The following is a 56,929-nucleotide window of genomic DNA, read 5'->3' as shown; positions in this document are numbered from 1 at the left end:
GAGCACCTCCTCGACGTACCGCTCGACGCCGAGGCCGTTGAAGCACTTGCGCGGCGGCGAGGCGGTCACGCGGGCCTGGTGGAACTCGGGCACCTGGCCGAGCCGAGTCCTGCCCGGCCTCACGTCGCCGGGCAGGGCTTGGACCTTGACGACGCAGGAGATGCCGACCCCTGAGTCGCAGCTCGGGCAGACAGTGAGCAGTGGTCCTGCGTGGGCTGCTCGCTCGTCGAGGGGCGCGAGCGGATCATTCATCGTCGCTCACGATCTCCGTGCCGTGCTCGTCGAACTGCCGCCAGCCGTAGCCGAGACCCTCAAGCTCCTCGTAGGTGAACGAGCCGTCGGCCGCGATCGAGTACAGCCGCACCTGGCGGTCGTCGATGGTGCGCTCGAGCCAGAGCTCGCCCGTGGGCTCGCCCTGCTCGTCGGTCTGGTTCGCTACGAACGCCGTGCCGGGAGCAGTCAGCTCGTCGATGGTCTCCCACTGAGCGTCGGTGGGCTCGATGTGGATGATGCGCCTGGCCATGGTTCAGCTCCTGTTCCTGTCTCCGCAGTAGTCGCACGACCCGTCTGCTGCGCTGTTGCTGTAGTAGTCCGAGTGGATTCCGGATGGCTCCTCGGGGCAGGGGAAGTCCTGCCCGGCTGTGTAGCGCCCCCACGCCAGGACGAACGTGTCGACCTCGCCGTTGTACGCCGCGTAGGCGTCGATGAGGCTGCTCACCGGCGCCGAGGGGAAGGCGCTGCTCGCGAGCACAGGTTGGCGCACCTCCGAGACCCGTCCCACCGTGTTCGCGACGTCGACGAGTTCATCGATCCATCGGGTGCGGGCGATCTCGTCGCATGCCGCCCAGGCCCTGCTGTCCAGTTCCACGGTCAGCTGCACCGTCGGTTCCGGGCCATACGGCACGCCTGCTCGGGCCGAAGACTGCGTTTGTCGCCCGGTGCCGGCCTCGAACGGGCTCGGGCCCAGCAGCTCTGCGTCGGTGTCGTAGTAGCCGAGCAGGTCGCGCTGCTCGCGGGCGAGCTCGCCGACGGCACGGTGCAGAGCGATGAGGTCGTGCAGGCGCGCCTCGTCATCGCTCATGTCGTCGCGTCCGACGTTCCATCGGAACTGCTCGGTGTGGCTGCGGGCGTTGCTCTCGATCGTCATGGCCTGGCCTCTCCTTCGATCTGCAGCGCTCCGAGGAGCACCTCCACGAGTTCCCAGAGGCGCTCGATCTCTTCGTCGTTGCTGTCTCCGTGGGCTGCGTCCACGGCCGCGCCGTGAGCCTCGGCGATCCGTTGCTCGGTGACGGGCAGCAGAACCGCCTGCTGGCTGTGGCTCTCGGCGGTCGGGAATACGAGCGGCGTGGCGCGCTCGATGACGCGCATGCGTTGCACGCGTGATCCGTGCGGACGCAGCTGGATCTCCTCGACTGCCTCGCAGACGCCCGCCTCGACGAGCGCAGCAGGCAGTTCGAAGTGCTCGCTGTAGTCGCGCACGAACACCTCGCCGGGGAAGGCGACGTACCCCGAGGACAGGAGGTCGATGCTGAGCACCTCGCTGTCCCCATCGTCGAACGCGAGCACGAGGGCGTGCTGTGTCGGGTCGTGCTGCAGCTGGCCCGTCAGCTCTATCTCGTCGAACGAGAGCGCGACATGATCCCTGATCGTCTTCCAGTTCACCGCTGCCCTCCTCTCATCTGCACCGCGAGGGCTTCGATCGCTTCCGGGCCTTCGGCAGTCCGTCCAGGGTGCTCGGCTCTCCACTCGTCGAGCTGCGCAGGCACGAAGCTCGGATCATGCAGCAGACTCGCGCCGATCTCGTCCAGCGAGCGCAGCTCCGGCTGGTCTGTGCCCATGAAACTCGTCCAGCCGTCGGAGCCGACGACGAGAGCGTCCCGCACCGGGACGTCGCCGGCCTGGAGCACATCGTTCAGGATCGCCGTCAGCACGCCGTGGGGACTCGCCGCGGGCTGCTCGGTGAGCAGTGACGCAGTGTCGATCACCACGGCCACGGGGCCGAGGCTCCTGATCGCGAGCTCCGCGACCTGGCGGATCCACGCTTCGAGCTCGGGGCCGGGGGTGCCCAGCTGATCCTCGAGCCGCTCGGGCAGGTCGATGCGGACTGTGCCCGTCGTCCTCTTGCCGTCGAACATGACCACGAAGCAGCTCTCGGGCGCGCTCATGCCAGTGAGGCGCGGCAGAGCCGCGAGGAAGTCAGCAGAGCTGGTGGCTCGGAGGATGGTGGGCGTGGAAGGTACTGCGGTCATGGTCGTGCTCCTCGGATCGTCCTGATGGTCTGCTCTGCGAGGCGCCACGCGTCGTCGGCTGCGCGCACGTCCTCCTCGCTGTAGTCGCGGGTGGTCTCCGCCTGGTGCTGGAAGTCGTCGCGGCCGCGCTGGGCGAGCTCGACGAGGGCGCGGAGCCCGGCGAGCGCGTCCTCGTCCAGGACGAGCACCCTGTCGCCGTCGATCTCGACGGCGCTGTCGTCGCTGTGCGTCTCGATGCTCAGCAGATGGCCCGGGGCTCCGTCGTCGCGGCGCTTGCCGACGATCGTGAACACGGTACGCGATTCGTCGTCATCGAGGTCGACGAGGCCGTATCGGTCGGGGTGCTCCAGCGACCAGGGCTGCGGTTCGAGCCGTTCGCCGGTGTCGTAGGGGGTGAGCGTAGTCATCATGCTGCCCTTTCTGTCCTGCTGTTGGCTGAGACGAGTGCGAGCGCGTCTGCGCCGCTCGTCACGAGCTGCGCAGTGCCCTGCTGGATGAGCGCGTGGCATCCGGCGGACGCGGCACTGGTGACCGGCCCCGGCACGGCGCCCACCGGTCTGCCGAGACCGTGGGCGATCTGCGCGACTCCGAGGGAGCCGGAGCGCATGCCAGCCTCGGTGACCACCACGGCACGCGACAGCGCAGCGATGATCCTGCTGCGCATGATGAACCGGTGCCGCGTGGGCGCGAGGCCAGGAGGCATCTCGGAGACGAGCGCGCCGTGCTCGGCGATCCGCTCGATGAGCTGAGCGTGGCCTGCGGGGTACGGGCGGTCGAGGCCGCCGGCGAGCACGGCGATCGTGGGAGAGTCCTCGGCCAGCGCTGCGCGGTGCGCTGCAGCGTCGACGCCGTAGGCGGCTCCGGAGAGCACCGCTGTTCCGGCTGCTGCGAGCTGTGCAGCGATCTCTGTCGTGACGTGGGCGCCGTAGCCGGTGCAGGCGCGCGCACCTGTGATCGCGACTGAGGGAGACGAGAGGAGAGCAGCGTCTCCGCGGACCCAGAGCATTATCGGCACAGCAGGGCCGATCGAGCCCATGCCTGGCAGCTCGTCCAAGGAAGCTGGCCACGGCTCGTCGCCAGAGAGCACAGGGACCATGCTGTGCTGGCGGGCAGCGTCGATCGCTCGGCGAGCGGCGTCGATGCTGAGGCGCGCCAGCTCAGAGGTCTTCGCCCATGACGCAGGGTCGGCCACGAGCTCGGCGGCGGTGCTCTCTCGGAGGAGGCCGCAGAGCCTGCGGTCGCCGGGCTCTACAGCGAGCGAGAGCGCGACGCGGGCCTCGAGCTCCTCTGTGCTCGCTGGTGTGCGGGATCCTGCTGCCTGGGTGCTGTTCACGATCATGGTTCCTCTCGTCGGAGACGGGTGCTTCTGATGCGCTCCCGGCGCGGTGTGCCGCGCAGAGGCTGTCCATCAGGGCCTACTCGGTGGACAGTTTCCGCCGCCGCGCGATCTCGCGTAAAATGAAGTCATTGGAACTGTCGCATGACAGCAATGACGAAAGGTCTTAGACATGGTTGAGCAGATGATGCAGAACGGCCGCGTCTACGGGTACGCCCGGGTCTCCTCGACCGACCAGAACCTCGACCGCCAGCGAGAGGCGCTCGCAGGCGTGGACGTGCTCGTGGAGGAGATGGTCTCGGGCAAGAGCCGCGACGACCGCGAGAAGCTGCGGACGCTGATGGACTTCGCCCAGGCCGGTGACACGATCCGCACCAAGAGCATCGACCGCCTCGCGAGGAACACCCGCGACCTGCTCGACATCATCGACGAACTGCTCGCCAAGGGCGTCTCCGTCGAGTTCGTCGACACGCCCCAGCTGAGCGTCTCGACGAAGGAGGGCCGGGCGATGATCACGATCTTCGCCGCCTTCGCGCAGCTGGAGCGCGAGTCGATCCGGGAGCGCCAGCTCGAGGGCATCGCGATCGCCAAGGCCGCCGGCAAGTACGAGAAGGCGCCGAAGCTCGCGCCGGAGCAGATCGAGGATGCGCGCAGGCGCATCTCTGACGGCGTCCCCAAGGCGAGGGTTGCCCGAGAGCTCAGCGTGAGCCGCCAGACGCTCTACGCGGCGCTCAGCGGTTCCGGCAAGTACGCAGAGGCCGCGGCATGATCACGGCGTGCTCTCGCCCTCGTCGGGGAACCTCGATCTGAAGTCGCTGACCCCGATGCGAAGCACGGCCGCGATCTCGTGGTCTGCGTAGCCCACTGCCCGGGCCTCGGCTACGCAGGCTCGGCGCACGCCGTGCACCTGCTGCTGGACGAGCACGAGAGCGCTTAGCATGTCCGGCAGGGCCGGTGCGCGCGCGACGAGCTCCGCGAGGCTCTGGAGGTCGGCCACAGCCTCGACGCGCGCAGACATTGCTTCGAGTTGGATCGCCTCGCGGCTGCGCGCCGCCAGCGCAGGGGGCTGAGCGTAGATGCGGGTCATTGCGCCTCCTGGTCCGGGCTGGTCTGGTGAGTGGCGGATGGGCGAGCGCAGCCGGTCAGCCGAGCTCGTAGTCGCCGGGGTCGGTTCTCGGATCAGCAGGGTCCGGGTCCGCACTCATGCCGAGCAGCAGCTCGAGCTCTGCCAGGGATCTGCCCACGAGGAGGCGCTCCTGGTGGAGGGCGTGCGCTGCCTTAGTGGTGACGCCGCGACGCCGTGGGTCGTCGACGGCATCCCAGAACAGCTCGCCGGCGGCAGGCTCCTGCCACATGGCCGAGCTGTGCCAGAGGTCTGTTGACCACGGGCCGTGCACGGCGTGCACCGTGTGCTTGCTGGCACCATCTCCAGCACCCGTGACCGAGCTGAGGCAACGCCACTTCCGCTCGAGGCCGTCGAGCAGGTCGATGCTGCTCTCCACGATGGTCTTGAGCGACCGCGAGGTAAGCGCGATGCACACCTCGCCGCGGGCCAGCATGGGCAGCGTGAGTGCGCCGTCGAGGCTGCCTGCCAGCAGCGCGACGACGACGGGGTGATGGCTTGTCCAGCGCGCCCGAGGCTGTGCTGCCCTGTCCTGCGAGAAGGACATCACCAGCAGGCCGGACACGGGGGCCGCAGTCGCAGCGGGCGCATCGTCGGGCGCTTCTGCATCGCTGTACGGGTCAGTGCCGGCGTTCAGCACGGCGTGCAGCGGGCAGAGCTGCTGGAGCCCCGCGAGGCGCGCAGCGTCGATCGTGAGCGAGGCGAGGGCGCGCAGGCCAATCTGCTCGACGAGGCGGTGCTGCAGCAGGTCGGGCGAAGCGAGCTGCAGCGCTCCGGCGTAGGCGGCGTCGTAGTCGGCCTGCGTGGCGAATCTGCCAGCCTCGCGGGCCAGCTCTACCGCTCGGGCAGCGTCCCAGACGTCGTTCGGCCAGTCGTAGCCGTTGTGGTTCCACCAGTCGCCTGCGTAGTCGGGGTAGTCGGCGTAGTGCATGGTCGGGATCTCCAAATCAGTACGCAAAAATGAAGACGCCGCCGTCTGGCGCGTCTTCTGTTGCGTAAGAATGGGCTTCGTCGGCTGCGAAGCGGTCCCAATCGAAGTAGGACTGTAGCACATCCGGGATGCCCTCGAACATGGCCGTGTCGTCCGCGAGCTGCTCGAGGTAGTCGCGGAAGCTCTCGTAGTGGCCGCAGTACTTGTCAATGAAGTCGCTCACGACTGGCAGGTCGCTGCTTCCCTGGGCGGTGTAGGAGCCGGAGCGCACCCACGCGAACAGGGCAGGGCGGAGGTGCTCGTCCGCTTCTTCGATCGTCTCTGCCCAGCGAGCAGCATCGTGAGGACTCATCTCGCCACGCACGGGTATGTTCTCGTGGTCCATCACCCAGAGCTCCTCGCAGCCCTGGCGGACTCGCGAGGGGCTGCCGTGGACCTCGGCGAGGCCGATCCCGTCGGCACCCGCGGCGTCGAACCACTCGCCGACGAGGCGGCCAGCGTTGTAGCAGGCCAAGCAGCTAATGAAGACGCGCGGAGTCGTGTCCTCCATAGCAGCAGCAGTCATGACAGCCCCTTCCTTCGCGGGATGCCCCGGCCGCGGCGCAGCCAGCGGCCCAGCGAGGAGAGCTCAGGCTCTGCGGGAGGAGAAGCGCACAGCAGACTCTGCCTGTTCATAAGCTCCGAATCAGTTGACATTCGTCAACCACTCCCGAGGCTTGACAGCGATCAGTGCGCTGAGCGTAGGGTCGTCAGTATGAGCGCAGACGACGAGCACAGTGCGGTGCCCGAGTTCAGCTGGGGCGACGCGGAGATCCCCGACGACGCGACTGTCCAATATGGCGACGGGAGCGGCAACGAGGACTACCGGACCTGCAGTACCTGCGGTGGCGACTGCGAGCCGGAACCGGCGGGCGTAGACGGGCTCGGTGCGCGCGTGGCGTTCGTCTGCCCGGAGCACGGGCTGCACTCGATCGTGGATCCGTTCGCCGATCGGAGGTGAGCTGAGGACGCTCGCGATCCGTTCGAAGGTATGTTCGAATAAGCGTCGCGCTGGTTTGATCGCTGCGGGCCGCGCTGCGCCGGCGCACAGGACCGCGCCTTCGGGCTCCGCCCTCGCCGCGTCCCCGTGCCCGGCAGTGCTCCGGCCTGCGGCCTGCGCCTGGGTTCCGCTCGGACATCGGCCTGCGGCCGAGTCCGGCTCGCATCAGGGCAGGCCAGGAGGGAGGAGTGCGGAGTGGTGCGCTCCAGACGGCTGCGAGAGCACCGCAGCGGCTCCTCGCAGAGCGTCTGCTGCACCCTGTGGCACTTTTGTGGCAAAACGGGTTTCAAAAGTGCCACAAGCAAAATCCGCATGATTCCGCGGTTATTCCGGGTTCTGCGCCTGGATCTGTGGCATTTCTTGTGGCACTTTTATTTCGTTTTTGCCACAAGAGATCCGCATGATTCCGCGGTTATTCGGACTTTGTGGCATTTGTGGCACTTTTTTCAGAAATACTTTCTTACGTGTACGCACGCGCGCACGCACGCACGCGCGCACGCACGCGCGGAACAATTCCGGAAAAAGTGCCACAAATGCCACAAGCGCCTCTTCGGAGCGCAAGATCGGCTCTACGACTGGGATCGCGGGGTGATTTCTTGTGGCAAAAACGGTTTCAGAATTGCCACAAGAATTGCCACAGGGCTGCCACGCGCTCCGCGCAGCGCAGTCTCGATGCGCATCAGATCGGCTCCACGACTGGGATCTGGGGCTGTGGCAGCCCTGTGGCAGCCTTGTGGCACTTTTTCTGCCACAAGGCTGCTGCGCACCCGCTGAGGCTCCTCCTTCTCCTCCCACCCCTGCCCTGATGGGAGAGCGCGGGCGCGGCGCAGCCGCGGGCCGCGCGCACCGGAGCGCAGCCCGGAGGGCGGAGCCTGGGCTCAGCGCATCAGGCAGCAGGCTCCCGCCACTCGATCCCGACGGTCTCCGCCGCGCCCTCCAGCGTGGTGATGCGCCTGCCCTGGCCCGCCCTCCGGATCGCGACGGTCATCAGCGCGTCGACGACGCTCCGGCGGCGCGCCAGGGTCGCGTGCTCCCACCACGCCCGGGCATCCCCGGAGGCCACGACGTCCGCGAGGGGATCCGCGCGGACCGCGCTCGCGATCCGGTCGATGACCGCGCGACGCTCCTCGGCCAGCTCGTCGAGCGCGGCCTCCGCAGCGGTCGCGCTCATCTTGCCCCGCGCGATGAGCGAGCCGATGCTCTCCTCACGCTTCTCCAGCGCGATGCGCTGAGAGGTGAGCAGCCCGACGTCGGGCCCCTGCTCCTTCGCCACGAGGAGGTCGCTCGCATCGGGCTGCTCGAGGCGGAGGATGCAGACCTCCTTCACGAACTCGTCGATGATGTCCCCGTTGCGCATGAAGTGCCCCTCGACGCAGCGGTACGCGTGGTAGCGCTTGGCGGGCGCCCTGCCCGAGCCGTCCACGCGGGGAGTGGGGTGGGTCTCGCCGCTGGCGGCGCGCACCGGCCTGCGGCAGCCGGGGACGGCGCAGACGGCGAGGCCGCTGAGCAGCCACCTGCGCGCCGTGCCGCTGTGCGTCGGCTTCACGCCCACGAGCCTGCCCCTGGTGGCGGCGACGGTCGCCTCGTCGATGATCGGCTCCCATGCTCCCGGCGCGCATTCCGCGAGGTCGATGCTCGAGATGTCGAAGCGGCCCGTCTCCTGCGAGGGCGGCAGCAGCGCGGCGTAGAGGGGGTTCATCAGCACGCGCCGCACGGTGCTCGCGCCCCACTGGGCCTCTGCGCGGGTGCGCCTGCCATCGGTGTTCAGGTCGCGCGCGATCTGGCCGAGCTTGGCGCCGGCGAGGAACTCCTCGAAGATGCGCTTCACATCGGCGGCCTCGTCGTGGTCGACGCTGTACCGGGTGCCGCGCTCGTCGCGCTGGATCGCAGGGACCCACCTGTAGCCGTGCGGGGTGCGGCCTGCCGTGGGGTGGCCCAGCTTCCGTCGCTCGACGGCGTAGCGCTCGGTGCGCTGCGCCTTCTGCTTCACTTCGCGCTCGGCGAAGAGCACCAGGAACTTCAGCGAGAAGTCGTGCGTGGGGTCGTCGGTGTCGATGCTGCCGCGCACCGTGAGCACTCGCATGTCCCTCTTGGGCGGCCGCAGCTCGAGGATGTCGCCGAGGCTCCGGGTGAGGCGGTCGGTGTCGTTGACGAGCACCGCGTCGAAGGCGCCGTCGTCGAAGTCCTTCAGCATTCGGGCCCAGCCGGTCCCGGGTCCGCGCTCCTTCGAGCCGCTGGTGGCGTCGTCCTCGTACACGTGGACGATCCGCCAGCCCCGGCGCTTCGCCTCCGCCCGGCAGTCGTCGACCTGCTGCTTGATGCCCTGCTCCTCGTGCACCGACTGACGGGCGTAGACGACGACTTTCAGCTGGTCAGAAGCAGATTCTTTGCGCACGGCATCCATCTTAGTTCAAATATGCCATTGAAGGGCTACGGCGGCCGCCGTGGCCTTCGCCGGCCTGCTCGTCGCCATCATGCAGTCCGCCGAGATCCGCGGCATGCTCGTGCAGCTCGTCGAGAACGCGCTCGGTGCGGGCACGTGAGCGCTGGGCTCGCCTGCGCGCTGACGAGCGCGGGGCGGTGACCGCGGAGTTCGCGATCGTGCTGCCGGTCGTGGTCGCCGTGCTCGGTCTCGTGATCGGCGCGATCACCCTCGCGGCGCACCGGATCACGCTGGTCTCGCTCGCCGCAGAGATCGCCCGGTTCGAGGCGCGCGGCGACACCGCACAGGCGCGGAGCCGAGTCGCGGCGCTCGCCCCGGGGATCACGGTGTCGCGCCGCAGCGACGGGGCACTCCACTGCGTTGAGCTGCGCGCCGCCCCCGTGGGCGGCCTCCTCGATGCGATCGCCGTCGGCGCGGAATCCTGCGCGGCGGAGAGCGGCGCTGTCAGCGGAGCGCAGCGATGAGCGCGCCAGCAGCGCTCGCCTGCGCGGCGGCCGCGGTCGTCATCGGGCTCCCCGTGGTCGCCGCGGCCGCCCAGCTGGAGGCGCGGCACACCGCCGCGGCCGCGGCGGACGCCGCAGCGCTCGCCGCAGCGGATGCGGCGGCCGGGTGGATCGACGCCGAGCCGTGCGCGGTGGCGGGGGAGGTCGCCACGGCGCACGGGGGCACCCTCGTCTCCTGCGCCGTCGACGCCTCCAGTGGCGCCGCGCGGCTCAGGGTTGCCAGCGCCGCCCCGATCCGGGCCGAGGGGCGGGCACGCGCGGGGCCCGAGCCGCTCCCCGCGCCCGGCGCGGGCGCTGCGACAGGCTGGGTGTGGCCCGCGGCGACTCGCACCGTGTCGCAGGAATTCCACGACGGCCTCGCCATCGATCTCGACGTCCCGTCCGGTTCCGCGCTCGCGTCGCCCAACGCCGGGGTGGTGGTGTTCGCCGGCCCCGACGGCGGGGGCATCCCCGCCCCGTGCCAGGCAAACCCCGGGTGGTGGCGCGGGCCAAACGTGTCGGTCGTGATCCGGCACCTGGTGGACGGGGTGGCGATCTACAGCTCCCACAACCACGTTGCCCCGGGAAGCCCGGAGTCCCTCGGCGTTCGGGTGGGCACCCCGGTGGCGGCTGGCCAGCAGGTGGCGCGGGCGGGGATGAGCGGGTGCACCTCGGGGCCCCACACCCACTTCACCATGTCTTCGACGCCCACGAACGCGTTCCCGGATCTGAACCCGTTCGACTACCTTGGGCAACCGTGAGCCGCGCGCCGCGGGCCCGCGAACTGGACCTGCACGAGGTGGGCCCCATAATAGAGAGGAGAAGAAGCGAACTGAATCGATGGTGGATTCTCACGCGACACTGTGTATCGTTTCGATGCAGAACCCTGAGTGGCAGTGGCGGGTCCGCCCGCAGTGAGCTCGAAGCAACGAAGGAGACCCCGTGGCGGGTACGAAAAAACTTGTGATCGTCGAGTCGCCGACCAAGGCGAAGACGATTGGCGGCTATCTGGGCGATGACTATGAGGTCATTGCGTCTGTGGGGCACGTCCGCGACCTCGCGGAACCCTCGGAGCTGCCCGCAGAGCTGAAGAAGGGGCCGTTCGGTCGGTTCGCCGTCGACGTCGAAAACGACTTCGCGCCGTACTACGTGGTCAACGACAACAAGAAGAAGACCGTCTCAGAGCTCAAGCGCGCCCTGAAGGACGCCGACGAGCTCTGGCTCGCAACTGATGAGGACCGCGAGGGAGAAGCGATCGCCTGGCACCTCCTGGAGGTGCTGAAGCCGAAGGTTCCCGTGCGGCGCATGGTGTTCCACGAGATCACGCAGGACGCGATCGAGCAGGCGAAGCAGAACACCCGCGACCTCGACACGGCCCTGGTCGATGCGCAGGAGACCCGTCGCATCCTCGACCGCCTCTACGGCTACGACATCTCACCGGTGCTGTGGCGCAAGGTCGCACCCAAGCTGTCGGCCGGCCGCGTGCAGTCGGCCGCCACTCGCCTCGTGGTCGACCGCGAGCGCGAGCGCCAGGCGTTCCACGCCGCCGAGTACTGGGACCTCAGCGCCACGTTCGAGCCGGGTGCCGATGCACCGGACCCGACCGCGTTCGCCGCGCGCCTCGTGCGGCTCGACGGGCAACGCCTCGCAACCGGCAGCGACTTCGGCGACGACGGAAAGCTGACCGCCAGGGCCGAGAAGGCCGGCACCGTGCCGCTCGCGCAGCAGCGGGCTGAGCGGCTGGCCGCGCTCCTCACGCCGAACGCCACGGCCGCGGTGAAGTCCGTCGAGACGAAGCCGCACACCCGCCGCCCGGCGGCGCCGTTCACCACGTCGACGCTGCAGCAGGAAGCCTCGCGCAAGCTGCGCTACAGCTCCCGCCAGACCATGTCGTTCGCGCAGTCGCTCTACGAGAACGGCTACATCACCTATATGCGTACCGACTCGCCCACGCTCTCGCAGCAGGCGATCCAGGCGGCCCGCAGCCAGGCGTCCGAGCTGTACGGTGCGCAGACCATCCCCGATAAGCCGCGCGTCTACACCGGCAAGTCGAAGGGCGCCCAGGAGGCGCACGAGGCGATCCGTCCCGCGGGCGACACGTTCCAGCGACCGACCGAGCTCAAGGGCAAGCTCACCCAGGGTGAGCACGCGCTGTACGAGCTGATCTGGAAGCGCACCGTCGCCAGCCAGATGGCCGACGCGAAGGGCTCGACCGACACGGTCACCCTTGAGGCCACCGTCACCGAGGATGATCGCTCGGCGCCCACCGCGGTTGAGTTCACCGCCAGCGGCACCGTCATCACCTTCCCCGGCTTCCTCCTTGCCTACGAGGAGGGCCGCGACGAGAAGCGCGGCGACGCCGAGCAGAACGTGTCGCTGCCGCAGCTCGCCTCCGGACAGCGCCTCGACGTGGTCAACCCCGAGGCGAAGGGCCACGAGACGAGCCCGCCGCCGCGCTACACGGAGGCGAGCCTCACCAAGCGCCTCGAAGAGCTCGGGATCGGCCGCCCCTCGACCTACGCTGCGATCATCAGCACGATCATGGACCGCGGCTACGTCACCAAGAAGGGCCAGGCGCTCGTTCCCAGCTGGATCGCGTTCTCGGTGGTGCGCCTCCTCGAGGAGCACTTCAGCGCGCTCGTGAACTACGATTTCACGGCCGAGATGGAGAGCGACCTCGACCGCATCGCCGCCGGCGAAGCCGATCGCAGCAAGTGGCTGGGGGAGTTCTACTTCGGTTCAGACTCGCACCCCGGCCTCCGTGGCGTCGTCGACAACCTCGGCGAGATCGACGCACGCGCGATCAACACGATCCGCATCGACGACCAGATCTCGCTGCGCAACGGCAAGTACGGACCGTACCTCGAGGTCTTCGACGAGAAGAGCGAGGTCGGTGAAGACGGCGCGCTCAAGGCGCGCACCGTCAACATCCCCGACGGGCTCGCACCTGACGAGCTGACGCCCGCGAAGGCGCACGAGCTCGCCGAGGCCGAGCCGGCCGAGGACCGCGTGGTGGGCCTGCACCCGGTCACCGGCAAGCGGGTCATTGCAAAGAACGGCCGCTTCGGCCCGTACGTGACCGAACTGCCAGACGAGGACGAGGAGCTCCCCAAGGGGCAGAAGCCGCGTACCGCGTCCCTGTTCAAGAGCATGGACCCCGCGACCGTCGACCTCGACACGGCCGTGGCCCTCCTCGACCTCCCGCGCGTGGTCGGGGTGGATCCCGAGACGAACGCCGAGATCACCGCCCAGAACGGTCGCTACGGCCCCTACCTCAAGAAGGGCACGGACACCCGCTCCCTCACGAGCGAGGACGAGATCTTCACGGTCGACCTCGCCGGGGCGCAGGAGCTCTTCGCACAGCCGAAGTACGGCGCCCGGAAGGCCGCGAGCGCGCTCAAGGAGTTCGAGGCAGACCCCGTGAGCGGCAAGCCGGTGCGCGTGCGCGACGGCCGCTTCGGCCCCTACGTCACCGACGGCGAGACCAACGCCACGATCCCGCGCGGCGACAGCGTTGAAGACATCACCTTCGAGCGCGCGATCGAGCTCCTGGCGATCAAGCGCGCAAAGGGCCCCGCGAAGAAGAAGGCACCGGCAAAGAAGGCAGCCGCGAAGAAGCCCGCCGCGAAGAAGGCGCCCGCGAAGAAGGCCGCGGCCAAGAGCGGCGAGGCCAAGACCGTCGACCCTGCGCGCTCGGCAGCGGCGAAGAAAGCGGCGGCAACCCGCGCCGCGAAGAAGGCGGCCGCCGAGGCCGCCGCCGCGGAGTAGGCGGGGCGCACACACCGTGAACCACGCCGCAGAGCGCGCCACGACTCAGCCCTCGAACGGGACCTTCATCACGTTCGAGGGCGGAGACGGCGCCGGGAAGACCACCCAGGCCGAACTGCTGAGCGCGTGGTGTGCGGAGCGCGGCCGCGAGGTCGTGCGCACCCGCGAGCCCGGCGGTACCCCGCTCGGCGTCGAGGTGCGGCGCCTGCTGCTGCACGGCGGCGACGCGATCGGCGCGGTCGACCCGCGGGCCGAGGCGCTGCTCTACGCCGCCGACCGCGCGCAGCACGTCGCCGCGGTGGTGCGTCCGGCCCTCGACCGCGGCGCGGTCGTGGTGCAGGACCGCTACATCGACTCCTCACTCGCCTACCAGGGCGCCGGTCGCGTTCTCGACCCGGCCGAGGTGCGCGGCCTGAGCGAGTGGGCGGTGCAGGGCCTGTGGCCCCACCTCACGGTGCTCCTCGACATCGCCCCCGCCGCGGCCGCCGCGCGCCGTGCCGCCCGCGGCGGCACCGCGGACCGGCTTGAGGCCGAGGCCGAGGCGTTCCACCGCGCCGTCCGCGACGGCTTCCTCGCCCTCGCCGCGGCCGAGCCCGAGCGCTATCTCGTCCTCGACGCCACGCGCCCCGCTGCAGAACTGCACGCCGCGATCACCGCCAGGGTCGCCGAGCTCGACGGCGCGAGCGCGGTCTAGCCGCGGCGCGCTACGAGCTGAGCACCTGCGCGCCGACCAGGGTCTCGAACTCGGCGATGTCGTTCACGCCCTCCCACGCGGCCGCGAGCGCGCGCGCCGCGACGAGCACGCCGCGGGCCGCGGGTGCGCGCAGCGCAGGCTCGAGCGACTCGATGTCGCGCACCTTCGCCGCGCCGACGATTCGCCGCGCCATCTTCGCCGCCGCGAAGAGGAACGCCTCCTGGCGGATGCGCGCGAGTCGCCGCTGCGCGAAGGCCGCACCGAAGAGGCGCGTCTCGTGCCAGGACTCGGAGCGGGCGACGAACTCGCGCTCGAACCCGTCCCAGGTCTCGGCCACGAGGCCCAGCGCCCACGCCGCACGCTCGTGCTCGCCCAGCGCGGTGGCCCGGGCCGCCGCGAAACTGTAGTTCGCGAACAGGGCGCCCAGGTCGAACGCGATGGGGCCGTAGAACGCGAACTCTGAGTCGAACACCTTCACGGAGTCGGCAACTGCCCCGTCGGCGCTCTCCGAGGCGCTCCGAACCATGATCGATCCGGTGTGCAGGTCGCCGTGGATGAGCGCCTCGGCCTGCGTCATGAACCGCCATTTCGCCTCCGCCATTGCCGCGGCGAACGCGGGGTCGGCCGCGAGCGCTGCCGCGTCGGTAGCGTTGTCGGGAAGCACCTCGTTGCGGCCCGCGTCGAACACCGGCTCGGTGAAGACGAGGTCCTCCGTGATGGTGCACAGCTCGGGATTCTGGGTCTCGGCGATCCGCTGCGAAATGAGCCCGCGATCCTGCCCGAGGATCGACGTGCCGACGGCCAGTGCGGCGACGTACGTGCCCACCCGGCGCGCGACCTCCTCGTGCCGCTCCGAGCGGTTGAGCGCGTCGCGCCACACGGCGTGATCGGAGAGATCCTCGAGCGCGAGAATGTAGCGCTCAGGGTCGTAGAGGATCACCTCGACGACGAGCTCGGGCGTGAGGGCGTGGTGGGTCTGCAGCGAGTCTGCCTCACGAGCGGCGCGCTCCGGCGTCATGGGCCAGCCGGCGCCGGTCATGCGCACGTAGGGGAGCGACTGCTTGAGGATGATGCCGCGGCCGTCCTCGTCGAGCACGTGGAAGACCAGGTTGAGGTTGCCGTCGCCGATCTCGCGCACCGAGGCGATGCGGTCCGCGTCGATCCGATCGTGTGTCTCCGGACGCGACCGGAGGTACTCGCCGATGTTGTCGGCGTCGAGGAAGGTGTACTCGTGAGACATATTGGGTGCCTTTCGTAGCGTGAGTGCGGTGCCGCGGGATCCGGGGGTGCTGCCGCCCGCGACGGGGCGGGCGGCAGCGCGGTCAGGTCGCGGGCGTATACCGCGCCTTCTTTCGGGACAGGGTGAACGAGAACAGCAGCGCGACGATCACGACGAGTCCCTTCGCGGTGTCCTGGTAGTAGTACTCGAAGCCCATCATCGTCATGCCGGTGAGCACGATCACCACGAGCACCGCGCCCAGCAGCGTGCCCCAGGCATTCGGCTTGTTCAGGCCGAGCACCGAGGTGCCGACGAGCGCCACGGCGACGGCTTCCAGCAGGCTCGACGCGCCGGCGTTCACGTCGCCCTGGCCGATCCGCGCCACCAGGATGATGCCAGCGACGGAGGCGAAGAGCGAGGAGACCACGTAGGCCGCGCCGCGGTGGAAGCCGACGCGGATGCCCGAGAGGCGCGCGGCCTCGGGGTTCGCGCCAATTGCGTAGAGGATACGGCCCCACGAGGTCTTCGTGAGGATGAACCAGCAGGCCGTCACCATGACGAGCATCACGATGACCGGGATCGGAACCGGCCCAACGGTGCCGCGGTCAATGAGGAGGAACGCGGGGTCGAACTTGCCCGGGGCCGAGGTGCCGTCCGGCATGGTCATCCCGGAAGACACCGACTGGCCCGAGACGGGGATCATCTTGGCACCCTGGATCACGAACATCATGCCGAGCGTGGCCAGCAGGTCGGGGATCTTGCACACCACGATGAGGAACGCGTTCAGCAGCCCGACCGCGAGGCCGGCGATGAGCACGAAGGTGATCGCCATTCCAGCGGTGAGGTTGTAGAACACCATGGTCATCGCCGCGAGCTGCACGCTGAGGCCCGCGACTGAGCCGATCGAGAGGTCGAGGCCGCCGACGATCATGCTGAACATGACGCCGAGGCCGAGGATCGCCGTCACCGACGCGAACTTCAGCATCGAGAACATCGAGTTCGTGGTGGCGAACGCCGGCTCCGTGATCGCAAAGAAGGCGAACGCGATCACGGTGACCGCCAGGAAGCCGTACTTCACCACGATGTCGCGGACGCGGTCAGATGTCGAGATCCGCACCTGGGCTGGGATTGCTGTTGTATCGGCCATCTCAGGCCACCTCCGTCATGCTGTTGATGATCTGTTCGTTGCGGATGTCTGCGGCGCGGCCGTCGAGCGTAATGCGGCCCTCGACCATCACGATGATGCGGTCCGCCATCTCGCGGATCTCGTCGACGTCGCTGCAGATCATCACGACGGCACTGCCCTCGGCCGCCTGCTCACGCGCCCGCTGCGAGATGACCCGGCGGGCGCCGATGTCGACGCCGCGGAACGGCTCGTCGAGGAGCAGAACGCGCGGGGAGCGCTGCATCCAGCGCGCCACCATGACCTTCTGCTGGTTGCCGCCGGAGAGCGCGTCGAGCGACTGCTCCGGCCCGGTCGTGACCACGGAGAAACGGTCGATCGCGCTGGCGCCGGCGTCGCGCTCGCGCCCCGGCTTGAGGATGCCGCCGCGCACAAAGTCGGCCAGGAACGGGAGCGACAGGGTGCGCATCACCGACCACCCGGGGAGCATCCCCTGAGCGGCGCGGTCCTCGGGGACGAGGTACACGCCGCGGGTGATCGCCTGCTTGGGATCGCGCGGCGCGAACGGCCGCGCGTCGAGCTGCATCGAACCGTGGCCGAGCTTGCGCGCGCCAAACACGGTCTCAGCGAGCTCGGTCTTTCCGGCACCGATCAGGCCGATGATCCCGGTCACCTCGCCCGCCTGGATATCGAGGTCGATGGGCGCGCTCTCGGGGAGCACGCGGATGCCGCGAAGCGCGAGCGCGGTCGTCTCGCCGCGCAGCTCCTCGAGCTCGGCGGCGTCGGCGAGGACGCCCTCGCCGAGCATCGCCGCGACGGCGGCCTGCAGGTCGAACGGCAGCCGCTGCGCATTCACGATCCGGCCGTCGCGGAGCACGGCCAGGCGATCCGCGAGGGCATTGATCTCGCTGAGCCGGTGCGACACGTAGAGGATCGCCACGCCGCGATCCCGCAGCTTCGTCACGAGCGCGAAGAGTCGCTCCGCTTCGTTCTGCGACAGCGTCGAGGTGGGCTCGTCGAGGATGAGCACCTGCGGGGTCGTCGAGAGCGCGCGGGCGAGGAGCAGCATTTGGCAGTCGGCGATGCCGAGCTCGTGCACGTCCTGGCGCAGGAACGCGTCGTCCCAGTCGAGGTCGAGCGTCGCCGCGATCTCTCGCGCGCGCGGCAGGAGCGAGCGCAGCGACGCGATCGAGCGCACCTCCTTCAGCGCGATCTCCTCGAAGAGGAGGTTTTCGGCCACGCTCAGGCCCGGCACGATCGCATCGTCGATGCGCTGGTGCACCGTGCGCACGCCGGCGCGCGCCGCGGCCATGGGGGATTCGAAGTCGGTGGGCTCCCCCGAGAGGAGCAGCTCGCCGCCCGTTGGGGCGTGGACCCCGGCGAGGATCTTGATCAGTGTTGATTTTCCGGCGCCGTTCGCACCGAGCAGCGCCGTCACCGTGCCGGGGACGAGGTCGAGCTCAACGCCCTTCAGCACCCGGTTGGCGCCGAAGTTCTTCGTCAGCCCGACGAGGCGCAGCGCGGGTGCCTGCGGTGAATCCGTCGAATGCATGCGTGCACACTCCTCGTGGTGGAGCGGGTGCCGGGCGCTGGCCGGGCACCCGCTCAGGGGGTTAGAAAGAGACGACCGGGATCCAGTCGGCGCCCGAGACGTCTGAGATGTTGAGCTTCGGCTCGGCCGCGCGCAGATCATCCATGTTCTTGATGTCGTTCTCGCGGAGCATCTCCTGCGTCACGAGGATCGGCGGGAACTCCACCGTCGTCTCGTCCAGCTCACCGGCCATCTGCAGCGCGAGCGTGCGCATCACGGCGGCGCCGATCGCGTTCGGGTCGGTTGCGCCGGTCGCCGTCCAGCGGCTGCCCTCCGCCGTCATCAGCTCGATGTCGGCGGTCGAGATGTCGGCGCCGTAGACGAGGATGTCCTCGGTGCCCGGGACCTGGTCCAGGCCGGTCAGCGTGCCCTTCGCGAACTCGTCGTAGGGCGAGTAGATCGCCTTGATATCGGCGTTCGCCTGCACGGCCGCCGTCACCATCGGTGCGGAGTCGGTCGCCGAGGAGTTGGTGAAGTTGCCGGTCTTGAACTTCTGCTCCCAGCCCTGATCTTTCAGGTACTGCTGCCACACGACGTCGCGGCGGTCGAGCGGTGCGATCCCGTCGTAGTTGACGTACCCGACCGGCACGTCCTGGCCGATGTCCTTGGCCATCTGATCGAGCACGAGCGACGCCATGAGGGCGTCAGACTGCTGCGTCTGCACGGCCTCGGGAGCGCACTCCTTGATCTCGACGTCGTAAATCGCGACGACGATGCCCGCGTCGATCGCCTTGTTGACGCCCTCGCACAGGGTGTCGGGCAAGCCGTGGCGCACGATGATGCCCGAGACCCCCGACGCGATCGCCTGGTCGAGCTGCGTCGCCTGCGTGGCGTTGTCGCCCTGCGCGTCGAAGACCGAGAGCTCAACACCGAGCGCGTCGGCCTGCTGGCGGGTGCCGTTCAGGTACTGCTGGAAGTAGTCGCCCTGGCCCGACTGCTGCACGATGGCGATCTTGACGCCGTCCTCGTCGAACGGGGCCGGAGCGTCGGCGCTCGCCTCGGCGACCGCGCCGGAGTCGCTCGTGGAGCCCGAGGAGGCCGCGGGCTCGCCCTGGGTGCACCCGGCAAGGCCGAGCGCGATGAGTGCCGCGACGCTGAGCGCGGCGGTGGTGGTCTTTCGCATCATTGCGTTCCTTTCGGAGGGTGGTGTGGGTGGATCAGTTGGTCGCGGGGCCGGGGCCGAAGAGCGGCTGCGCGTCGGCTTTCGGCTCGACGACGCCGCGCTCGGTCACGATCGCGGAGATCAGGTCGTTCGGGGTGACGTCGAATGCGGGGTTGAAGGCCGTCACGCCGGGGGTGGCTACGGAGACGCCGCCAAACGCGAGGACCTCCTCGTCGCCGCGCTCTTCGATCTCGATCTCGTCGCCCGTGGCGGTCGCCTCGTCGACGGTCGAGTACGGCGCCGCGACGACGAACGGGATCCCGCGGCGCTCGCACGCGAGAGCCAGCGCCACGGAGCCCACCTTGTTGGCGGTGTCGCCGTTCGCGGTGATGCGGTCGGCGCCGATGACCGCGAAGTCGACGAGGCCGCGCAGAATCGTGCTGGAGGCCGCGCCGTCCACCTCAACGACGTGCGGGATGCCGTCGTGGTGCAGTTCCCAGCTGGTCAGCCGGGTCCCCTGGAGCAGCGGGCGGGTCTCGTCCACGTAGACGAGCTCAAGCTTGCCGCGGTTGTGTAGCTCGTGGAGAATTCCGTACGCGGTGCCCCAGGCCGCGGTCGCGAGGGCGCCGGTGTTGCAGTGGGTCACCGCGCGCAGCGGGCGGTCGCCCACGCGGGCGAGCAGCCAGTCGGCGCCGAGGCGCGACAGCTCGCGGTTCGAGCGCTCGTCGTCGGCGGCGATCGCGTGGGCCTCCGCGAGAGCGCGGTCGAAACCGGCGGCGCGGACGGCCGCGACCCGGCCGGCACCCCACGCGAGGTTCACCGCCGTGGGGCGCGCGTTCGCGAGTGCGTCAATCGTGGCCGTGAGCGTGTCCGCGTCCCACTGCTTGCGCTCTGCCTCAAGCAGCGCGAGGGCGACACCGTAGCCGCCGGCGGCGCCAAGTGCCGGGGCGCCGCGCACGGCGAGGCACTGGATCGCGTCGATCAGCTGCGAGACCTCCGTGATTTCGAGGTACACCTCCGCGCCGGGGAGACGAGTCTGGTCGATCAGGCGGATGTGTGAATCTGCTGCGGCGTCAATCCACTCGATAGCGCGAAACATAGTGTTGTCGATCCCTTCGACCTCAGTGTCGTACTCGCGGAGTGCGAGGTATCGCGAGAAAGCTATTCGGTTGACTGACAACTTGTCAAGTGAGATCAATCAATCGTCATTTTGGCAGTGTCCTAGACTGGGTGCATTGATTGCAGGGCCGCAGGTGCCCGCACACGAAGGAGGCGGGCATGGCACGGCCGGGATCACGCGTGGCGCTGGTTGCTGATGGGCTGCGGGCCGCCATACGCGCGGAGGAGTTTGGCGAGGGGGAGCGCCTCCCCACGGAGGCGCAGCTCGCCATGCGATTCGGGGTCTCTCGGCCCACGGTGCGCGCGGCCCTGCGCGAGCTCGAGACGATCGCGCTTGTGCGCACGCAGCACGGCGTTGGCACCTTCGTGTCGGAGAGTCCGGCGGTCACCGCGGGGCTCGAGCGGCTTGACTCGATCACCGAGTCGATTCGCAACACCGGGCGCGAGCCCGGAATGATCTACAAGGGGCGCGTGGTGCGGCCACTGATGCCGGACGAGGCGGAGAAGCTCCAGGTCGCGGGAGATGCGCACGCGCTTGAGCTGCGCCGCACGATCCTCGCCGACGGGGAGGTGGTTGCGTACTCGTACGACCTCATGCCGGAGGGCGTGTTCCCCGCCGGCGCGGATCCCGAGTCCGTGGTGGGTTCGCTCTTTGCATACCTGCGCAACGTGCGCGAGATGCACCCGCACCACGCGGTCGCGGAGGTACACGCCGTCCAGTCGGATCGCATCGGGTGGGACGTGCCGCTGGGGCGCTCGGCGCTCTACGTGCTGCTGGATCAGGTCCACTTCGACCGCTCGGATCGGCCGCTGCTGTACTCGCGCACGTATTTCCTTGAGGGGCGCTACGCGTTCACGATTCGACGCTCCGGGTAGGCGAATCGCCCGCGCAGCTGGACACCGTGCAGGGTTTTGTGAGAACCGCTGTCGCAATTTATGCTTCTGTTGTTTGACAACTGAGGTGTTCGTGGCAGAAAATAATGCGTGGTTCGCGCCATCCGAGTACGCTGGCGCGAAGCCCGACTACTTCGGCGGCCGCCGAAGCCCGCGCGAGCGCCAAGCTGAAAGAAGAACCGTATGTTGCACACGCACGAGGGGGCGGCAGCTGCCCTGGAACTCTCCGAAATCGGAGCCGACGTCGTTCGTCGCGGCCTCGTCCTCGCGAGCGGCGGAAACCTCTCGGCTCGGCTCGACGAAGAGCACTTCATCGTCACCGGATCCGGCACCTGGCTCGATCGACTCCGTCCCGGAGATTTCTCCGTGATCAACCTTGCCGGGACGGTGGTCTCGGGCAACCCGAGCCCGTCGAGCGAGTGGAAGCTCCACCAGCGCGCCTACCTCGCGCGGCCGGACATCACCACCGTGCTGCACCTGCACCCGCACCACGCGGTCCTGCTCGCCTCGCTCGGCATTGAGATCCGCCTTCTGACCCTTGATCACGCCTTCTATGTTGGCTCGATCGGCGTGACCCCGTTCTATCCAAACGGCTCGGACGAGCTCGCCGACACCGCGGCGGCGCAGCTGGTGGAGCACGACTGCGTGGTCATGCAGCACCACGGCTGCACCGTGGTGGGTGACAGCATCGAGATGACCTATCGCCGCGCGCTGAACCTTGAGGACGCCGCGAAGGCAACCGCGTTCGCGCGCCAGCTCGGCGACACCGAGACGCGCTTCCCGGCAGAGCACATGCCGGGCTTGCACCACGCCTAGGGACGCTGCTCCGGGCCGATTTCCCGCGCTGCCCGCTTGCCAGGGGCGCCCCTGATTCCAGATGACGCCCCTGTCTCCAGCGGCGCCCCTGACTCCAGTGGTGCCCCTGTCTTCAGCGTTACCACGCTCTCGCATCACCCCGCTTGTCGCAGAACCTCCGCGGCAAGCGGGGTTTTGTTTGGTCAACTTGAACATCAGATGAATGTAAGCATAGGGTAAGAGGCGTGCCCGTGCGCCCCGCAGAGTCGGTGGCCCCGCGGCTCGTCCCCCGCGTTGCTGCGCCTCTGAGTAGCTCCGTTTCCCCTGCCCCCCAACAGTAAGGAACACCGTGTCAATTCGCCCGCTCCGCACCTCCGCGGCAGCCGCCCTCGCCATCGGAGCCGCCCTGCTCCTGTCGTCCTGCACCGGCAACGCAGCGCCCGAAGAATCAGCGCCGGCGCCCGAGGCCTCGACGACGATCACCTTCACCGATAATCACGGCGAGGTCGAGATGCAGTCGAATCCGCAGCGGGTCGTCGCCCTCGACAACCACGTGTTCGAGACCCTGAGCGAGTGGGACGTGCCGCTCGTCGCCGCCCCCAAGGGCATCATGGGAGACGTCTGGCCCACATACACCGACGACGACACCGTCGGTGACGTGGGGACCCACCGTGAGCCAAACCTCGAGACCATCGTCGCGGCGAGCCCCGACCTCATCATCGGCGGCTACCGCTTCGGCGACGCCTACGACGACCTCGTTGCGCAGAACCCCGACGCCACGGTGATCGACATCGCGCCGCGCGACGGGGAAGACGTGTTCAGCGAGCTGCAGCGGGAAAGCACGATCCTCGGTCAGATCTTTGACCGCGAAGCCGAGGCGGCCGAGCTGAACGAGGCCCTCGACACCGCGATCGACGACGCGAAGAGCGCCTACAACGGCACCGACAGCGTCATGGGCCTGATCACCTCCGCCGGCAAGATCGAGTTCGCCGCCGCCGGGTCCGGCCGCAGCGTGGGGCCGGTCTTCACCGCACTCGACCTCACCCCGGCGATTGACCGCCCCGCCGAGGACGCCTCGCACGGCGACGACATCAGCGTCGAGGCGATCGCGGAGTCGAACCCCGAGTGGATCATCGTGCTCGATCGCGACGCGTCGTTCTCCGAGCCCGAGCCCGGATCAGTTCCCGCGGACGAGCTGATCGCCGGATCCGAGGCGCTGAAGAACGTTCCCGCCGTGCAGAAGGACCAGGTGATCTACCTGGATCCCACCTTCTACGTCACGGAGGACATCCAGGCGTACACGACCCTCTTCGAGCAGATGCGGGACGCGTTCAACGCCGCATGACCGTGACCTCTGACGCGGCCCAGCGCGGCCGCGGCCGCGGGGCTCCCCCTCACCCGAGCGGGGGCCCCGCGCCCGGGTCCCCAGACGGCGCCCCGCGGGCACGGCGGGGCCGCGGACCCTGGCCGCTACTGGTCGCCTCGCTCGTCGTAGCGGGTCTGCTCGCGGCCTCGCTGCTGGTGGGCGTGTACGACATCGGGGACGGCGAGTTCGGCACCGAGATGTTCTGGATCACGCGCGTGCCGCGCACCCTCGCGCTCCTCCTCGCCGGGGCTGCGATGGCCACGAGCGGGCTCGTGATGCAGATGCTCACGCAGAACCGCTTCGTCGACGCCACCACCTCGGGGACCACCGAGTGGGCGGCGCTCGGACTCTTGCTCACTGTGCTGCTCGTCCCCGACGCAGGGCTCCCCACCCGCATGGTGCTCGCGAGTATTTCCGCCTTCGTGGGCGCGATGATCTTCATGCTGATCCTGCGCCGGATCGCGATCCGTACCATGCTGGTCGTGCCGCTGATCGGGATCATGCTGGGTGCCGTGGTCAGCGCGCTCACCACGTTTCTCGCGGCCCAGTTCAACATGCTCCAAATGGTGGGCACCTGGTTCATGGGCAGTTTCACGGCAGTGGTGCGCGGTCGCTACGAGGTGCTCTGGGTGGTCGCCGTGGTCACGATCCTTGTCTTCCTGCTCGCCGACCGGATCACGGTCGCGGGGCTCGGCAAAGACGTGGCCACGAGCGTGGGCGTGCCCTACAACGTGATCCTCATCGCAGGAACGGCGCTCGTGGCCGTCGCCGCGGGGGTCACGACCGTGGTGGTCGGGTTCCTCCCGTTCCTCGGCCTGGTGGTGCCAAACATCGTGTCAATGGTCCGCGGCGACAACGTCCGCAGCAACCTGCCGTGGGTCTGTCTCGGCGGCATCGCGCTGGTCGTCGCGTGCGACCTCATCGGCCGCACCATCCGCATGCCGTTCGAGATTCCGGTCTCGATGGTTCTGGGGCTCGTCGGATCCGTCGTGTTCATCACGCTGCTCCTGAGGCAGCGCCGTGGCTAGTATCGTGCGTCTCGCGGACCTCGGCGCGGCGCCCGAGCCGCCCACAGCGAGCGCCTCCCGCTGGCGGCGCGCGTTCCCGCTGCTCGCGGTCGCCGCGGCGGCCCTCGTGCTCGCGGTGCTGATCCTCACCTACCAGAACCCGGCCCCGATCGGCAGCGCCGGCTTCGTGACGATTGTGCAGAGCCGCCTCGCATCGGTCGGCACGATCGCGCTCGTCGCCGTGAGCCAGGCCGTCGCCACCGTGCTCTTCCACACCGCCACCTCAAACCGCATCCTCACCCCGTCGATCCTCGGGTTCGACGCGCTCTACGTGCTTACGCAGACCGCGCTCGTGTTCGTGTTCGGCACCGCGGCGGCGGGGCTCGAGGGGATCCCCAAGATCCTCGCGCAGAGCGCCCTCATGGTGCTCTTCGCAACGCTGCTCTACGGCTGGCTCTTCTCCGGCCCGCGCGCCAACCTGCACCTCCTCCTGCTCGTCGGTGTCGTTCTCGGACTGGGCTTCGGCTCGGTCTCCACGTTCATGCAGCGCCTCCTCACCCCCAGCGAGTTCGACGTCCTCTCCGCCCGACTCTTCGGCAGCATTGGCAAGGGGAACACCGACTACCTGCCGATCGCCGCCGGGATCGTCGCGGCGATCGTGATCTACGTGTGGATTCGGCGCCGCACGTACGACGTGGTCGCGCTCGGGCGCGACGTCGCCGTGGGGCTGGGCGTGAACTACCGGCGGGAGGTGGTCACGACCCTCGTGCTCGTCGCCGTGCTGGTCTCGGTCTCGGCCACGATGGTCGGCCCGATGACGTTCTACGGGTTCCTGGTCGCCACACTCGCCTACCAGTTTGCCCGCGGCGACACGCACGCGGAGATCCTTCCGCTCGCGATCGGGATCGGACTGGTGGCGCTGCTCGGGGCCACGTTCATTCTGAAGCACGTCTTCGCCGCGGCCGGCCTGGTCACGGTCATCATTGAATTCATCGGCGGGATCCTGTTCCTGATCGTTCTCCTCCGAAAGGGCATGCGTTGATCGAACTGAGCGGCGTCGAAAAACACTACGCCGGCACCCGCGTCCTCGGCCCCATCGACCTGGCGATCGAGCGGGGCGGCGTGACCGCGCTGATCGGCCCGAACGGGGCCGGGAAGTCGACGATGCTCACGATCATCGGCCGGCTACTCGAAGCGGACAGCGGGCACGTGACCGTTGGCGGGCTCGACGTGCGCACGGCGAAGTCGCGCGAACTCGCCCGCGTGGTCTCGATCCTGAAGCAGGAGAACCACTTCATGGCGCGCCTCACGGTGCGTCAGCTGGTCACCTTTGGGCGGTTCCCGCACTCCGGGGGGCGTCTCACAGAGACCGACCAGCGCGCGATCCACGCCGCAATCGCGTTCCTCAACCTCGCCGGCATGGAGGAGCGGTTCATCGACGAGCTCTCGGGCGGCCAACGCCAGCGCGCGTTCGTGGCAATGGTGCTCGCGCAGGACACCGACTACGTGCTGCTCGACGAACCGCTCACGGGCCTCGACATGCGGCACGCGGTCGGCATGATGGGGCAGGTGCGCGCCGCCGCGGACGCGCTCGGAAAAACTGTCATCCTGGTGATTCACGACGTGAACTTCGCGGCGGCGTACGCGGACCGCATCGTCGCGCTTGCCGACGGACGCGTGGTCGCTTCAGGTACCCCTGATGAGATCATCACCCCGGAGGTGCTTGAGCGGGTCTTCGAGACGCCGGTCGAGGTGCTTGAGCACGCCGGCCGGCGCGTGGCCGTGTACTACCGGCCGGACGGTGCCGCGGCCCCTGAATGGAGTCGCAACAGCGGCAAGTAGATCAGGTCGAGGATCTCCTCGACCTGCGCGCGCGACGGGACCCGACCCAGCATGAGGAACTCGTGGCGCAGGAGCGCGATCGGCGTGTCAAGGACGGCGTCGGGGACCTCGCGGGGTCCGAGTTTCCCATCGGCGCGCGCCTGCGCGACGAGCGCGCGCAGCGTCGTGTGCGTGAGGATCGAGCCTGCCGCGAGTGTCTCGTTTGCACGCTCCTGCGGCAGCTCCGCGAGAAGACCGCGAATCACCCCGGCGCCGAGGCGATGGTAGCGGGCCTCGTGCGCGGAGAACAGGCTGAGGAGGTCTGCGCGCAGCTCGCCGGTTGGTGCGTCGAGCACGGGGAGTGGCTCGCGGGCGTGTACCGCGGCGAGCACGAGCTCTGCCCGTGACGGGTACCGACGGTAGAGCACCGGCTTGCTCGTGCGCGCGCGGCGCGCAACCCCCTCGAACGTGACCCCGGAGAAACCGCGCTCGGCAAGCTCCGCGAGGGTGGCCTCGTGGATCGCGCTGAGGAGTTCCTCGTTGCGGCGGCGGCTGGGCGCAGTGGGGGGCACGGCGGTCCTCTCGGTCGCGGGCTATGCCAGATCATGTTACCGTTGTCCGCGGATAAGATACGGCGCGTATCTTATTCTCGAGAGGGCTGCACACAGCCCCCATCCGCGAAAGGAAGCTGTCATGGCCGACCGCCAGAGCACCACACACACCGGACCAGTCACCCACGCGGCTCACAGCGGGCCGAGTGGTCGGGACAAGCGACCTGAACCCTCGTCGTTCGTGCGGATACTCGGGGTGATCGTGCTCCTCGGGCTGATCCTTATCGCCTTTCTCGTCGCATTTGCGCTGCCCGGGCTGCGCGCCGAGCCGACGGACGTGCCGGTCGCCCTCGTAGCACCGGACGCGGTCGCCGCGCAGTTGGAGGCCGCCGCGGAAGACGCCGCGCCCGGCGCCATCGCGTGGACCTCGGCGGAGGACCTGTCGGAGGCGCTCCGCATGATCCGCGAGCGCGAGGTCGTCGGCGCGCTCGCGGTGGGCGCAGACGGGTTGACCGCGCTCGCGCCGTCCGCGGCCGGGCCCACGATCGCCGCGCTCGTTACCGAGACCAGCCAGCGCATCGGAGATGCCGCAGGGCTGCCGGTCACCGTCACCGACCCGCTCCCCTTCACCGAGGACGACCCGCGCGGGATCGGCCTGAGCGCCGGAGCCCTACCGATTGCACTTGGCGGGTGGATCGCTGCGGTCGGGATCATCGCCACGGTGCGGGGCTCCTCGCGCCGCGTGATCGCTGCCCTCGGGTTCGCGGTGCTCGGCGGAGCCGCAATGGTGGCCGTGCTGAGGTTCTGGTTGGGCACCTTCGACGCGCACTACCCGGCCCTCGCCGCAGCGGGGATGCTCGGTATCGCGGCGACGAGCCTCCTGGTGCTCGGCCTCCAACGCCTCCTCAAGGGCCTGGGCATCACGATTGCCGCACTAATCCTCATCCTGCTCGGCAACCCACTCTCCGGCCTCACGACCCCGCGCGAACTGCTCCCCGTGCCGTGGGGCGACATCGGGCAGTTCCTCCCGCCGGGGGCCACCGGGGCCTTGTTGCGCAACGTGGGGTTCTTTGACGCCGCGACGGCCTGGGGCCCCGCGCTGGTGCTCGCCGGGTGGGCGCTGATCGGGGTGTGCGCGTACGCGCTGGGCGGTGTGCGCGAACGCCGCGCGGCCGCCGCGCTCACCGGTGCCTTCGGAGAGATGCCAGCGAAAGCCGGGTAGCGTGGAGGAATGGAAAGTCTGAGCGCGATCGATACCTGGCCAGTGGACCACGCGGCGACGGCGGTCGTCGCCCGGGACGGCCGCGTCCTTGGGCAGCACGGCCCGCAGGACCGCGAGTTCCCACTCGCCTCGGTCACGAAACTGCTCAGCGCCACGGCGATCCTGCTCGCCGTCGAGGAGGGTGCCCTCGAGCTCGACGACCCCGCCGGGCCCGAGGGCTCCACCGTGCGCCACCTGCTCGCGCACGCCTCGGGGCTCGACTTCTCCCAAGACCTCATTCGCGCCCGCCCGGGCCGCCGCCGCGTGTACTCGAACCTCGGCATCAACGTGCTCGCCGAGACCTTCACCGAGCGGGCAGGTATGCAATTCGAGGACTACCTTCGCGAGGGCATTCTTGAGCCTCTCGGTATGAGCTCGACTCGCCTGGACGGGCCGCCCGCCGCGGGCGGGGTCTCCACGGTGGCCGATCTGTCGAGGTTCGTGGCGGAGCTGCAAGCGCCGCGCCTGCTGCACCCGGACACCATCGCAGAGGCGACTCGCGTTGCCTTCCCGGGTCTCGACGGGGTACTGCCCGGCTTCGGGCGGCAGGATCCGAACGACTGGGGCCTTGGCTTCGAGATCCGCGACGGCAAGTCCCCGCACTGGACGGGCTCTCACAACAGCCCCGAGACCTTTGGGCACTTTGGTCAGTCGGGCACGTTCATCTGGGTGGACCCTGCTGCGGGTGCTGCGTGCGTGACGCTCACTGATCGCGATTTCGGCGCCTGGGCGGCAGAAGCCTGGCCGGTGTTCTCAGACGGGATCCTCGCGGAACTCGCAGGGGCGTAGCGCTCATTCCCGGCGGAACAGGCCCTTGGACACGGGGGACCCCGACCGCCATTGGTCTCTCAGGACTCGGACGGCTTCATCACTGTGCTCCCTTCCTGGGGTCGCGTTCTGAGAGGTAGCGCGCCAGCGGGTTGCCCGGCGGCCGGAGCGGCATGCCCAGCGCCGACGCCACGCGTCGAGCCGTTGCACGGGGCGTTGCGATCACGTCGTCGCGGAGAAAACGGAGCACACGGAAGCCCGTGTCGCGCGCGGCGTCAAGCCGCACCGCGTCGCGCCGATACTGCGAATCGCTCGTGCGGTGATGCTCACCGTCGTACTCGACGATGAGTTTGCGCTGGTGGTCCACCATGTCGAACCGCCCGATCCACCGCCCGACGCTGTCGACCACGTCGACCTGGAGCTCAAACACGTCGAGCCCGTAGGCGATGAGTACGAGCCGGAGCAGCGTCTCCATCCGTGACTCTGCCCCGCACCGCGCGACCAAGAGCGCGGCCCGCGCACGCTGCACTCCGCGGGTGCGGGACCCACGCGCGGCCGCCTGCAGCTCTGCGAGCGTGAGCCGCGAGGGTTCGCGTGAGGCGTGGCTGACCGAGACCGGGTCGTCTGGCACCTGGATCCCCAGGGCGCGTTCGCCGAGTATGAGGTGGTCGGCGGCGACCACGAGCTCCCGAAATGGGAGGAGCGCTGCCGACTGCAAGAACGCCTGTACTGGTGAGACCACCGGCGCTCCAAGCTCCGTGAGGATCTTGGTGGCAGCCGGGCGCGAGCTGCGGTGTCCGAGTACGCCAGCTGCCCGAGCAGGCGCGCTGGGCAAAGGAATGGTGACGTGTGGCCTCGGCGGAAGCGGCACGCGAACCGGGCAGCCGTGGAGCAGCAGGGCGGTCGTGTGGCTGAACGCCTCGCCTGGCCGCAGCCGTGGCGCGAACGCCCGAGCCGCCGCGAGCGCCTCTGAGCGGACGCTGCGTTGGAGGAATGGGTTGCGCTCTGGTCTGTGTTGCGCGGGTGCAGTGGGCGGGATCCGGATTCCGTGGAACGGGCGCTCGAACCGGGGATGTGCGAGCGCCTTAGGCGAGAGTCCGGCGGCGCGTCCGCGCGAAACAGAGAACGGGCTGCCGCGCAGCGAGGGTGGGATTGGGGTGAGTCGTGTAGGCATGCTTCGAGTCTGCGTGGCCGCGGGGGCCCGCGGCTCGGCAATACAGCTTCTGTGGATAAGACGCCGAGCACTGACTCGAGCTCGGGGGTGTGGAAGGAACTCGGAGTAGGGAACAGCGCTGCGTTCGGCGCTGTGCGCAGCGTGGGCTGTGGCGCCTGGGCGGCGCCTGGGCTGCGGAGCCGGGGCGGCGCCTGGGCTGTGGAGCCTGGGCGAGTCGAGTGCGGGCAAGTGGAGGGCGGGCGAGTGGAGCCATGTGCGCCCTTCTGGGGCGGGGAAGGGGGAGTTTGCCTACACTCGGCAAAAGAGTGCGGGGCTCACTAGGCGGGACGCGGGTTCGGGCGCGGGGAATGGGGCGCAGGGTGCGGGGTCGGAGCGCGGCTGCCGCGGTCGGCTCCGCCTTCCCTTGCCCTCACTTCGATGTGCGAGCGGAGCATCTTGATTCGGGAAGCGGGGCGCGGGCGAGTGGAGCCAGACGCGCTCTTCGGGGCCGTGGAGGGGGGAGTTTGCCTACACTCGGCGGGGTGGTGCGGGTTTGAGGGGGTGAGGCTTGGGCGGGGCGGGGCGGGGCGGGGCAGGGCAGGGCGGGGCGGGGCGGGGCGTGGTCGAGTGGAGGCAGATGCGCCCTTCGGGGACGTGGAAGGGGGAGTTTGCCTACACTCGGCGCGGGGCAGAGCAAGACAGGCCGCAGGGCGGGTCAGCGCAGACGCAAGCGGCCGGGGAGGAACCTGTGTTCCTCCCCGGCCGCTCAACGCGTCACGGGCGCGCTAGGCGCAAAGCACCCCGCACCCCGCACCGCGGGCACCAACAACTAGCCGATGACCGCCCCGAAGCGCTCCGGCAGGGTGGCCCGCGACGCGGCGCCCAGCTCGGCGAGCGGCAGCATGAAGCGATCCTGCACCTCGATCGAGGCGGCCTCGCCGGTGCCATCGGTCACGCCAATGCGGAGCACGGGGAAATCGCGCCCGGAGCACAGCCCGCGGAACTTGACCTCTTCCTCGTGCGGCACGGCGACGAGCACGCGCGCCTGCGACTCCGAGAACATCGCGGCGGCGGCGTCGACACCGTCGCGCGACATGATCTCGTCGATCCACACCCGTGCGCCCACGCCGAAGCGCAGCGCGCCGTCGGTGAGCGCCTGCGCGAGGCCGCCCTCGGAGAGGTCGACCGCGCCGGACAGCAGCCCGTTCTGCGAAGCGGCGTGCAGCAGCTCGGCGAGGCGGCGCTCGGCGGCGAGGTCTGCCACCGGCGGGCGCCCGCCGAGGTGCTCGTGAACGGTCTCAGCCCAGGCCGAGCCGTCGAGCTCGTCGCGGGTGACGCCGAGCAGATACAGGTGCTCGCCCTGGTCCTGCCAGCCCGACGGCACGCGACGCGCGACGTCGTCGATGATGCCGAGCACGCCGACCACGGGGGTGGGGTGGATGGGGGTGTCGCCCGTCTGGTTGTAGAGGGAGACGTTGCCGCCGGTGACGGGCACCTCGAGCGCGAGACAGGCGTCCGACAGGCCCTCGACTGAGCGCGAGAACTGCCACATGACCTCGGGATCCTCCGGGCTGCCGAAGTTCAGGCAGTCGGTGACGGCGGTGGGCACTGCGCCGGAGGTGGCCACGTTGCGGTAGGCCTCCGCGAGGGCGAGCTGCGAACCCACGTAGGGGTCGAGCTGGCTGTAGCGGCCGTTCGCGTCCGTCGAGATGGCGACGCCGAGGCCGCTCTCCTCGTCGACGCGGATCATGCCGGCCCCGTCGGGGAACGAGAGCGCCGTGTTGCCGAGCACGTACGTGTCGTACTGGTTCGTGACCCACGACACGTCGGCCTGGTTGGGGGAGGCGGCGACCGCGATCATCTGCGCGCGGAGGTCGTCGCCGCTCGTGGGCCGCGCGAGGCCCGAGGCGGTGACGCCGGCGGCCTGCAGCGCGTCGATCCACGCCGGGTAGGCGACGGGGCGCTCGTACACGGGGCCGTCGACGGCGACGGTGGACGGATCCACGTTGACGATCTCCTCGCCGCGCCAGTTGATGACCAGGCGGCCGGTGTCGGTGACCTCGCCGAGCACGCTCGTCTCGACGTCCCACTTCGCGGTGACCGCGAGGAACGCCTCGAGCTTCTCGGGGGCGACGATCGCCATCATGCGCTCCTGGCTCTCCGACATGAGGATCTCCTCAGCGGTGAGCGACGGATCGCGCAGCAGTACGCTGTCGAGCTCGATGAACATGCCGCCGTCGCCGTTTGCCGCCAGCTCGGAGGTGGCGCAGGAGATGCCGGCAGCGCCGAGATCCTGGATGCCCTCGACGAGGTCGCCGCGGAACAGCTCGAGGCAGCACTCGATGAGCACCTTCTCAGCGAACGGATCGCCCACCTGCACGGCGGGGCGCTTCGTGGGGCCACCCTCGCTGAAGCTGTCCGAGGCGAGGATCGACGCGCCGCCGATGCCGTCGCCGCCCGTGCGGGCGCCGAACAGCACGACCTTGTTGCCGGTGCCCGAGGCGTTTGCGAGGTGCAGGTCCTCGTGGCGCAGCACGCCCACGCCGAGCGCGTTGACGAGCGGGTTCTGCTGGTAGACCGCGTCGAACACGGTCTCGCCGCCGAGGTTTGGCAGGCCGAGGCAGTTCGCGTACGAGCTGATGCCGGAGACCACCCCGTGCACCACGCGGGCGGTGTCGGGATCGTCGATCGCGCCGAAGCGGAGCTGATCCATGACGGCGACGGGGCGCGCGCCCATGGAAATGATGTCGCGGATGATGCCGCCGACGCCGGTCGCGGCGCCCTGGAACGGCTCAATGTACGACGGGTGGTTGTGGCTCTCGACCTTGAACGTCACGGCCCAGCCCTCGCCGATGTCGATGACGCCGGCGTTCTCGCCCATTCCGACGAGGAGGCGCTCCTTCATCTTGTCGTTGACCTTCTGGCCGAACTGGCGCAGGTAGATCTTGGACGACTTGTACGAGCAGTGCTCGGACCACATGACCGAGTACATGGCGAGCTCGCCCGAGGTGGGGCGGCGGCCCAGGATCTCTCGGATCTGCGCGTACTCGTCAGCCTTCAGGCCGAGCGCGTCGTAGGGCTGCTCTTTGTCGGGCGTCGCGATCGCGTCTGCGACGGTATCCGGGACGTGGATCTGGGCGGTGGTTTCACTCACGCTGATGTGCTCCGTGGGCTCGGGGGCGGTGCGGCTACGATCGCGAGCGACCGGCGCTCACCCACACAGTCTACGGCGTTCCCAGCGCTCCGCGGCCCGCCGCAGATTGCGCGGAGATCCGCCAGATCGAAGACCCGTTCTGGCGTTTCTCAGTGGAACCCGAGAAACTACTTACATGAGTACCCCCAGTGCATCACCCGAACCCGTCGCAGCACCCGCGTCGCAGGCGAACTCCCCTGAGCCCTCGGGGGGAGGGTCGCAGCGGCAGCTCTCCACCTTCCTGAAGATCAGCATCATCCTGCTCGCCGCGCTCACCGTCGCGTCGATCTCACTGCTGTTCATCGGCGATTTCCAGGGCAAGTTCGAGCGCGTGTTCGCCACGTTCTTCGTGTTCGCCGTGTTCGTCGGTCTCACCGCCCTCGACACGCGCCGGGAGCTGAAGTCCGAGTGGTACGCACCCGTCGCGCTGATCGCGAACTCGTACATTCTGGCGCTGCTGCTGATCGTGACGTGGATGACCCCGTACGATCCGTTCGGCCTGGGCTGGGCGCTCCTGTGGAAGGGGATCGTGGTGGTGGGGGTCACCCGGCTGGTGCTCCTGTGCTGCCAGGGCCTGCTGAGCATGAGCGAGGGGAAGCCCGAGTCGATCGGCCGCTTCGCGTTCATCACCAGCATGCTCGCGGTGCTCTCGGGCATTCTCTTCACCGCACCGATCGCGATCGAGACGTTCAACGTGCACATCCCGGAGCTGTACTGGAAGATCGCGGTCGCGACGCTCATTCTCACGGCGCTCGGCCTCGCGATCACGCTGCTGCTGCGCTGGTTCTACGGCGCCCCCGAGCGCGATGCGCAGCGCGCCCAGCGTGCCGCGTCGTTCCCGGCCGAGCCCTACCGCGCCGCGCCGCGCGCCGTCGCTCACGACGGGCAGGCACCGCGAGCACCGCAGGCACCCGCGGTGCCCGCAGCGGCGCCGACCGGCGCCCCCGCCGCTCACACTCAGGAGGCCCCCGCCGCACCGGACGCGACGCGGCCGCTGCTGCCCTGGCCCACGTTCGCCGACGGTCGACCGATCCCGCCCCGCGCGGACGGGCAGCCGGACTTCAGCGTCCCCGGCGCTCCCCGGCCGCCGCAGTAACGCAGCGCCGCAGTAACGCAGCGCCGCAGTAACGCGCCGCCGCACCACCGCTGCACCGCAACATCGCACCACCGCAGCACCGCGGATCGACCGCAACACGCGCAGTGCCCCCGATGAGTATTCATCGGGGGCACTGCGCGTTTCCGCGACACCCGTCGGTGTTCCGTCTCAAAAATCAGCCGATTTGGGAGACACCTGCCGCGTAAAGCCCTCGCCAGGACCCCGCTCCTCGCATAGCATGATGCACAACGGTTGATGCACAACGGTTGAGGGTGGGAGCGCGCGGGGAGAGAGCGCGCCTCCGTGAGGGAATGGGCGATGGTGCGACTGGTGACACAACACGCGACGGCAAAGCGGCGGATCCGGCTACGGCGAGCAGCGGCGTTCGTCGCCTCAATCGCGGTCGTGGCGAGCGGGCTCACATTCGTGCCGGGGCTGTCTCCGGTCGCGCCAGCGCAGGCTGAGTTTGCCGAGGGCGGGCAGGGCGAGCACCGCAACTCGATCGACTGGTTCTCGTTCGGGGAGGCCGGCGTGCCGATCGCGGACGGCGCGAGCTACACCAACGAGCGCGTGATCGGCGACGGCAGGATCGTCAGCACCTGTTCGATCAACTCGATCGCCGGCGCGATCTCCACGTACCGTCCCGGCGACTTCCAGGGTGATGGCCTGCCGTACCTGTACTACCAGGGCGGGCCGGGCGGCGCGAACACCATGGTGAACGGGATCACGACCACGAACTTCGCGAGCCGCGCGACCTTCGACTTTGCCTGCGAGGCGTCGTACTTCGACGAGAACAACGTGGAGACGCCGATCCCGTTGCAGGGGCTCGTGGTCGCCGACGCCGAGTCGAGCAGTATTGCGGTGGGGAGCAACCCGAACGACGAGTACATTCAGGTGGATCCGCGCCCCGCAAACTCCGCCACGTGGCGCGTGATCGACCGGATGCGCAGCGCCGGCTGCAGCCACAACGGCTTGGACCCGCAGGAGACCGTGCTCGCAACGAAGACCGCCGAGGGCGGCATGAAGTTTGCCCCGAAGGGCTACGAGTGCGTGGGCTGGAGCAGCGCCGGCTACGGCCCCATGGCCGTCGGGTTCATGCAGGGTGCCACGGCCGCGCACGTCACCCTGCAGGGCGGTGGGCACAGCGCCGTCGCGCTCGGTATGGTGCTGAGTATCGACTTCGGCGACGCCCCGGCGTCCTTCGGGCCTGCCGGCGCGATCTTCCAGCCCGAGTGGGTGGGCACCGAGATCACCTCGACCGCGGGGCAGGACATCTGGGCCAGCGATTTTGAGCTTGCCGTCCCGACGGTGCCCGCGCTGCACCTGGGCGAGCAGATCGACGCGGAGGTGCAGCACCAGTTCAGCTGGGACGCGCTGCTCGACGACGAGAGCGGGTCTCCGAACGACGAGGACGCGATCGCCCACGCGGATCTGCCAGAGCCGAAGGACGGCTGGTTCTTCAATGCGGCCTCGCTGGACGCGGAGGCCGGGGATCCGCTCCGCGCGACCTGCGTGGGCGACGGGTGGGTGGCCGGCTGGCTCGACTGGAACCAGAACGGCCGCTTCGACGCCGACGAGATGTCGGATCCGGCGCACTGCGAGGGCAGCGGTCCGGGCACGCTGGGCGCCGTGGACCTCGTGTGGCCGGGGCTCGACCGCTTCGAGGCGAAGGACCAGAGTGAGCAGCCGTGGGCGCCCGTGGTCTACCTGCGCCTGCGCATCGCGAACACCGTGGACGATCTACTGCCCACGGGAGTCCAGGTGCCCGGCACCGGGGTCACCTCGGCCGGTGAGGTCGAGGATTACGCGCTCGGGGTGCCGCTGATCCAGGCGTACAAGGAATCCGACCCGCTCTCGGGCACGCCGGTATTGCCGGGCGAGGAGGTCGAGTACAGCCTCGTCTTCCACAACACCGGCGAGGTGCCGGGCGAGATCGTCTACGACGACTTCATCGCTGGGGTGCTCGACAACGCCGAACTGGTGAGCGTTCCCGCAACCGCGACGGGAACCCAGGGCAGCACGATCGCGGTGGCCCGGATCGACTCCGCCGAGGGGCCGCGGATCCAGCTCACGGGAACGCTCGAGAAGGGCGAGTCCGTGGAGATCACGTACTCGGTGCGCGTGCACGAGGACGCCACCGGTGGGGATCAGCTCGACAACTTCCTGCTGCACGTGGACCGCGACAGCGGGGGCGGCCTGCTCGAGGAGATCCCCGAGAGCTGCACCGACGACAACCCGCGCTGCACCACGCACCCGATCCTCGACAGCGAGTTGCAGGTCGTGAAGAAGACCCTTCCGGGCGACGGGCAGCCGGTCGCCCCGGGCGCCGTGATCACGTACTACCTCGACTTCGATAACTTCGGTCTCGCGCCGGCCGAGCAGATCAACTACGTTGACGATCTCAGCGGCCTGGTGGATTTGGTCGAATCGTTCACGGTTGACAACTTCCGTGTGATCGGTGATCCGCTGACCCTCGCGCTCGAGGGCGCGCCAGACGCGCCGCAGCTGCGGGTGACGGGGACCCTGCCCGGGAACGGGCACTCGCGGGTGCAGTACGCGCTCAAGGTGAAGGATCCGCTGCCGAACCCGCTGCCCGAGGGCGTCACCGCCATCGACAACTGCATCGCCGAGGAGGGCGGCGCCGCGGAACTCGCCTCGTGCGTCACCCACCCGCTGCTGAGCCCCGAGCTTGAACTCAGCAAGACGGCTGACCCCGAGAGCGGCACACTCGTGGGCGCCGGCCAGCTGGTGACCTACCGGCTCGGCTTCTCAAACACCGGCACGGCTCCGGCCACCGTGAACCACAGCGACGATCTGAGCGAGGTGCTCGACGACGCCGACTTCGTGGAGGTGGTCGATGACGGCGGCCTCACCGTGACCGGCCCCTCCGACGGCAAGCTCGCGATCACGGGTGCGCTCGCCGCAGGCGCGAGCGCGGAGGTCGTGTACACCGTGCGGGTGAAGGCAGAGGGGGAGCGCGGCGACGACACGCTCGCGAACTTCCTGCTCCCCGCGGGGGAGACCCCGCCGCCCACCTGCGACCCCGAGACCGGGCTGTGCACCACGCACCCGGCGGGAGATCCGAAGCTGACGCTTGCGAAGACCTCGGTTCCCGCGAGCGGGACCCCGGTTGAGGCCGGCGCCGAGCTCGCGTACACGCTCACCTTCAGCAACGCCGAGGGGAAGGCCGAGGCGGCCATCGATCACGTCGACGACCTGAGCGACGTGCTCGACGACGCGACGTTCGGGACGGTGACGAGCGACGGCGGACTCACCGTCAGCGGGCCCACGAACGACGCACTCTCGATCACGGGCACGCTTGCCGCTGGCGCTGAGGCGAGTGTCACCTACACGGTCACGGTGGACGATCCGGTTGCCGGCAACGGCACGCTCGCGAACTTCCTGCTGGAGGACGGCGAGGAGCCCGGGACGTGCGAGCCGGGCGACCCCTGCACGGTGCATCCGGTGCCGCAGCTCACCGTTGAGAAGCTCGTCGACGTGGGCAGTGGAACCCCCGTGCGGCCCGGCGACGAGCCGACGTACACGCTCCGCTTCGACAACGCGCTCGGCACGGCCCCGGCCACCGTTGCGTACGTCGATGACCTGAGCGGCGTGGTCGACGACGCCACCTTCATCGAGGCGTCGTTGCAGGTCCCGGACGGGCTCACCGCGGTCTGGTCCGAGGACGACGCAACCATCACGGTCACGGGCGAGGTGCCGGCGGGCGCGCAGCTCGACGTGAGCTACCAGGTGCGGGTGAACGCCGACGGTGAGCGCGGCGACAACGAGCTCGCAAACTTCCTGTTCGAGGACGGGCAGGAGCCCCCGACGGTGTGTACCCCCGCGGACCTGTGCACCACGAACCCGGTGCCGCAGCTCGTGCTCACGAAGTCGGCGGACCCGACCTCCGGCGAAGCCGTGGAAGCCGGCGAGGAGCTCACCTACACGCTCACCTTCGACAACACGCTGGGGAAGGCGCCGGCGGCTGTGGACCACACCGACGACCTCTCGGACGTGCTCGACGACGCGACGTTCGTCGCGGGATCGCTGACCGCGCAGGACGGGCTCACCGCGACGGGACCGAGCGGGGACGCGATCTCGATCGCGGGCGAGGTGCCGGCGGGCGCGAAGCTCACCGTGAGCTACCGGGTCATCGTGAACGACGCCGCCGAGCGCGGCAACAACACGCTCGCAAACTTCTTGCTCGAGGCAGGGGAAGACCCCGGTACCTGCGAGCCGGGCGACCCGTGCACCACGCACCCCGTGTCGCAGGTGAGCTACAAGAAGCTCATCAGCGCGCCCACACCGCCGGTGGTGCCCGGCTCGGTGATTCGGTACGTCATCGAGATCCAGAACACCGGAACCGCGGCCGGCACCGTCGCGCGGGTCGACGACCTGAGCGACGTGCTCGACGACGCGGACCTCACCGGGGCCCCGGAGTCTGACACCGCCTCGGTCACGGTCTCGGGCCCGACGAACCAGCGCATCACGATCGGCGGCACGCTCGCGGCGGGCGCGACCGCGTACGTCAGCTACGAGGTCACGGTGAAGGAGGTGGCGGATCAGGGGAACCACCAGGCGATCAACTTCCTCCTGGAGCCGGGGACCGAGCCGCCGACCGTCTGCGACCCAGACACCGAGCAGTGCACAATCACCGAGTGGCCGAACCTTGAGGTGCAGAAAACCTCGGACCCGGAGCCCGGAACCGTGCTGCACGCGGGCGACGAGGTGACGTACACCCTGAGCTTCTCGAACAGCGGCACCGAGGCGGCGGCGGTCGATCACGTCGATCACCGCGATGACGTGCTCGACGCGGCGGCCGCGACCGGGCCGGCGACGGCGACGGCAGGGCTGCAGCTCGCGGATCCGGACGCCTCGAAGCTCGCGATCACCGGGTCTGTCGCGCCGGGGGAGACCGAGACCGTGAGCTACACGGTGCGGGTGCTCGACACGGTCGCCGGCGGCGAGCGGCTCACCAACTTCCTCACCCCGGTCGACGGCGACGTACCCGGGAGCTGTGAGCCCGCGAGCCAGCTCTGCACCGACCACCCGATCGTCGCCCCCGGCATCGACGTGCAGAAGACGGCGAAGCCGGGCTCCGGCACCGCGGTTGCCGACGGCCAGCTCGTCACCTACGCGCTGCGGTTCTGGAACTGGAGCCCCGCAACGGCGCCGATCGCGTACGAGGACCTCCTCGCCGGAGTGCTCGACGACGCGACGCTTGAGACACCGCCGACGATCACCGCCGGCGACGGCACCGGTGTGACGGTCGCGTTCGAGGACGCTGGTGGGCCGCGCGATCCGCGCATCCTCGTGACGAGCGACGGGCTCGCCCCGAACCAGGAGTTCGTTGTCACCTACCAGGTGCGCGTCGACCTCGCCCTCGGCGGCGATAGACAGCTCGGTAACTTCGTGGTCGAGGCCGGCGAGGATCCGGATCCGGAGACCTGCGAGCCTGGCGACTGGCACTGCACCGTGCACCCGGCCGGCAAACTCGACATCTCGAAGAGCGTCGACCCCTCCTCTGGCACCCCCGTCACGGCGGGCCAGGAGCTCACCTACACGCTGCACTTCGCGAACACCGGCACCGCGTCCGTGCGCGTGAACCACAGCGATGCGCTCGCCGGGGTGCTCGACGACGCGGACTGGAACGACGAGCTCGCCGTCGCCCCCGAGGACGGTAGCGTGACGGCTCGATTCGATGAGCTGGGCGAGCGGATCGCGATCACCGGCGAGCTCGCCGGCGGCGCCTCGGCGACGGTCACCTACACGGTGACCGTGAAAGCAGACGGCGAGCGCGGCGACAACGAGCTCGGCAACTTCTTGCTCGCGGGCAACCCGCCGATCCCGCCCGTGTGCGATCCCGACAGCGGTGACGTGTGCACCACAAACCCGGTGCCAGACCTCGTGATCTCAAAGACCGCGGACCCGGCGACCGGCACACCGGTCGCGACCGGCGAGGAACTCACCTACACCCTCACCTTCGACAACAGCGCCGGCAAGGCGCCGGCGACCGTGGACCACTCCGACGATCTCTCGGACGTGCTCGACGACGCGACGTTCGCGGACGGCTCGCTCACCGCCGATGCCGGCCTCGCGGCGGCCGGGCCGGACGCAGGCAGGATCCTGATCACGGGCTCGGTGCCCGCGGGCGAGACGCGCACCGTGAGCTACCGGGTGACGGTGAAGCCGGAGGCTGAGCGCCTGAGCGAGGGAAACAACTCGCTCGCCAACTTCCTCTTTGCGGGCGACGAGCCGCCCGAGGTGTGCGAGCCGGGAGACCCGTGCACCGTGCACCCGGCCCCGAACCTGCAGCTGCGCAAGAGCGTTGACCCGGAATCGCTGACGACCGTCTCGGCGGGCGAGACCCTCAGCTACACGCTCACCTTCGACAACTCGGCCGGCACCGCTCCGGCGACCGTCGACCACCGCGACGACGTGAGCGGCGTGCTTGACGACGCGCGGGTCGTGCCGGGATCCCTGATCGCCGATCCGGGGCTCGGGGCGCGCGGGCCGGCCGACGACGTGATCCTCGTCACCGGCGAGGTACCGGCCGGTGAGACGCTCACGGTGCGCTACTCCGTGATCGTGAAGGCGGACGGCGAGCGCGGCGACAACGAACTCGCCAACTTCCTGCTGGCACCGGGCGTCACCGACCCCCCGGTCACCTGCGAGGTTGAGGATCCCACCTGCACCACGAACCCGGTCCCCGAGATCGCGTACGACAAGCAGGTGGTGGCCTCGGACGATCCGATTATCGCGGGCAAGACCACGCTGAGCTACACCGTGACCGTCACCAACACCGGCACCGCGACCGGTCCGGTGGCGCGCACCGACGACCTCAGCGACGTGCTCGACGACGCCACCGTCGCCGCGCAGCCGCGGTCTGACACCGACTCGGTCACGGTGACCCCGATCACCGACGATGCGTTCACGATCGGTGGGGAACTCGCCGCGGGCGCGACCGCCAAGATCACCTACGCGGTGACCGTCAAACCGGCGGCGGATCAGGGCAACCACCAGGCCCTCAACTTCCTCCTCCCGCCCGGCCTCACCGAGCCGCCGGTCACCTGCGAGCCCGGCAACCCCGAGTGCACGGAGACGCTGCTCCCGGCGATCGCTCCGGCGAAGTCTGCGACGCACGCCGGGCTCAATGAGACCCCCGAGCGCACCTGGCTGCGCGCCGGCGAGGCGGTCACCTACACGCTGACCTTCACGAACGACGGCTCCGCGCCGGGCCCGGTCTCGTACTGGGACGGGCTGCAGGACGTGCTCACCTACGCGTCGCTTGAGGGCGACATCGTGGTGGCGCAGGAGGGTGAGTCGACCTTGACCGCGGTGCTGAACGAGCCGGAGGATCGGATCGACATTGCGGGGACGCTCGCGGCGGGGCAGACCGCCACGGTCACCTACACGATGCGCCTCGCCGCCGAGCTGCCGCACGGCGCGCGGGTCACGAACTACCTGATCGAGGAAGGCGGCACCTTCAACATGGCCGCCTGCTTCCCCGGGGAGGGGATGATCTGCACGGATCACCCGGCGGTGATGCCCGGACTCGACGTCTCGAAGTCGGCGGACCCGGCGTCCGGCACCGAGGTGCGGGAGGGCGACGAGATCACCTACACGCTGCACTTTGACGCGTGGGGGCCGGACCGCTCGATCGTGAAGCACAGCGACATCCTCAGCGACGTCGTCGACGACGCCGAGCTCCTCGGGGCTCCGGTCGTGGCGGTCGACGGTGGCGGTGGGCTCAAGGCCGTGGTCGCGCGCGGGGCGAACGGTGAGGCGCGGATCGACGTGCTCGGCACGCTCGAGGCCGGGTCGCAGGCGACCGTGACGTACACGGTGCGCGTGCTCCCGGACCGCGACCGCCCGGCCACGCCGGCCGCGGACGGCAGCACCCCGCACCAGCTCGCAAACTTCGTGGTCGGCTCCGGGGTCGAGCCGCCGACCGTCTGCGAGCCGGGCGCCTCTGACTGCACCACGCACCCCGTCGAGACGAAGCCGGACATCGAGGTCGCGAAGTCGGTGGACCCCGAGCACGGCACCGCGGTCGCCGCGGGTGACCGACTGAAGTACACGCTCACCTTCGCGAATCTGGGCAGCGCCGCGGGCGAGCTCGACTTCGAGGACCGCCTCGCAGACGTGCTCGACGACGCCGAGCTCGTCTCCGGGCCAGGCTCGTCGCTGCCGGCGGTCGCGGCGACGCTTGACGGCGATGTGCTGCGCGTCACCGGCGAGCTGCTCCCGCGGCAGACCGTGCAGGTCACCTACGAGGTGCGCGTGAAGGCGGAGGCGGCCGAGCGGCCGAGCATCCTCACGAACTTCGTGGTCGCCCCGGGGGATCCCACCCCCGAGGTGTGCGATCCCGCGGCGAGCCCGTGCACGGCAAACCCGGTGACCCCGAAGGATCCGACTCAGCCCACCCCGGTCGTGCCGCACCCGCCGCTCAGCGAGACCGGCGGTGCGAGCACGCTGCCGTGGGTGCTCGGCGGCGCCGGGCTGGTGCTCGTCGCCGGGCTGCTGCTCGCCCTCGCGGCGCGCCGCCGCCGGGCAGCGGCCGCGGCTGCCGCGGGTCCCGCGGGCTCCACGGGCTCCACGGGCTCCGCGGGTCCCGCGGGTCCCGCGGGCTCCGAGGACTAGGGCCCGCGCCACCCCGCCGAGTGGAGTCACAAGCACCCTTCGTGGGATCCCACGGGGGTGTGCGGCTCCACTCGGCGGGGGAGGGGCTGGGCCCCACGGGAGTACACTGCTGAGGTGCTTTCTGGATCCTCGTTCTCAGTCCGCCCGCTGGCCCACACCGAGTTCGCCCGCGAGGCGGAGCTGGTGCACACCGCCTACGCGGCCGGCCCGTACGCCGAGGAACTCGCGCGCGATGCCGCCTGGGCCGCCGCCGAACGAGACAGCGCCGGCCGGGCCGCCGGTGGCGCGGTCCTGGTCGCGGTCGCGAGCGACGCTGCGGATGGCGGCGCGCTGCTCGGCGCGGTCACCGTGGTGCGCGGCGGCAGCGCCTACGCGAAGCTCGCCGCCCCGGGGGAGGTCGAGCTGCGGTTCCTCGCGGTGTCCCCCGACGCGCGCGGCGAGGGCATCGGGGCCGCGCTGATCCGAGCCGGCGTGGAGCTCGCGCTGTGCTGGGGCGTCGACCTGGTGCGCCTGGACACGGGCGTGAAGAACCCGGCGGCCGGACTCTACGAGCGGCTCGGCTTTGTGCGCACCCCCGAGCTCGACGCGAAACTCGATGGGCTCTCGTACGGGAGCTCCCTGAGCTACGCCTACCCGCTGCAGGAGCGCGTGGACGTGCGCCTGCGCGAGATCCGCACGGCGGAGATCCCCGAGGTCAGTGAGCTCGTGCTCGCGGCGTATCGCGACGATTACGAGGGGCTTCCGGCGACGTACCTCGGCGAGATCGCGAACGTTGCTGAGCGGGCCGCGCAGCACCGGGTGTGGGTGGCCGAGGACACGGAGAGCGGGGCGCTGCTCGGCACGATCACTACCCCGCGCCCGGGCCAGCGGCTCAGCGACGTTGCGCAGCCCGGCGAGATGGACCTGCGCCTGCTCGGGGTGGCGCGCTCCGCCCGCGGGCGGGGGATCGGCTCGCTCATTATGCGGCACGGCCTGCGCCTCGCACGCATTCGCGGGACCGCCCGGGTGGTGCTCAACACGAGCACCGAGATGGTCGCGGCGTATCAGCTGTACGACCGCATGGGCTTTGAACGCCTGCCCGAGCGGGAGCAGCGAATCGAGCGCCCCGACGGATCCGGGTTCACGCTGCTCGCGTACGGGATCGACGCGGCGGCCAGCTAGCGCACGGGCCGCACACACCACTGCCCGCCCCGGACGAACCGGGGCGGGCAGTGGTGTGTGCGGCGGGGCTGGGTTAGACCCGCGCGGTGAGTACGGCGATCGCGCTCTCGAAGAAGCGCAGTCCGTCGACGCCCGAGCTCATCGCCTCGGGGGAGTCGGGGCCGAAGCCGGGCTCGACCGCGTGCTCGGGGTGCGGCATGAGGCCGACCACGTTACCTCGCTCGTTGCTGAGGCCGGCGATGTCGTTGAGGGAGCCGTTGGGGTTGACCTCCGCGTAGCGGAACGCGATCAGGCCCTCGCCCTCGAGCCGCTTCAGGGTCTCGTCGTTTGCGACGTAGCCGCCGTCGCCGTTCTTCAGTGGGATGACGATCTCTTCGTTCGGCGTGAAGAGGTGCGTCCAGGCCGTGTCGACGTTCTCCACGACGAGGCGCTGGTCGCGGCGGATGAACTGCTGGTGTGCGTTGCGGATCAGGCCGCCGGGCAGCAGGTGCGCCTCGACGAGCACCTGGAAGCCGTTGCAGATCCCGAGCACCGGCATGCCGCGGTTTGCTGCGGCGATCACCTCGGTCATGATCGGCGCGATCGCGGCGATGGCGCCCGGCCGCAGGTAGTCACCGTAGCTGAAGCCGCCGGGGAGCACGATCGCGTCAACGCTCTGCAGGTCGTGCTCGGCGTGCCAGAGCGCGACGGGCTCGCCGCCGGCGATCCGGATGGCGCGCTGCGCGTCGCGGTCGTCGAGCGAACCGGGGAACGTGACGACCCCGATGCGGGGTGCCATTACCGCGCCTCGCCGTCGACGGTGATCGAGACGACGTCCTCAATGACGGAGTTCGACAGGATCTCGTCGGCGACCTGGCGCACCTCTGCGAGCACCTCGTCGGTGACGTCGCCGGCGACCGTGAACTCGAAGCGCTTGCCGATGCGCACGTTCTCGAACTTGTCGTGTCCGAGGCGAGCAAGCGCGCCGGTGGTGGCCTTGCCCTGCGGATCGAGCAGTTCGGCCTTGGGCATGACATCAACAACAATCGTGGGCACTGACGACTCCGGTTTCGCGATTCGAGGGTCTGGTGGCCGGGGATCCGGCGCTGAGCCGCCCCCACGGACAGCTCTCAGTCTACCCGGCGAGCACCGCGCCCGTGACCCGGATCCGCGCTCGGATCGAGCGGGCGGATCGAGCCGGCAGGCGGCGGCGCGCGGCGGCTGTCTACGCGGTGATCCGCTCCAGCAGTTCGCGGTACCGCGCAAGCGTGCGGGTAACGATCTCGTGGGGCAGCACGGGCGGCTCGCCGGTGCGATCCCAGTTGGCGGCCAGCCAGTCGCGCACGATCTGCTTGTCGAACGAGGCGAGCCGCGCGCTGCCGCTGAGCCCCTCCGTGAAGTAGGTGTCTGCGTCCCAGTAGCGGGACGAATCGCTGGTGAGTACCTCGTCGGCGAGCACCAGCTCGCCGGTGCGCGGGTCGCGGCCGAACTCGAACTTGGTGTCGGCGAGCACCACGCCGCGCTCCGCCGCCTGCTCGCGCGCCGCCGTGAAGATCGCGAGCGAGGCGTCGCGCAGCGCGGCAGCGGTCTCGGCCCCCACGAGCTCCACGCTGCGCTCGTAGGTGATGTTCTCGTCGTGCTCGCCGAGCGGCGCCTTGTAGGCGGGAGTGTAGATGGGGGCGTCGAGGAGATCGCCGTCCGAGAGTCCGGCGGGCAGCTCGATGCCGCACACGGCGCCCGTCCGCTGATACTCGGCGAAGCCCGAACCGGTGAGCGCCCCGCGCACCACGCACTCGATCGGGTACATCTCGAGTCGCCGGCTGAGCATCGCGCGATCGGCGACCTCGGCGGGCACCTCCGGCACGCCCGGGGCGGGCGCCACGAGGTGGTTTGGCAGCTCGATGCGTGAGAACCACCAGTTCGAGAGCGCGGTGAGCAGCGCCCCCTTGCCGGGGATCGGCGGTTCGAGCACGTGGTCGAACGCGCTGACCCGGTTGCTCGCCACGACGAGCAGGTAGTCGGCGGAGCCGTCGGCCGGGACGTAGAGATCGCGGACCTTGCCGGAGTAGGTGTGGGTCCAGCCAGCGAGCTGCGGGGGAGATGAGAGTTGCGTCACACCCCCATTCTTTCACCATCCGCGGCCGCGACCCGCCCGGGCCGGGCCGGGGCTAGAGCGAGGCAGTTCCGCGACATTCGTGTGAAACCGGAGTGGATGTCAGGGGGTGCGGTTAAGGTCGTGGGTAGACGGGTGGAGCACTGTTCCGGTTCGGGTACTGAGGCCAGCGCCTCGAAGCTCAGGCGCCAGTGCGTGGCCCGAGAGACTGAACACCGACAGACGCGGAGGAGAACCATGATCCCATTGGGGCCGGTTGTGGCGCGAAGCCGGTTGCGGGCGGCACGAACCGCTGCGTGGGCATTTCTTGCAAACTCTGACTACCGCGCGCAGTGGTGGCCGGAACTGCGGCTTGAACCCCAGGTGGGGGGCGAGATTTCAGAGCGGTGGACCGAGGACACCGAGGAAGAATCGGTGAGCCGCGACGCGAGCGGCACGGTCGACGTGTGGGTGGAGGGGCACGCGATCGGGTTTACCTGGCGCGAGGCCGGCGACCTCCGCGACACGGCCGTGCTGCTGACCCTGCGCTCCCAGGGGGCCGAGACCGGGATCACCGTGACCGAGACCGGGTTTGACGCGCTGCCAGACTCGGCGGAGCGGGCCGCGGCCTCACAGGACGGCTGGCAGGTGCTGCTGCGCGACCTGAGCGGTGCGATCGATCGCGCCGTGGAAGACGGATGGCTCGAGGCCGTGCCGGTGGCGGCCGCGGCGAGCGATGCCGCGCCGACCGATTCAGTTTCCCCCGCGCAGGAGGAGGGCGCAGACGTCGCGGACGCCGGTGCCGAGGCAGACGCCGCCGACGAGGCTGACCAGGCAGGGGCTGCAGGCGCTGAAGACGCTGATGACGCCGGGGTTGCAGACGCAGACGCCGCCGCGCCGCTCGACGCCGACACCGCACCGATTCACGCGGTCACGGTGGCGACCGAGCCCGCGGACGCCGAATCACCGGACGCCGAGCTGAGCGATCCCGAGCCCGGCGAAGCTGCGCCCGGCGACGCCGAGCCCGGCGACGCCGAGCCCGCGGACGCTGAGTCCACGGATACCGAGCCCGGCGACGCTGAGCCCACGGACGCCGAGGCCGCGGGTGCCGAGCCCGAGGAAGCGGCAGCCGAGTCGTCGCCGACGGGAGATCCCGACTTCGACGCGCTGATTCGGGGCGACTTCGCCGAGCCGGACCGCCGCGACTAGCGCGTCCCCGCCGCGACGAGCGCGCCTCGCCGGCGGTGGGCGGGCTCGCCGGGCTCGGCCGGGCCCCGGCCGGCCGGCACAGACGACTGAGGCCCCCTCCGCACGCGGAGGGGGCCTCAGTCGTTGGCGCTAGGCGACGCGCGCCGCGATATCCGTGCGGTGCTGCGAGCCCTCGAGCGAGATCTCGGACACCGCCGAGTAGGCGAGCTCGCGCGCCTCGGCGAAGCTCTCGCCCCGGGCCACGACGCCGAGCACGCGGCCGCCGGTCGCGACCCAGCCGCCGTCTGCGTCGCGCGCGGTCGCCGCGTGCACCACGTGCACCCCGGCGAGCTGCTCGGCGGCCGTGATGCCGGTGATCGGGCGCCCCGTGGTCACGTCGCCCGGGTAGCCCTCGCTCGCGACCACGACGATCACGGCGGGCTCATCGGAGAAGCGCGGCTCCGGCTGCGCCGCGAGCGTGCCGGTCGCGGCCGCGAGCAGATACTGGCTCAGCGGTGATTCGAGGCGGGCAAGCACTACTTGGGTCTCGGGATCACCGAAGCGCGCGTTGAACTCGATGACGCGCACCCCGGCCGCGGTGACGATGAGGCCGCAGTAGAGCAGCCCAACGAACGGTGTGCCCTCGGCCTCCAGCTGTCGCACCGTGGGCAGCGCGACGGTGCGGGTGATCTCCGCCACGAAGTCGTCGGCGACCCAGGGCAGCGGCGAGTACGCACCCATGCCGCCCGTGTTGGGGCCCTCGTCGCCATCGAAGATGCGCTTGTAGTCCTGAGCGGGGCTGAGCGGCAGCACGTCGTGGCCGTCGGCAAAGAAGAACAGCGAGACCTCCTGGCCGTCGAGGAACTCCTCGACCAGCACGTCCCCGTGCGGGGCCCAGGTCGCGACGTGCGCGAGCGCGGCGTCGCGATCGGAGGTCACGAGCACGCCTTTGCCCGCGGCGAGACCGTCGGCCTTCACCACGTAGGGGGCCCCGAACTCGTCGAGCACGGCCCCGGCCTCGGCTGGCGAGGCGACGCGGGCGGCGCGGCCGGTGGGCACGGCGGCGGCGTCCATGATCCGCTTGGCGAAGGCCTTCGAGCCCTCGAGCTCGGCGGCGTCCTGGTTTGGCCCGAAGACGGGCACCCCCGCGGCGCGCAGTGGGTCAGCGACACCGGCGACGAGCGGCGCCTCGGGCCCGATGACCACGAGGTCGAAGCCGCGCTCGCGCACAAACTCGGCGACCGCACCGGGATCGGTGTAGTCGAGCGCCGGGGTCTCGACGCCGCTCGCGGCGATGCCGGCGTTCCCGGGGGCGCACACGACGTCGTGGTGGGCGTCCTCGGCGAGAAGCGCAAGAACGATGGCGTGTTCACGGGCACCCGGCCCCAAGACGAGGATCTTCACGCGCTCAAGCCTAGGGGATGCGCAGGCACCGGTTGGGGCGGCACCGGGCGCGCCGGGCCGATCCTGGGGCATGCAATACGCTGGGGTCGTGGCGAAGCGCAAGATTTCAGAGGCGGACGGCCGGGCGGCCCTCGCGGCCACGGCCGAGCCGGACGCGCCGCGGACCGTGCGGGCGATGGCCGTGCGGTTTCTGCTCGAGGAGCTCGCCGAGCGCGCGCCGGGCAACTCGGTTGAGGTGCGCGTCCCCCCGTTCGGCGCCGTGCAGTGCGTCCCCGGGCCGCGGCACACGCGCGGCACCCCGCCCAACGTGATCGAAACAGACCCCGACACCTGGCTGGCGCTCGCCACCGGTGAGCTCTCCTGGGACGACGCGGTTGCCGCGGCGCGGATCAACGCGTCGGGCTCGCGAGCGACCCTCGGCGGGCTGCTCCCGCTCGTGCCCTCGCGCGGGTGACACGATCCACAGCCCGAGCCTGAGACAATAGACGCATGAGTACTCCCGACGCCGCGGATCCGCAGCCGCAGCAGGATCCAGCGACGCACCCCGAGCCCACTCTCCCGGAGACGCCGAGCGCCGACGAGACGACCGCTGACCCGGCCCGAGGCGCGTCCCCGCAGCTCGCCGCGGACCCCGCCGTGCCCGCCGACGCAGCGGGAGAAACAGGCGCAGCGGCGGTTGCGGAGGCGGAGGCCGAGCGCGAGCCCATCGTGACGGTGGTGGAGCGCGAGGTCACCCTGCAGCGCTCGGTGCGGTACGGCCGCGTGATCGTCGGTTTCGCGCTGCTGGGCGCCCTGCTCGGCATGCTCGCCTCCCTGGTGTTCCCGGTGCTCGACGACGCGAACTACACGATGGGCCAGATCGCCGGCTTCATGGCGCTCATCGGGGCCGCGATCGGGCTGCTCCTGGGCGGCGTGCTCGCGCTGATCCTGGGCGCGGTGGCGCGGCGCTCGCGGGGTCGTGGGGTCGCAATCCAGTCTGACGTGCGATAATCGCGTCACCACGATCGATCGGAGCATCCTCATGCTTGGAAACCTGAGTGGCTGGCACCTGCTGGTCATCCTCTTTGTCATTCTGCTGTTGTTCGGGGCACCGAAGCTGCCGGGTCTTGCTAAGAGCCTGGGTCAGTCGATGCGGATCCTGAAGAAGGAAGTGCGCAGCGACGACGCTGACACCCCCGAGACCCCGGCACAGCCCTCAGCTAACTCGCGCGGCACCGACGCCTCCTAGGCGTCTGCCCACTCGATCGGAGTCACCCCGAATGTTCGGAAACCTGTCTGGCCCCACCCTGCTGGTCATTCTCTTCATCGTGCTGCTGTTGTTCGGTGCACCGAAGCTGCCGGGTCTCGCGAAGAGCCTGGGGCAGTCGATGCGCATCCTCAAGAAGGAGGTGCGCAGCGACGCCGACGAGTCGGCGACGGGTGCGGCGAAGCCGGAGGAGGCTGCCGGATCCGGCACCACCGGATCCGCTCCGACCGAGACGCCCGCGGCGGCCGACACGACCACGGAGGCGCCCGCGCCGAAGAAGCCTGCTGACGGCTCCGAGTAGCCGGGCGCTGCAACACAACACCGGGGTGCGGATCCGTCCGCACCCCGGTGTCGTGTATCCGGAGGTCGTGCGCGGGCGTGCGGCCCGCGCGCGGCGCTAGCTCTCCTGCGTGGCCTCGACCCAGGCGAGGTACTCGGCGTCGACGTGGCCCGCGATGTACTCGCCGGTGAAGCAGCTCTGCTCCAGGCGCGTCACGGTGGACTGCCCGCCGAGGATCGCGCGGTTCATGCCCTCCACTGTCTGGTAGACGAGGCGGTCGCTGCCCATCGCGGCGTTGATCTCGTCGTTGGTGCGGTCGTGCGCGATCAGCTCGCTGCGCGTGGGCATGTTGATCCCGTAGACGTGCGGGAAGAGCACCGGGGGCGCCGCCGAGGCGAAGGTGACGCTGCGCGCGCCCGCCGCCCGCGCCATCTCGACGATCTCCTTCGAGGTGGTGCCGCGCACGATCGAGTCGTCGACGAGGAGCACGTTCTTGCCGGCGAACTCGGTGCTCATCGCGTTGAGCTTCTGCCGGACGCTGCGCTTGCGCACTGCCTGGCCGGGCATGATGAAGGTGCGGCCCACGTAGTGGTTCTTGAAGAAGCCCTCGCGGTACGGGATGCCGAGCTTCTGCGCCATCTGCATCGCGCTGGGGCGCCCGGAGTCGGGGATCGGCATGACGACGTCGATGTCGCCCGTGGGGATCTGCTCGGCGACGGTCTCCGCGAGCGACTCGCCGAGGCGCAGGCGCGCGTCGTACACCGAGATGCCGCTGAGTACCGAGTCGGGACGGGCGAGGTAGATGTACTCGAACGCGCACGGCACGAGCTCGGAGCGCGTGGAGCAGCGGCGCGAGGTCATCGCGCCGTCCGGGGTGATGAGGATCGCCTCGCCCGGCTCCACGTCGCGCACGATTTCGTAGCCGCCGGACTCGAGCACGAGCGACTCCGAGGCGACGATCCACTCGTCTGTGCCCGTCTTCCCCGTGCGCTTGCCGAGCACGAGCGGGCGGATCCCGAACGGGTCGCGGAACGCGAGCAGGCCGTAGCCGGCGATCAGGGCGATCGACGCGTACGAGCCCTCGACGCGCTCGTACACGCGGGTCACCGCGTCGAAGATCTGATCCTCGTCGAGGGAGAGCCCGGCGATGCCGGCCTGCAGCTCGTTCGCGAGCACGTTGAGCAGCAGCTCGGTGTCCGAGTGCGTGTTCAGGTGCCGCCGGTCAACGTTGTAGAGCTCGGCGGTGAGCTCACGCGTGTTCGTGAGGTTGCCGTTGTGCACGAGGATGATGCCGTAGGGGGCGCCCACGTAGAACGGCTGCGCCTCCTCCTCGCGGGCCGCGTTGCCGCGGGTCGCGTAGCGAACGTGGCCCAGGCCGACGGTGCCCGCGAGCTGGCGCATGTCGCGCGTGCGGTAGGCCTCACGGACCTGGCCGCGCGCCTTCACCATGTGGAAGAAATCGCCCTCGAGCGTTGCGATGCCGGTTGAATCCTGGCCGCGGTGCTGCAGGAGCAGGAGGCTGTCGTATATCTGCTGGTTGACGGGTTCGGACGAGACGATACCGACGATGCCGCACATGCTGTTGTGTTGCTCCCTGGAGGTGGGTGGTGCGTCAGTCAGACGCCCGTATAGTCTCCCACACCCCGGGCGGGCGCCGTGCCCCGCGGGGCACGGTAAGCTGTGTGCGTGAGCGAAAACGCGTCGATCTATGCCCAGTCCGGAGTGGATACCGTGGCGGGTGACCTCGCCGTCGAGCTGATGAAGTCGGCGGTCTCCCGCACGCACGGCCCCGAGGTGCTCGGCGGGGTGGGCGGCTTCGCCGGCATGTTCGACGCCTCGGCGCTGCTCGGCTACAAGCGGCCCCTGCTCGCCTCCTCCACGGACGGCGTTGGCACGAAGGTCGCGATCGCGCAGGCGATCGACAAGCACGACACCATTGGTCAGGATCTCGTCGCGATGGTCGTCGACGACATCGTGGTGGTGGGCGCCAAGCCACTGTTCATGACCGACTACATCGCGTGCGGCAAGATCGTGCCCGAGCGCATTGCCGACATCGTCCGCGGCATCGCCGAGGCCTGCGAGGCCACGGGAACCGCGCTCGTCGGTGGCGAGACCGCCGAGCACCCGGGCCTCCTGGGGGTCGACGACTACGACGTGGCGGGCGCCGCCACCGGCGTTGTCGAGGCGGATCGCATGCTGCAGCCCGGGCTCGTGCAAGACGGCGACGTGGTGCTCGCGATGGCGGCCTCCGGCCTGCACTCGAACGGGTTCTCGCTGGTGCGCCACATCCTTGCTGAGCGGAGCATCGGCTACGGCGACCACAGCGCCGAGCTGGGCGCCTCCTACGGTGAGGCGCTCCTGACGCCGACCGCGCTCTACACTGCGCCGCTGCTGCGCGTGCTCGACGACCCCACGCTCGACGGCGCGATCCACGTGCTCAGCCACGTCACCGGCGGCGGCATCGCCGCAAACCTCGCCCGCGTGCTCCCGCGGGGCGCCTGGGTGGAGATCGAGCGCGCCAGTTGGTCGCCGCTGCCCGTGTTCCGGCACCTCGCCGAGCTCGGCGGCCACTCGCTGCAGTCGCTCGAGAGTGCCTGGAACCTGGGCGTCGGCATGTTCGCCGTGGTCTCGGCGGCGCAGGCCCCGCAGGTCGCCGCGGCGCTCACCGCCGAGGGGCTGCACACCTGGTTGGCCGGCACCGTCGCCACGAGCGAGCGCGACTTCGCCGGTTTCGAGCAGGGCGCCAAGGGCGTCGACGGCGGGGCCGTGCGCCTCGTCGGCGACTACGCGGTCTAGCAGCAGCCGCCGTCACAGCCGGCGGACCCTGCGGCTGCGGCGCGCACCGCGCGCCGATCCGCGCTAGGCCTGTTCGATCAGCGCCGTCGCGATCGCCGCGAGCCCCTCGCCGCGGCCCGTGAAGCCGAGGTGATCCGTGGTGGTCGCCGCGAGCGACACGGGGGCACCCACCAGCTCGCTCATTGCCTGCTGCGCCTCAGCGCGACGCGCGGCGAAGCGGGGCCGGTTGCCCACGATCTGCACGGTCACGTTGACGGGCCGCCACCCGGCCGCGGCGAGCCGGTCGAGGGCGAGGCGCACGAAGCCGGTGCTCGCGGCTCCGGCCGTGCCGGGCTGGTCGACGCCGACCAGCTCGCCGATATCGCCGAGGCCGGCCGCGGAGAGCAGCGCGTCAACGACGGCGTGGCACACGGCGTCGCCGTCGCTGTGCCCCGAGAGCCCCGGTTCGCCCGGCCAGTCGAGCCCGGCGAGGCGCAGCGGGGAGGCCTCATCGTAGGCGTGCACGTCAAAGCCGTTGCCCACCCGGATCACGCCTCGACCTCCAGGCCGATCACGTTGGCGGTGAGGAAGTACTCGAGGATTGGCAGATCCTCCGCCGTGGTCAGCTTGTGCGCGCGGAGCTCGCCCGGCACCGTCCGCACCCGTGCGCCGGCGCGCTGCACCACCTCGGCGTCGTCGGTCGGCAGCGTGTCTCCCGGCTCGTCGGGCCGGGCCGAGTGCGCCGCCTCGAGCACCTCGCGGCGAAAGCCCTGCGGCGTCTGCACGGCGACGAGCGGCGCCCGGTCGACGGTCTCGTGCACCACCCCGTCCGCGTCGACCCGCTTGAGCGTGTCGGAGACGGGCAGGGCCGGGATCACCGCGTCACCGGTGCGGCGCACCTCCGCGGCGACGCGCTCGAAGAGCTCGGCGCTCGCGAACGGCCGCGCCGCGTCGTGCACCAGCACGGTGTCGACCGAGTCGGGGAGCGCCGCGATCCCGAAGCGCACTGACTCGTGGCGCTCGCGTCCGCCGGCCACCACCGAGACCGTCCAGCTCGAGTCGCGCGGCAGGATCTCGTCGACGAGCGCGAGGGTCTGTGCCGCGCGCGCCTCCGGGATCACGACCGTGAGGTGCCCGGTGTGCGGCAGGGACGTGACCACACCGATGCCGAACTCGATGAGGCTGCGGCCGTGGAGCTCAACGAAGGCTTTGGGCACGTCGGCGCCGAGCCGTGTTCCTGAGCCGGCTCCGACGAGGATGACGCCCAGCGTCGCGAGGGGGCGGGTGGCGGGATCGTTCGTGATCGCGGTCATGCGTCCAGGGTACTCCGCGGGGCAGGCCGGGGGCGGATCCGGATCGATCCGGCGCTCGGGTGCCCGGAAACGCCGAACGCCCCGCAGGAGCTGCGGGGCGTTCGGGTGAAGACGGTTCGAAACCGAGCTAGGAGGCGAGCACCTCGTCGAGCACGGCCCCGGCCTTCTCTTCATCGGTCTTCTCGGCGAGCGCGAGCTCGGAGACGAGGATCTGCCGCGCCTTCGCGAGCATGCGCTTTTCGCCGGCGGACAGCGATCGCACTTCCTGATCGCGACGCCACAGATCACGCACGACCTCAGACACCTTGATCACGTCGCCGGAGGCGAGCTTCTCAAGGTTTGCCTTGTAGCGGCGCGACCAGTTCGTCGGCTCTTCGGTGAAGGGGGCACGCAGCACTTCGAACACGTGCTCGAGGCCCTCCTGGTCGATCACGTCGCGTACACCGACGAGATCGCAGTTCTCAGCGGGGACCTCAATGGTGAGATCGCCCTGGTTGACCTGCAGCTTCAGAAAAAGTTTTTCCTCGCCACCCAGCTTGCGTTTCTTCACCTCGATGATCTTGGCGGCGCCATGGTGGGGGTAGACAACGGTCTCTCCGACCTCAAATTGCATCGAGTGGCTCCTTTACAGTCCAACCATTAGAATACCACACCGCTTCCGGCATGGGTTAGGCTTACCTAAGCTGCGGCCGCTTCGCGGGGGTGAGTATGATTGGGAATGACTGTGCGCACCCGATTCGGGCGCTGCACTCACGAATGAACCACAGCTCGGAGGACCACCTTGAAGATTCGGATTGCCTCGTCCATCGCGATTGCGGCGGCCCTCGCGCTTGGCGCCACCGGGTGCAGCCTGATTGCCCCGCAGGGGACGCTTGAGCACTACGCGCCCAGCGACGGCATCGATGTGACGATCGCGAATCTCGACGTGCGCAACATGATGCTTGTCGCCGACGAGAGCGGTGAGAACTTCAACGTGGTGTTTGGCGCGGTGAACCTCACGGGCGCGGAGCAGGATCTCGCGATCAGCTTTACCAGCGAGGGGGCCCAGAAGGCTCGCGCTGAGTTCACGATCCCCACGGGGAACACCCTCTTCGGCAACCCCGCCGGCGAGGAGACCCCCGTGCTTGTGACGATCCCGGGCGCAAAGCCCGGCGCGACGGTCGACGCGTACTTCCAGAAGACCGGCGAGGAAGAGGTGCGCCACAGCATCCCCGTACTCGACGGCACCCTCCCGGAGTACCGGGACTACGTACTCCCCACGGGCTTCTCGGAGGCCGACGTGAAGTCGTCCGAGAAGAAGCTCGAGGCCGAAGACGAGGCGGCGTCGCAGTCGACCACGAACGACGACCAGGAAGCCACCGAAGAGACGAACTAGTCGATTCGAGCGGTAGCAGAGCGTCCCCGGGCCACAGCGGCCCGGGGACGCTCTGCGTTGTGCCCCGTGCGCGCGGTATTCGCTCCCGGCGCGAGCTGCCTCGCGTCTGAGCTGCCTCGCGTCTGAGCTGCCTCGCGTCTGAGCTGCTTCGCGTCTGAGCTACTTCGCGTTTGGGCTATTTCGCGTTTGGGCTATTTCGCGTTTGGGCTACTTCGCGTCTGGGCTACTTCGCGTCCGAGCGCTCGGCGATCTTGAGGTCGAGCGGGAAGTCGATGGGCGCCCCGGGGAACAGCAGCTCCCCGGCGTCCGCCGCCGCCGCGGTGATCGCCGCCGCGACGGCGTCTGCCTGCTCGGCCGGGGCGTGCACGATCACCTCGTCGTGCAGGAAGAACACGAGGTGCGCCCGGCGCTCGAAGACGGCGCCCGACGCGCGGGCGGGGGCGACATCGGAAGCCACCGGGAGCGCCGCAAGCCTGCCGCGGAGCCCGCCGAGCCAGGCGAGCGCCCACTCGGCGGCGGTGCCCTGCACGATGAAGTTGCGGGTGAAGCGCCCGAGCTCGCGCGCCGCGCGCCGCGCCCGCGCCTCGTCCGCGGGGGTGGCCCCCGGGAGGCTCGCCGCGGCCTGCTCATCGAGCCACTCGCGCGCGGGCGACGGAGAGGTACGGCCGAGGCGGGTGGCGACCCGCCCGCCCGTCTCGCCCGTGGTCGCGGCGCGGTCGAGGACCCCCATCGCGGTGGGGTAGGCGCGCCGGAGCCGCGGCGCGAGCCGGCCGGCCTCGCCGGTCGTGGCACCGTACATGGCGCCGAGCACGGCGTACTTGGCCTCCTCGCGGGTGGCGACCGCGCCGGTCGCCACGATCCCCGAGTACAGGTCGGTGCCGCGCGCGGCGGCGGCGAGGGCCCGGTCGCCGGCGTACGCGGCCAGCACGCGCGGTTCAAGCTGCGCCACGTCGGCGCTGACGAGCCGCCAGCCCGGATCCGCCCGGAGCGCCGGGCGGAGCTGGCGGGGGAGCTGGAGCGCCCCGCCGCCGCTCGACGCCCAGCGCCCGGTGACCACGCCGCCCGGCACATAGACGGGGCGGTAGCGGCCGTCGTGCACCCACTCGTCGAGCCAGGTCCACCCGTTCGCGGTGAGGAGCCGCGCGAGCTTCTTGTAGTGCAGCAGCGGTGCGATCGCCGGGTGCTCGTGCTCCATGAGCTCCCACTGCGACGTGGATGCGACGTCGATGCCCGCCCGCCGCAGCGCGCGCACCAGCTTGGGAGGGGAGTCGAGGCTGGCGCTCGGGTCCCCCAGCGCCGCGCGCACCTCCTCGCCCACCGCGACCATCCGCGCCGGCTTCGCCCCGGGG

54 protein-coding genes (2 of these 54 cut by a window edge) are annotated in these 56,929 nt (G+C 70.0%); 25 read left to right on the top strand and 29 right to left on the bottom strand.

From position 1 onward, the window contains the following. The 7 genes in view from EV139_RS09000 to dprA are tightly spaced (at most 3 nt apart) and all read right to left on the bottom strand, a layout consistent with a single transcriptional unit that may run on beyond the window. On the bottom strand, positions 1-252 hold the 5' portion of the coding sequence (locus EV139_RS09000) for a hypothetical protein (RefSeq protein ID WP_130453966.1). Its footprint begins 147 nt before the window's first position; only the first 252 of its 399 coding nucleotides appear in the window; its start codon is at positions 250-252; the stop codon falls past the left edge of the window. After that, a complete protein-coding gene (locus EV139_RS08995) occupies positions 245-523 on the bottom strand; it encodes a hypothetical protein (RefSeq protein ID WP_130453965.1) in 279 nt (92 codons plus the stop codon). The genes EV139_RS09000 and EV139_RS08995 overlap by 8 nt, the downstream gene beginning before the upstream one ends. A gap of 3 nt (positions 524-526) precedes the next feature. Next, positions 527-1,147: a hypothetical protein gene (locus EV139_RS15965; RefSeq protein ID WP_198677511.1), complete on the bottom strand. Its 621-nt coding sequence runs from the start codon at positions 1,145-1,147 to the stop codon at positions 527-529. Continuing rightward, positions 1,144-1,662, bottom strand: coding sequence for a hypothetical protein (locus EV139_RS08985; RefSeq protein ID WP_130453964.1), 519 nt, complete (start codon positions 1,660-1,662; stop codon positions 1,144-1,146). Before EV139_RS08985 ends, EV139_RS15965 begins: the two co-directional genes overlap by 4 nt. Next, positions 1,659-2,249, bottom strand: a complete 591-nt coding sequence (locus EV139_RS08980; protein ID WP_130453963.1) for a DUF4192 family protein — start codon at positions 2,247-2,249, stop codon at positions 1,659-1,661. Before EV139_RS08980 ends, EV139_RS08985 begins: the two co-directional genes overlap by 4 nt. Further along, positions 2,246-2,659, bottom strand: a complete 414-nt coding sequence (locus tag EV139_RS15885) for a hypothetical protein (RefSeq protein ID WP_157993024.1) — start codon at positions 2,657-2,659, stop codon at positions 2,246-2,248. Before EV139_RS15885 ends, EV139_RS08980 begins: the two co-directional genes overlap by 4 nt. Next, on the bottom strand, positions 2,656-3,588 hold the full coding sequence (dprA, locus tag EV139_RS08970) for a DNA-processing protein DprA (protein WP_130453962.1): 933 nt from the start codon (positions 3,586-3,588) through the stop codon (positions 2,656-2,658). Before dprA ends, EV139_RS15885 begins: the two co-directional genes overlap by 4 nt. A gap of 169 nt (positions 3,589-3,757) precedes the next feature. On the opposite strand from dprA, the gene EV139_RS08965 reads away from it, so the two are divergent. Then, on the top strand, positions 3,758-4,354 hold the full coding sequence (locus tag EV139_RS08965) for a recombinase family protein (protein ID WP_130453961.1): 597 nt from the start codon (positions 3,758-3,760) through the stop codon (positions 4,352-4,354). Here EV139_RS08965 and EV139_RS08960 read toward each other — a convergent pair whose 3' ends face one another. Genes EV139_RS08960 through EV139_RS08950 form a run of 3 tightly spaced genes read right to left on the bottom strand, consistent with a single transcriptional unit; the run spans position 4,355 to position 6,204 of the window. Next, the gene (locus tag EV139_RS08960; RefSeq protein WP_130453960.1) at positions 4,355-4,672 is read right to left on the bottom strand and encodes a hypothetical protein; all 318 of its coding nucleotides are present in this window, start codon (positions 4,670-4,672) and stop codon (positions 4,355-4,357) included. 55 nt (positions 4,673-4,727) lie between these two features. Beyond that, positions 4,728-5,639, bottom strand: coding sequence for a hypothetical protein (locus EV139_RS08955; protein WP_130453959.1), 912 nt, complete (start codon positions 5,637-5,639; stop codon positions 4,728-4,730). Between the two features lie 16 nt (positions 5,640-5,655). Beyond that, complete coding sequence (locus EV139_RS08950; protein ID WP_130453958.1) at positions 5,656-6,204, bottom strand: antirestriction protein ArdA; 549 nt, start codon at positions 6,202-6,204, stop codon at positions 5,656-5,658. 189 nt (positions 6,205-6,393) lie between these two features. Between EV139_RS08950 and EV139_RS08945 the strand changes: the two genes are divergently transcribed. Next, positions 6,394-6,639, top strand: a complete 246-nt coding sequence (locus EV139_RS08945) for a hypothetical protein (RefSeq protein ID WP_130453957.1) — start codon at positions 6,394-6,396, stop codon at positions 6,637-6,639. 363 nt (positions 6,640-7,002) lie between these two features. Here EV139_RS08945 and EV139_RS08940 read toward each other — a convergent pair whose 3' ends face one another. Both EV139_RS08940 and EV139_RS08935 read right to left on the bottom strand, forming a co-directional pair. Further along, positions 7,003-7,218, bottom strand: coding sequence for a hypothetical protein (locus EV139_RS08940; RefSeq protein ID WP_130453956.1), 216 nt, complete (start codon positions 7,216-7,218; stop codon positions 7,003-7,005). Positions 7,219-7,564: 346 nt separating this feature from the next. Next, positions 7,565-9,073, bottom strand: coding sequence for a recombinase family protein (locus EV139_RS08935; protein WP_198677510.1), 1,509 nt, complete (start codon positions 9,071-9,073; stop codon positions 7,565-7,567). 49 nt (positions 9,074-9,122) lie between these two features. On the opposite strand from EV139_RS08935, the gene EV139_RS08930 reads away from it, so the two are divergent. The 5 genes from EV139_RS08930 (at position 9,123) to tmk (ending at position 14,065) form a co-directional block, all read left to right on the top strand. Further along, entirely contained in the window at positions 9,123-9,221 is a 99-nt protein-coding gene (locus EV139_RS08930; RefSeq protein ID WP_130453954.1) for a DUF4244 domain-containing protein, read from the top strand. Continuing rightward, the gene (locus EV139_RS08925) at positions 9,208-9,585 is read left to right on the top strand and encodes a TadE family type IV pilus minor pilin (protein WP_130453953.1); all 378 of its coding nucleotides are present in this window, start codon (positions 9,208-9,210) and stop codon (positions 9,583-9,585) included. The genes EV139_RS08930 and EV139_RS08925 overlap by 14 nt, the downstream gene beginning before the upstream one ends. Beyond that, positions 9,582-10,364, top strand: coding sequence for a M23 family metallopeptidase (locus tag EV139_RS08920; RefSeq protein ID WP_130453952.1), 783 nt, complete (start codon positions 9,582-9,584; stop codon positions 10,362-10,364). The genes EV139_RS08925 and EV139_RS08920 overlap by 4 nt, the downstream gene beginning before the upstream one ends. Before the next feature lie 181 nt (positions 10,365-10,545). Next, complete coding sequence (gene topA, locus EV139_RS08915; RefSeq protein ID WP_130453951.1) at positions 10,546-13,371, top strand: type I DNA topoisomerase; 2,826 nt, start codon at positions 10,546-10,548, stop codon at positions 13,369-13,371. 16 nt (positions 13,372-13,387) lie between these two features. Beyond that, the gene (gene tmk / locus EV139_RS08910) at positions 13,388-14,065 is read left to right on the top strand and encodes a dTMP kinase (protein WP_130453950.1); all 678 of its coding nucleotides are present in this window, start codon (positions 13,388-13,390) and stop codon (positions 14,063-14,065) included. 10 nt (positions 14,066-14,075) lie between these two features. On the opposite strand, the gene mtnK is transcribed toward tmk, so the two are convergent. The 5 genes from mtnK to mtnA form a co-directional block, all read right to left on the bottom strand. Further along, on the bottom strand, positions 14,076-15,305 hold the full coding sequence (mtnK, locus tag EV139_RS08905; protein ID WP_130453949.1) for an S-methyl-5-thioribose kinase: 1,230 nt from the start codon (positions 15,303-15,305) through the stop codon (positions 14,076-14,078). A gap of 82 nt (positions 15,306-15,387) precedes the next feature. Further along, entirely contained in the window at positions 15,388-16,431 is a 1,044-nt protein-coding gene (locus EV139_RS08900) for an ABC transporter permease (RefSeq protein ID WP_130453948.1), read from the bottom strand. Position 16,432: 1 nt separating this feature from the next. Continuing rightward, positions 16,433-17,959: a sugar ABC transporter ATP-binding protein gene (locus EV139_RS08895; protein WP_130453947.1), complete on the bottom strand. Its 1,527-nt coding sequence runs from the start codon at positions 17,957-17,959 to the stop codon at positions 16,433-16,435. A gap of 61 nt (positions 17,960-18,020) precedes the next feature. Then, positions 18,021-19,124 carry a substrate-binding domain-containing protein gene (locus tag EV139_RS08890; RefSeq protein ID WP_198677509.1) on the bottom strand — a complete coding sequence of 368 codons (1,104 nt, stop codon included), beginning with the start codon at positions 19,122-19,124 and terminating at the stop codon, positions 18,021-18,023. Between the two features lie 31 nt (positions 19,125-19,155). Continuing rightward, complete coding sequence (mtnA, locus tag EV139_RS08885) at positions 19,156-20,199, bottom strand: S-methyl-5-thioribose-1-phosphate isomerase (RefSeq protein WP_130453946.1); 1,044 nt, start codon at positions 20,197-20,199, stop codon at positions 19,156-19,158. 179 nt (positions 20,200-20,378) lie between these two features. Between mtnA and EV139_RS08880 the strand changes: the two genes are divergently transcribed. From EV139_RS08880 to EV139_RS08855, 6 genes are all read left to right on the top strand, one after another. Then, positions 20,379-21,095, top strand: coding sequence for a GntR family transcriptional regulator (locus EV139_RS08880; protein ID WP_130453945.1), 717 nt, complete (start codon positions 20,379-20,381; stop codon positions 21,093-21,095). 201 nt (positions 21,096-21,296) lie between these two features. Continuing rightward, positions 21,297-21,929, top strand: coding sequence for a class II aldolase/adducin family protein (locus EV139_RS08875; RefSeq protein ID WP_130453944.1), 633 nt, complete (start codon positions 21,297-21,299; stop codon positions 21,927-21,929). Between the two features lie 328 nt (positions 21,930-22,257). Continuing rightward, positions 22,258-23,253 (top strand): siderophore ABC transporter substrate-binding protein, encoded by a 996-nt coding sequence (locus EV139_RS08870; RefSeq protein ID WP_130453943.1) that lies wholly within the window; start codon positions 22,258-22,260, stop codon positions 23,251-23,253. Further along, positions 23,250-24,302: an iron chelate uptake ABC transporter family permease subunit gene (locus EV139_RS08865; RefSeq protein ID WP_130453942.1), complete on the top strand. Its 1,053-nt coding sequence runs from the start codon at positions 23,250-23,252 to the stop codon at positions 24,300-24,302. The genes EV139_RS08870 and EV139_RS08865 overlap by 4 nt, the downstream gene beginning before the upstream one ends. Continuing rightward, positions 24,295-25,323 (top strand): iron chelate uptake ABC transporter family permease subunit, encoded by a 1,029-nt coding sequence (locus EV139_RS08860; RefSeq protein ID WP_241989007.1) that lies wholly within the window; start codon positions 24,295-24,297, stop codon positions 25,321-25,323. The genes EV139_RS08865 and EV139_RS08860 overlap by 8 nt, the downstream gene beginning before the upstream one ends. Beyond that, positions 25,320-26,123 carry an iron ABC transporter ATP-binding protein gene (locus tag EV139_RS08855; RefSeq protein ID WP_130453941.1) on the top strand — a complete coding sequence of 268 codons (804 nt, stop codon included), beginning with the start codon at positions 25,320-25,322 and terminating at the stop codon, positions 26,121-26,123. Before EV139_RS08860 ends, EV139_RS08855 begins: the two co-directional genes overlap by 4 nt. Here EV139_RS08855 and EV139_RS08850 read toward each other — a convergent pair. After that, the gene (locus tag EV139_RS08850; protein WP_130453940.1) at positions 26,069-26,674 is read right to left on the bottom strand and encodes a TetR/AcrR family transcriptional regulator; all 606 of its coding nucleotides are present in this window, start codon (positions 26,672-26,674) and stop codon (positions 26,069-26,071) included. The two genes, EV139_RS08855 and EV139_RS08850, sit on opposite strands and share 55 nt — an antisense overlap. A gap of 220 nt (positions 26,675-26,894) precedes the next feature. On the opposite strand from EV139_RS08850, the gene EV139_RS08845 reads away from it, so the two are divergent. Together EV139_RS08845 and EV139_RS08840 are read left to right on the top strand one after the other, a co-directional pair. Then, entirely contained in the window at positions 26,895-27,875 is a 981-nt protein-coding gene (locus EV139_RS08845) for a hypothetical protein (protein ID WP_130453939.1), read from the top strand. A gap of 9 nt (positions 27,876-27,884) precedes the next feature. Beyond that, positions 27,885-28,703, top strand: coding sequence for a serine hydrolase domain-containing protein (locus tag EV139_RS08840; protein WP_130453938.1), 819 nt, complete (start codon positions 27,885-27,887; stop codon positions 28,701-28,703). Between the two features lie 79 nt (positions 28,704-28,782). On the opposite strand, the gene EV139_RS15880 is transcribed toward EV139_RS08840, so the two are convergent. Both EV139_RS15880 and purL read right to left on the bottom strand, forming a co-directional pair. Continuing rightward, the gene (locus EV139_RS15880; RefSeq protein WP_157993022.1) at positions 28,783-29,424 is read right to left on the bottom strand and encodes an endonuclease domain-containing protein; all 642 of its coding nucleotides are present in this window, start codon (positions 29,422-29,424) and stop codon (positions 28,783-28,785) included. A 1,240-nt stretch (positions 29,425-30,664) separates the two neighbouring features. Further along, positions 30,665-32,989: a phosphoribosylformylglycinamidine synthase subunit PurL gene (purL, locus tag EV139_RS08825; RefSeq protein WP_130453935.1), complete on the bottom strand. Its 2,325-nt coding sequence runs from the start codon at positions 32,987-32,989 to the stop codon at positions 30,665-30,667. A 175-nt stretch (positions 32,990-33,164) separates the two neighbouring features. Here purL and EV139_RS08820 point away from each other — a divergent pair, with 175 nt between their 5' ends. From EV139_RS08820 to EV139_RS08810, 3 genes are all read left to right on the top strand, one after another. After that, positions 33,165-34,124 carry a hypothetical protein gene (locus tag EV139_RS08820; protein ID WP_130453934.1) on the top strand — a complete coding sequence of 320 codons (960 nt, stop codon included), beginning with the start codon at positions 33,165-33,167 and terminating at the stop codon, positions 34,122-34,124. Positions 34,125-34,454: 330 nt separating this feature from the next. Further along, positions 34,455-42,767 carry a CshA/CshB family fibrillar adhesin-related protein gene (locus EV139_RS08815; RefSeq protein WP_198677508.1) on the top strand — a complete coding sequence of 2,771 codons (8,313 nt, stop codon included), beginning with the start codon at positions 34,455-34,457 and terminating at the stop codon, positions 42,765-42,767. 114 nt (positions 42,768-42,881) lie between these two features. After that, entirely contained in the window at positions 42,882-43,928 is a 1,047-nt protein-coding gene (locus tag EV139_RS08810) for a GNAT family N-acetyltransferase (RefSeq protein ID WP_198677507.1), read from the top strand. Between the two features lie 73 nt (positions 43,929-44,001). On the opposite strand, the gene purQ is transcribed toward EV139_RS08810, so the two are convergent. From purQ to EV139_RS08795, 3 genes are all read right to left on the bottom strand, one after another. After that, positions 44,002-44,706 carry a phosphoribosylformylglycinamidine synthase subunit PurQ gene (purQ, locus tag EV139_RS08805; protein WP_130453931.1) on the bottom strand — a complete coding sequence of 235 codons (705 nt, stop codon included), beginning with the start codon at positions 44,704-44,706 and terminating at the stop codon, positions 44,002-44,004. After that, a complete protein-coding gene (gene purS, locus EV139_RS08800; RefSeq protein WP_130453930.1) occupies positions 44,706-44,963 on the bottom strand; it encodes a phosphoribosylformylglycinamidine synthase subunit PurS in 258 nt (85 codons plus the stop codon). Before purS ends, purQ begins: the two co-directional genes overlap by 1 nt. Before the next feature lie 169 nt (positions 44,964-45,132). Then, on the bottom strand, positions 45,133-46,023 hold the full coding sequence (locus EV139_RS08795; protein WP_130453929.1) for a phosphoribosylaminoimidazolesuccinocarboxamide synthase: 891 nt from the start codon (positions 46,021-46,023) through the stop codon (positions 45,133-45,135). A 234-nt stretch (positions 46,024-46,257) separates the two neighbouring features. Between EV139_RS08795 and EV139_RS08790 the strand changes: the two genes are divergently transcribed. After that, entirely contained in the window at positions 46,258-47,208 is a 951-nt protein-coding gene (locus EV139_RS08790; protein ID WP_198677506.1) for an SRPBCC family protein, read from the top strand. Between the two features lie 129 nt (positions 47,209-47,337). Here EV139_RS08790 and purD read toward each other — a convergent pair whose 3' ends face one another. Further along, on the bottom strand, positions 47,338-48,591 hold the full coding sequence (gene purD, locus EV139_RS08785) for a phosphoribosylamine--glycine ligase (RefSeq protein WP_130453927.1): 1,254 nt from the start codon (positions 48,589-48,591) through the stop codon (positions 47,338-47,340). 88 nt (positions 48,592-48,679) lie between these two features. On the opposite strand from purD, the gene EV139_RS08780 reads away from it, so the two are divergent. Genes EV139_RS08780 through tatA (EV139_RS08765) form a run of 4 tightly spaced genes read left to right on the top strand, consistent with a single transcriptional unit; the run spans position 48,680 to position 50,138 of the window. Further along, a complete protein-coding gene (locus tag EV139_RS08780; RefSeq protein WP_241989006.1) occupies positions 48,680-49,045 on the top strand; it encodes a sterol carrier family protein in 366 nt (121 codons plus the stop codon). Positions 49,046-49,080: 35 nt separating this feature from the next. Continuing rightward, positions 49,081-49,581, top strand: coding sequence for a hypothetical protein (locus tag EV139_RS08775; protein ID WP_130453925.1), 501 nt, complete (start codon positions 49,081-49,083; stop codon positions 49,579-49,581). A gap of 31 nt (positions 49,582-49,612) precedes the next feature. Further along, entirely contained in the window at positions 49,613-49,819 is a 207-nt protein-coding gene (tatA, locus tag EV139_RS08770; protein WP_130453924.1) for a twin-arginine translocase TatA/TatE family subunit, read from the top strand. 31 nt (positions 49,820-49,850) lie between these two features. Beyond that, positions 49,851-50,138 (top strand): twin-arginine translocase TatA/TatE family subunit, encoded by a 288-nt coding sequence (gene tatA / locus EV139_RS08765; RefSeq protein ID WP_130453923.1) that lies wholly within the window; start codon positions 49,851-49,853, stop codon positions 50,136-50,138. Between the two features lie 96 nt (positions 50,139-50,234). On the opposite strand, the gene purF is transcribed toward tatA (EV139_RS08765), so the two are convergent. Further along, positions 50,235-51,695 (bottom strand): amidophosphoribosyltransferase, encoded by a 1,461-nt coding sequence (gene purF / locus EV139_RS08760; protein WP_130453922.1) that lies wholly within the window; start codon positions 51,693-51,695, stop codon positions 50,235-50,237. 108 nt (positions 51,696-51,803) lie between these two features. Here purF and purM point away from each other — a divergent pair, with 108 nt between their 5' ends. Next, positions 51,804-52,913 carry a phosphoribosylformylglycinamidine cyclo-ligase gene (gene purM, locus EV139_RS08755; RefSeq protein ID WP_130453921.1) on the top strand — a complete coding sequence of 370 codons (1,110 nt, stop codon included), beginning with the start codon at positions 51,804-51,806 and terminating at the stop codon, positions 52,911-52,913. 63 nt (positions 52,914-52,976) lie between these two features. Here purM and ispF read toward each other — a convergent pair whose 3' ends face one another. The 3 genes from ispF to EV139_RS08740 all read right to left on the bottom strand — a co-directional run bounded on the left by ispF (position 52,977) and on the right by EV139_RS08740 (position 54,818). Then, entirely contained in the window at positions 52,977-53,444 is a 468-nt protein-coding gene (gene ispF / locus EV139_RS08750) for a 2-C-methyl-D-erythritol 2,4-cyclodiphosphate synthase (RefSeq protein ID WP_130453920.1), read from the bottom strand. Continuing rightward, a complete protein-coding gene (ispD, locus tag EV139_RS08745) occupies positions 53,441-54,205 on the bottom strand; it encodes a 2-C-methyl-D-erythritol 4-phosphate cytidylyltransferase (RefSeq protein ID WP_130453919.1) in 765 nt (254 codons plus the stop codon). The genes ispF and ispD overlap by 4 nt, the downstream gene beginning before the upstream one ends. A gap of 127 nt (positions 54,206-54,332) precedes the next feature. After that, entirely contained in the window at positions 54,333-54,818 is a 486-nt protein-coding gene (locus tag EV139_RS08740; RefSeq protein ID WP_130453918.1) for a CarD family transcriptional regulator, read from the bottom strand. 168 nt (positions 54,819-54,986) lie between these two features. On the opposite strand from EV139_RS08740, the gene EV139_RS08735 reads away from it, so the two are divergent. Beyond that, positions 54,987-55,580: a DNA modification methylase gene (locus tag EV139_RS08735; RefSeq protein WP_130453917.1), complete on the top strand. Its 594-nt coding sequence runs from the start codon at positions 54,987-54,989 to the stop codon at positions 55,578-55,580. 223 nt (positions 55,581-55,803) lie between these two features. Here EV139_RS08735 and EV139_RS08730 read toward each other — a convergent pair whose 3' ends face one another. Beyond that, on the bottom strand, positions 55,804-56,929 hold the 3' portion of the coding sequence (locus EV139_RS08730; RefSeq protein ID WP_241989005.1) for a bifunctional 3'-5' exonuclease/DNA polymerase. Its footprint extends 638 nt past the window's final position; the window shows 1,126 of its 1,764 coding nt (coding positions 639-1,764); its start codon lies off the right edge, out of view; its stop codon occupies positions 55,804-55,806.

Source organism: Leucobacter luti (assembly GCF_004217175.1).
GTDB classification, from domain to species: Bacteria; Actinomycetota; Actinomycetes; order Actinomycetales; family Microbacteriaceae; genus Leucobacter; species Leucobacter luti.
This window is presented reverse-complemented; position numbering and strand designations above follow the sequence as displayed.

What these genes read in the sequence shown, in the direction of transcription:
- EV139_RS08945 (WP_130453957.1), top strand. Translation starts at nt 6,394, where the DNA reads ATGAGCGCAGACGACGAGCACAGTGCGGTGCCCGAGTTCAGCTGGGGC.
- tatA (WP_130453924.1), top strand. Translation starts at nt 49,613, where the DNA reads ATGCTTGGAAACCTGAGTGGCTGGCACCTGCTGGTCATCCTCTTTGTC.
- EV139_RS08960 (WP_130453960.1), bottom strand. Translation starts at nt 4,672, where the DNA reads ATGACCCGCATCTACGCTCAGCCCCCTGCGCTGGCGGCGCGCAGCCGC.
- ispD (WP_130453919.1), bottom strand. Translation starts at nt 54,205, where the DNA reads ATGACCGCGATCACGAACGATCCCGCCACCCGCCCCCTCGCGACGCTG.
- tatA (WP_130453923.1), top strand. Translation starts at nt 49,851, where the DNA reads ATGTTCGGAAACCTGTCTGGCCCCACCCTGCTGGTCATTCTCTTCATC.
- EV139_RS15885 (WP_157993024.1), bottom strand. Translation starts at nt 2,659, where the DNA reads ATGATGACTACGCTCACCCCCTACGACACCGGCGAACGGCTCGAACCG.
- EV139_RS08880 (WP_130453945.1), top strand. Translation starts at nt 20,379, where the DNA reads ATGGCACGGCCGGGATCACGCGTGGCGCTGGTTGCTGATGGGCTGCGG.
- purQ (WP_130453931.1), bottom strand. Translation starts at nt 44,706, where the DNA reads ATGGCACCCCGCATCGGGGTCGTCACGTTCCCCGGTTCGCTCGACGAC.
- EV139_RS08900 (WP_130453948.1), bottom strand. Translation starts at nt 16,431, where the DNA reads ATGGCCGATACAACAGCAATCCCAGCCCAGGTGCGGATCTCGACATCT.
- EV139_RS08790 (WP_198677506.1), top strand. Translation starts at nt 46,258, where the DNA reads ATGATCCCATTGGGGCCGGTTGTGGCGCGAAGCCGGTTGCGGGCGGCA.
- EV139_RS08740 (WP_130453918.1), bottom strand. Translation starts at nt 54,818, where the DNA reads ATGCAATTTGAGGTCGGAGAGACCGTTGTCTACCCCCACCATGGCGCC.
- EV139_RS08955 (WP_130453959.1), bottom strand. Translation starts at nt 5,639, where the DNA reads ATGCACTACGCCGACTACCCCGACTACGCAGGCGACTGGTGGAACCAC.
- EV139_RS15965 (WP_198677511.1), bottom strand. Translation starts at nt 1,147, where the DNA reads ATGACGATCGAGAGCAACGCCCGCAGCCACACCGAGCAGTTCCGATGG.
- EV139_RS08895 (WP_130453947.1), bottom strand. Translation starts at nt 17,959, where the DNA reads ATGCATTCGACGGATTCACCGCAGGCACCCGCGCTGCGCCTCGTCGGG.
- EV139_RS08865 (WP_130453942.1), top strand. Translation starts at nt 23,250, where the DNA reads ATGACCGTGACCTCTGACGCGGCCCAGCGCGGCCGCGGCCGCGGGGCT.
- EV139_RS08840 (WP_130453938.1), top strand. Translation starts at nt 27,885, where the DNA reads ATGGAAAGTCTGAGCGCGATCGATACCTGGCCAGTGGACCACGCGGCG.
- EV139_RS08775 (WP_130453925.1), top strand. Translation starts at nt 49,081, where the DNA reads ATGAGTACTCCCGACGCCGCGGATCCGCAGCCGCAGCAGGATCCAGCG.
- dprA (WP_130453962.1), bottom strand. Translation starts at nt 3,588, where the DNA reads ATGATCGTGAACAGCACCCAGGCAGCAGGATCCCGCACACCAGCGAGC.
- EV139_RS08820 (WP_130453934.1), top strand. Translation starts at nt 33,165, where the DNA reads ATGAGTACCCCCAGTGCATCACCCGAACCCGTCGCAGCACCCGCGTCG.
- EV139_RS08995 (WP_130453965.1), bottom strand. Translation starts at nt 523, where the DNA reads ATGGCCAGGCGCATCATCCACATCGAGCCCACCGACGCTCAGTGGGAG.
- EV139_RS08965 (WP_130453961.1), top strand. Translation starts at nt 3,758, where the DNA reads ATGGTTGAGCAGATGATGCAGAACGGCCGCGTCTACGGGTACGCCCGG.
- mtnA (WP_130453946.1), bottom strand. Translation starts at nt 20,199, where the DNA reads ATGTTTCGCGCTATCGAGTGGATTGACGCCGCAGCAGATTCACACATC.
- EV139_RS08980 (WP_130453963.1), bottom strand. Translation starts at nt 2,249, where the DNA reads ATGACCGCAGTACCTTCCACGCCCACCATCCTCCGAGCCACCAGCTCT.
- purF (WP_130453922.1), bottom strand. Translation starts at nt 51,695, where the DNA reads ATGTGCGGCATCGTCGGTATCGTCTCGTCCGAACCCGTCAACCAGCAG.
- EV139_RS08920 (WP_130453952.1), top strand. Translation starts at nt 9,582, where the DNA reads ATGAGCGCGCCAGCAGCGCTCGCCTGCGCGGCGGCCGCGGTCGTCATC.
- EV139_RS08890 (WP_198677509.1), bottom strand. Translation starts at nt 19,124, where the DNA reads ATGATGCGAAAGACCACCACCGCCGCGCTCAGCGTCGCGGCACTCATC.
- EV139_RS08950 (WP_130453958.1), bottom strand. Translation starts at nt 6,204, where the DNA reads ATGACTGCTGCTGCTATGGAGGACACGACTCCGCGCGTCTTCATTAGC.
- EV139_RS08875 (WP_130453944.1), top strand. Translation starts at nt 21,297, where the DNA reads ATGTTGCACACGCACGAGGGGGCGGCAGCTGCCCTGGAACTCTCCGAA.
- mtnK (WP_130453949.1), bottom strand. Translation starts at nt 15,305, where the DNA reads ATGTCTCACGAGTACACCTTCCTCGACGCCGACAACATCGGCGAGTAC.